Source organism: Alteromonas sp. BL110, assembly GCF_003443615.1.
Lineage (GTDB): Bacteria > Pseudomonadota > Gammaproteobacteria > Enterobacterales > Alteromonadaceae > Alteromonas.
The window spans coordinates 865,072-922,742 of sequence record NZ_CP031967.1 but is presented as its reverse complement, the minus strand read 5'-3'; the positions used below and the strand labels follow the sequence as shown (position 1 = coordinate 922,742).

Annotated in this window: 49 protein-coding genes and 1 other RNA gene (2 of these 50 only partly in view); 26 read left to right on the top strand and 24 right to left on the bottom strand. The window is 44.4% G+C overall.

Going from position 1 to position 57,671, the window contains the following annotated elements:
• Nucleotides 1–618: the 3' portion of a winged helix-turn-helix transcriptional regulator gene (locus tag D1814_RS04005; RefSeq protein ID WP_118490213.1), read on the top strand. Its footprint begins 135 nt before the window's first position; only the last 618 of its 753 coding nucleotides appear in the window; its start codon lies off the left edge, out of view; the stop codon is at nucleotides 616–618.
• A 55-nt stretch (nucleotides 619–673) separates the two neighbouring features.
• Here D1814_RS04005 and mgtE read toward each other — a convergent pair whose 3' ends face one another.
• The 12 genes from mgtE to D1814_RS03945 form a co-directional block, all read right to left on the bottom strand.
• Nucleotides 674–2,032 carry a magnesium transporter gene (mgtE, locus tag D1814_RS04000; protein WP_118490212.1) on the bottom strand — a complete coding sequence of 453 codons (1,359 nt, stop codon included), beginning with the start codon at nucleotides 2,030–2,032 and terminating at the stop codon, nucleotides 674–676.
• Nucleotides 2,033–2,206: 174 nt separating this feature from the next.
• Nucleotides 2,207–2,479: an HPr family phosphocarrier protein gene (locus tag D1814_RS03995; protein ID WP_118490211.1), complete on the bottom strand. Its 273-nt coding sequence runs from the start codon at nucleotides 2,477–2,479 to the stop codon at nucleotides 2,207–2,209.
• On the bottom strand, nucleotides 2,479–3,324 hold the full coding sequence (rapZ, locus tag D1814_RS03990; protein ID WP_118490210.1) for an RNase adapter RapZ: 846 nt from the start codon (nucleotides 3,322–3,324) through the stop codon (nucleotides 2,479–2,481). Before rapZ ends, D1814_RS03995 begins: the two co-directional genes overlap by 1 nt.
• 85 nt (nucleotides 3,325–3,409) lie before the next feature.
• Nucleotides 3,410–3,853: a PTS IIA-like nitrogen regulatory protein PtsN gene (ptsN, locus tag D1814_RS03985; RefSeq protein ID WP_118490209.1), complete on the bottom strand. Its 444-nt coding sequence runs from the start codon at nucleotides 3,851–3,853 to the stop codon at nucleotides 3,410–3,412.
• Nucleotides 3,854–3,866: 13 nt separating this feature from the next.
• A complete protein-coding gene (gene hpf / locus D1814_RS03980; protein WP_012517338.1) occupies nucleotides 3,867–4,154 on the bottom strand; it encodes a ribosome hibernation promoting factor in 288 nt (95 codons plus the stop codon).
• Between the two features lie 30 nt (nucleotides 4,155–4,184).
• Nucleotides 4,185–5,666: an RNA polymerase factor sigma-54 gene (locus tag D1814_RS03975; protein WP_118490208.1), complete on the bottom strand. Its 1,482-nt coding sequence runs from the start codon at nucleotides 5,664–5,666 to the stop codon at nucleotides 4,185–4,187.
• Between the two features lie 73 nt (nucleotides 5,667–5,739).
• The gene (gene lptB / locus D1814_RS03970) at nucleotides 5,740–6,465 is read right to left on the bottom strand and encodes an LPS export ABC transporter ATP-binding protein (protein ID WP_118490207.1); all 726 of its coding nucleotides are present in this window, start codon (nucleotides 6,463–6,465) and stop codon (nucleotides 5,740–5,742) included.
• Nucleotides 6,466–6,467: 2 nt separating this feature from the next.
• Entirely contained in the window at nucleotides 6,468–7,013 is a 546-nt protein-coding gene (gene lptA, locus D1814_RS03965) for a lipopolysaccharide transport periplasmic protein LptA (RefSeq protein WP_118490206.1), read from the bottom strand.
• A complete protein-coding gene (lptC, locus tag D1814_RS03960; RefSeq protein WP_118490205.1) occupies nucleotides 6,982–7,560 on the bottom strand; it encodes an LPS export ABC transporter periplasmic protein LptC in 579 nt (192 codons plus the stop codon). The genes lptA and lptC overlap by 32 nt, the downstream gene beginning before the upstream one ends.
• Nucleotides 7,557–8,105: a 3-deoxy-manno-octulosonate-8-phosphatase KdsC gene (gene kdsC / locus D1814_RS03955; RefSeq protein ID WP_118490204.1), complete on the bottom strand. Its 549-nt coding sequence runs from the start codon at nucleotides 8,103–8,105 to the stop codon at nucleotides 7,557–7,559. The genes lptC and kdsC overlap by 4 nt, the downstream gene beginning before the upstream one ends.
• Nucleotides 8,106–9,086: a KpsF/GutQ family sugar-phosphate isomerase gene (locus tag D1814_RS03950; protein WP_118490203.1), complete on the bottom strand. Its 981-nt coding sequence runs from the start codon at nucleotides 9,084–9,086 to the stop codon at nucleotides 8,106–8,108.
• A gap of 2 nt (nucleotides 9,087–9,088) precedes the next feature.
• The gene (locus D1814_RS03945; protein ID WP_118490202.1) at nucleotides 9,089–10,045 is read right to left on the bottom strand and encodes a calcium/sodium antiporter; all 957 of its coding nucleotides are present in this window, start codon (nucleotides 10,043–10,045) and stop codon (nucleotides 9,089–9,091) included.
• An 848-nt stretch (nucleotides 10,046–10,893) separates the two neighbouring features.
• Here D1814_RS03945 and D1814_RS03940 point away from each other — a divergent pair.
• From D1814_RS03940 to murA, 7 genes are all read left to right on the top strand, one after another.
• On the top strand, nucleotides 10,894–11,694 hold the full coding sequence (locus D1814_RS03940) for an ATP-binding cassette domain-containing protein (protein WP_118490201.1): 801 nt from the start codon (nucleotides 10,894–10,896) through the stop codon (nucleotides 11,692–11,694).
• A complete protein-coding gene (mlaE, locus tag D1814_RS03935) occupies nucleotides 11,691–12,467 on the top strand; it encodes a lipid asymmetry maintenance ABC transporter permease subunit MlaE (RefSeq protein ID WP_118490200.1) in 777 nt (258 codons plus the stop codon). Before D1814_RS03940 ends, mlaE begins: the two co-directional genes overlap by 4 nt.
• A gap of 9 nt (nucleotides 12,468–12,476) precedes the next feature.
• The gene (mlaD, locus tag D1814_RS03930) at nucleotides 12,477–12,950 is read left to right on the top strand and encodes an outer membrane lipid asymmetry maintenance protein MlaD (RefSeq protein ID WP_012517348.1); all 474 of its coding nucleotides are present in this window, start codon (nucleotides 12,477–12,479) and stop codon (nucleotides 12,948–12,950) included.
• A 117-nt stretch (nucleotides 12,951–13,067) separates the two neighbouring features.
• The gene (locus D1814_RS03925) at nucleotides 13,068–13,733 is read left to right on the top strand and encodes an MlaC/ttg2D family ABC transporter substrate-binding protein (RefSeq protein WP_118490199.1); all 666 of its coding nucleotides are present in this window, start codon (nucleotides 13,068–13,070) and stop codon (nucleotides 13,731–13,733) included.
• A complete protein-coding gene (locus D1814_RS03920; protein ID WP_118490198.1) occupies nucleotides 13,730–14,038 on the top strand; it encodes an STAS domain-containing protein in 309 nt (102 codons plus the stop codon). The genes D1814_RS03925 and D1814_RS03920 overlap by 4 nt, the downstream gene beginning before the upstream one ends.
• Nucleotides 14,039–14,067: 29 nt before the next feature.
• A complete protein-coding gene (locus D1814_RS03915) occupies nucleotides 14,068–14,325 on the top strand; it encodes a BolA family protein (RefSeq protein WP_012517351.1) in 258 nt (85 codons plus the stop codon).
• A 12-nt stretch (nucleotides 14,326–14,337) separates the two neighbouring features.
• Nucleotides 14,338–15,600: a UDP-N-acetylglucosamine 1-carboxyvinyltransferase gene (murA, locus tag D1814_RS03910; RefSeq protein ID WP_118490197.1), complete on the top strand. Its 1,263-nt coding sequence runs from the start codon at nucleotides 14,338–14,340 to the stop codon at nucleotides 15,598–15,600.
• A gap of 144 nt (nucleotides 15,601–15,744) precedes the next feature.
• Here murA and D1814_RS03905 read toward each other — a convergent pair whose 3' ends face one another.
• From D1814_RS03905 to D1814_RS03895, 3 genes are all read right to left on the bottom strand, one after another.
• On the bottom strand, nucleotides 15,745–16,815 hold the full coding sequence (locus D1814_RS03905) for a trypsin-like peptidase domain-containing protein (protein ID WP_118490196.1): 1,071 nt from the start codon (nucleotides 16,813–16,815) through the stop codon (nucleotides 15,745–15,747).
• A gap of 307 nt (nucleotides 16,816–17,122) precedes the next feature.
• Complete coding sequence (locus D1814_RS03900; protein WP_118495297.1) at nucleotides 17,123–18,484, bottom strand: DegQ family serine endoprotease; 1,362 nt, start codon at nucleotides 18,482–18,484, stop codon at nucleotides 17,123–17,125.
• An 88-nt stretch (nucleotides 18,485–18,572) separates the two neighbouring features.
• The gene (locus D1814_RS03895; protein ID WP_118490195.1) at nucleotides 18,573–19,010 is read right to left on the bottom strand and encodes a ZapG family protein; all 438 of its coding nucleotides are present in this window, start codon (nucleotides 19,008–19,010) and stop codon (nucleotides 18,573–18,575) included.
• A 255-nt stretch (nucleotides 19,011–19,265) separates the two neighbouring features.
• On the opposite strand from D1814_RS03895, the gene zapE reads away from it, so the two are divergent.
• Nucleotides 19,266–20,363 carry a cell division protein ZapE gene (zapE, locus tag D1814_RS03890; RefSeq protein WP_118490194.1) on the top strand — a complete coding sequence of 366 codons (1,098 nt, stop codon included), beginning with the start codon at nucleotides 19,266–19,268 and terminating at the stop codon, nucleotides 20,361–20,363.
• 306 nt (nucleotides 20,364–20,669) lie between these two features.
• A complete protein-coding gene (locus D1814_RS03885) occupies nucleotides 20,670–21,398 on the top strand; it encodes a YebC/PmpR family DNA-binding transcriptional regulator (protein ID WP_118490193.1) in 729 nt (242 codons plus the stop codon).
• A 75-nt stretch (nucleotides 21,399–21,473) separates the two neighbouring features.
• Here D1814_RS03885 and D1814_RS03880 read toward each other — a convergent pair whose 3' ends face one another.
• The 3 genes from D1814_RS03880 to D1814_RS03870 are packed head-to-tail and all read right to left on the bottom strand — an operon-like array spanning nucleotide 21,474 to nucleotide 24,840.
• Entirely contained in the window at nucleotides 21,474–21,908 is a 435-nt protein-coding gene (locus D1814_RS03880) for a group I truncated hemoglobin (RefSeq protein ID WP_118495296.1), read from the bottom strand.
• A gap of 16 nt (nucleotides 21,909–21,924) precedes the next feature.
• Nucleotides 21,925–22,872 carry a DUF3034 family protein gene (locus tag D1814_RS03875; protein ID WP_118490192.1) on the bottom strand — a complete coding sequence of 316 codons (948 nt, stop codon included), beginning with the start codon at nucleotides 22,870–22,872 and terminating at the stop codon, nucleotides 21,925–21,927.
• 51 nt (nucleotides 22,873–22,923) lie between these two features.
• Entirely contained in the window at nucleotides 22,924–24,840 is a 1,917-nt protein-coding gene (locus D1814_RS03870) for a putative bifunctional diguanylate cyclase/phosphodiesterase (protein ID WP_232368974.1), read from the bottom strand.
• 362 nt (nucleotides 24,841–25,202) lie between these two features.
• Between D1814_RS03870 and D1814_RS03865 the strand changes: the two genes are divergently transcribed.
• The 5 genes from D1814_RS03865 to rnpB all read left to right on the top strand — a co-directional run bounded on the left by D1814_RS03865 (nucleotide 25,203) and on the right by rnpB (nucleotide 31,075).
• The gene (locus tag D1814_RS03865) at nucleotides 25,203–25,859 is read left to right on the top strand and encodes an NAD(P)H-dependent oxidoreductase (RefSeq protein ID WP_118490191.1); all 657 of its coding nucleotides are present in this window, start codon (nucleotides 25,203–25,205) and stop codon (nucleotides 25,857–25,859) included.
• Between the two features lie 232 nt (nucleotides 25,860–26,091).
• On the top strand, nucleotides 26,092–26,406 hold the full coding sequence (locus tag D1814_RS03860) for a hypothetical protein (RefSeq protein ID WP_232368973.1): 315 nt from the start codon (nucleotides 26,092–26,094) through the stop codon (nucleotides 26,404–26,406).
• Nucleotides 26,407–26,489: 83 nt separating this feature from the next.
• On the top strand, nucleotides 26,490–29,054 hold the full coding sequence (secD, locus tag D1814_RS03855; RefSeq protein WP_118490189.1) for a protein translocase subunit SecD: 2,565 nt from the start codon (nucleotides 26,490–26,492) through the stop codon (nucleotides 29,052–29,054).
• A gap of 169 nt (nucleotides 29,055–29,223) precedes the next feature.
• Entirely contained in the window at nucleotides 29,224–30,687 is a 1,464-nt protein-coding gene (locus tag D1814_RS03850) for a potassium/proton antiporter (protein ID WP_118490188.1), read from the top strand.
• Between the two features lie 37 nt (nucleotides 30,688–30,724).
• Nucleotides 30,725–31,075, top strand: an RNA gene (gene rnpB / locus D1814_RS03845) — RNase P RNA component class A.
• A gap of 162 nt (nucleotides 31,076–31,237) precedes the next feature.
• Here the strand turns inward: rnpB and D1814_RS03840 are convergent.
• Entirely contained in the window at nucleotides 31,238–33,634 is a 2,397-nt protein-coding gene (locus tag D1814_RS03840) for a TonB-dependent receptor (protein WP_118495294.1), read from the bottom strand.
• A 366-nt stretch (nucleotides 33,635–34,000) separates the two neighbouring features.
• Between D1814_RS03840 and D1814_RS03835 the strand changes: the two genes are divergently transcribed.
• The gene (locus D1814_RS03835; protein ID WP_118490187.1) at nucleotides 34,001–34,945 is read left to right on the top strand and encodes a DMT family transporter; all 945 of its coding nucleotides are present in this window, start codon (nucleotides 34,001–34,003) and stop codon (nucleotides 34,943–34,945) included.
• An 8-nt stretch (nucleotides 34,946–34,953) separates the two neighbouring features.
• On the opposite strand, the gene D1814_RS03830 is transcribed toward D1814_RS03835, so the two are convergent.
• Complete coding sequence (locus D1814_RS03830) at nucleotides 34,954–37,824, bottom strand: ATP-binding protein (RefSeq protein WP_118490186.1); 2,871 nt, start codon at nucleotides 37,822–37,824, stop codon at nucleotides 34,954–34,956.
• Nucleotides 37,824–39,002, bottom strand: a complete 1,179-nt coding sequence (locus D1814_RS03825) for an ABC transporter substrate-binding protein (RefSeq protein ID WP_118490185.1) — start codon at nucleotides 39,000–39,002, stop codon at nucleotides 37,824–37,826. Before D1814_RS03825 ends, D1814_RS03830 begins: the two co-directional genes overlap by 1 nt.
• A 319-nt stretch (nucleotides 39,003–39,321) precedes the next feature.
• On the opposite strand from D1814_RS03825, the gene D1814_RS03820 reads away from it, so the two are divergent.
• Nucleotides 39,322–39,825, top strand: coding sequence for a 3'-5' exonuclease (locus D1814_RS03820; RefSeq protein WP_118490184.1), 504 nt, complete (start codon nucleotides 39,322–39,324; stop codon nucleotides 39,823–39,825).
• 76 nt (nucleotides 39,826–39,901) lie between these two features.
• Here the strand turns inward: D1814_RS03820 and D1814_RS03815 are convergent, their stop codons facing one another.
• Both D1814_RS03815 and metK read right to left on the bottom strand, forming a co-directional pair.
• The gene (locus D1814_RS03815) at nucleotides 39,902–40,372 is read right to left on the bottom strand and encodes a hypothetical protein (RefSeq protein WP_118490183.1); all 471 of its coding nucleotides are present in this window, start codon (nucleotides 40,370–40,372) and stop codon (nucleotides 39,902–39,904) included.
• Between the two features lie 245 nt (nucleotides 40,373–40,617).
• Nucleotides 40,618–41,763 carry a methionine adenosyltransferase gene (metK, locus tag D1814_RS03810; protein ID WP_118490182.1) on the bottom strand — a complete coding sequence of 382 codons (1,146 nt, stop codon included), beginning with the start codon at nucleotides 41,761–41,763 and terminating at the stop codon, nucleotides 40,618–40,620.
• 396 nt (nucleotides 41,764–42,159) lie between these two features.
• On the opposite strand from metK, the gene tkt reads away from it, so the two are divergent.
• From tkt to D1814_RS03765, 9 genes are all read left to right on the top strand, one after another.
• Nucleotides 42,160–44,151 carry a transketolase gene (tkt, locus tag D1814_RS03805; protein WP_118490181.1) on the top strand — a complete coding sequence of 664 codons (1,992 nt, stop codon included), beginning with the start codon at nucleotides 42,160–42,162 and terminating at the stop codon, nucleotides 44,149–44,151.
• An 18-nt stretch (nucleotides 44,152–44,169) separates the two neighbouring features.
• Nucleotides 44,170–45,180 carry an erythrose-4-phosphate dehydrogenase gene (gene epd / locus D1814_RS03800; protein ID WP_118490180.1) on the top strand — a complete coding sequence of 337 codons (1,011 nt, stop codon included), beginning with the start codon at nucleotides 44,170–44,172 and terminating at the stop codon, nucleotides 45,178–45,180.
• Nucleotides 45,181–45,295: 115 nt separating this feature from the next.
• Nucleotides 45,296–46,471, top strand: a complete 1,176-nt coding sequence (locus tag D1814_RS03795) for a phosphoglycerate kinase (protein ID WP_014948385.1) — start codon at nucleotides 45,296–45,298, stop codon at nucleotides 46,469–46,471.
• 301 nt (nucleotides 46,472–46,772) lie between these two features.
• On the top strand, nucleotides 46,773–47,672 hold the full coding sequence (locus tag D1814_RS03790; RefSeq protein ID WP_118490179.1) for a fructose bisphosphate aldolase: 900 nt from the start codon (nucleotides 46,773–46,775) through the stop codon (nucleotides 47,670–47,672).
• A 165-nt stretch (nucleotides 47,673–47,837) separates the two neighbouring features.
• Nucleotides 47,838–48,152 (top strand): hypothetical protein, encoded by a 315-nt coding sequence (locus D1814_RS03785; RefSeq protein ID WP_118490178.1) that lies wholly within the window; start codon nucleotides 47,838–47,840, stop codon nucleotides 48,150–48,152.
• Between the two features lie 250 nt (nucleotides 48,153–48,402).
• Entirely contained in the window at nucleotides 48,403–49,491 is a 1,089-nt protein-coding gene (locus D1814_RS03780; RefSeq protein ID WP_118495293.1) for an efflux RND transporter periplasmic adaptor subunit, read from the top strand.
• Nucleotides 49,492–49,500: 9 nt separating this feature from the next.
• Nucleotides 49,501–52,686: an efflux RND transporter permease subunit gene (locus D1814_RS03775; RefSeq protein WP_118490177.1), complete on the top strand. Its 3,186-nt coding sequence runs from the start codon at nucleotides 49,501–49,503 to the stop codon at nucleotides 52,684–52,686.
• Entirely contained in the window at nucleotides 52,676–54,151 is a 1,476-nt protein-coding gene (locus D1814_RS03770; RefSeq protein ID WP_118490176.1) for a TolC family protein, read from the top strand. Before D1814_RS03775 ends, D1814_RS03770 begins: the two co-directional genes overlap by 11 nt.
• Nucleotides 54,152–54,335: 184 nt before the next feature.
• Nucleotides 54,336–56,462, top strand: a complete 2,127-nt coding sequence (locus D1814_RS03765; RefSeq protein ID WP_118490175.1) for an alpha/beta hydrolase family protein — start codon at nucleotides 54,336–54,338, stop codon at nucleotides 56,460–56,462.
• Nucleotides 56,463–56,574: 112 nt separating this feature from the next.
• Here D1814_RS03765 and ppx read toward each other — a convergent pair whose 3' ends face one another.
• Nucleotides 56,575–57,671 carry the 3' portion of an exopolyphosphatase gene (gene ppx, locus D1814_RS03760; RefSeq protein ID WP_118490174.1) on the bottom strand. The gene runs 466 nt beyond the window's last position, so only the last 1,097 of its 1,563 coding nucleotides appear in the window; the start codon falls outside the window, past its right edge — the gene reads right to left on this strand; its stop codon occupies nucleotides 56,575–56,577.

The following is a 57,671-nucleotide window of genomic DNA, read 5'->3' as shown; positions in this document are numbered from 1 at the left end:
CTCATTATTGTCGAATCACACAGGTGCGCTAAGTGTTTGCAGCGTATAAAAAGTTTAGTTGATAGTAACCCCGAAAGCTGGGTTGTAGCCGTTGAAAGCGATGTGACCACCTTCAGTGACAAAAGCGAAAGCGTAGATGAAACTAACTACTACGAAGCCGGCGTAGATGACTACCTTTCTGGTGCGTTTGATGAGCGCATGTTTTCAGCGCGAATTCGCTCTCATATGCGTAGAAGTATGCCTAATCTTGAAAATTCAAGAGACGCAGATGGCTACAACGAGCGCATTGAAATAGGCCCGCTTCAAGTTGACCAGCGTTATCATAGCGTAACGATAAATGGGCAATTGCTGACATTAACAGCAAGAGAGTTTACCTTGTTGAATTATTTCTGTCGTCATCCCAATCAGGTTTTTTCACGCAACCAACTACTCAGTGAGGTGTGGGGTTATAATCACGAAGGTTATGAGCACACGGTAAACACCCATATCAACAGACTACGCACGAAACTTGATAAGGTTAACAGTATTGAAAACGGTGGCCAGCTTGTTCAAACCGTTTGGGGGGTAGGGTATAAACTAAATATAAATGGATATACAGCCAAAGCTCTTAGCGCCTAAGCAGTATGCTTAAAACACGACTTAACCCTATTTAGTAGTAATAGACGTTATAGACTTAAATCAAAAACAGTGTCGCGGTACCTAAGAAAGCAAATATCCCAACCACGTCAGTAATAGTGGTAAGTATAACGCTTCCGGCAAGTGCAGGGTCTATTTTTAGCCGCTTCATTATCATGGGTAACGTTGCACCGGCTAGCGCTGCCGCAATCATGTTTACCATCATCGCAAAGGCAATAATAACGCCCAGCATGTAGTCCTGTTTCCAGAGGGCAATCACAGAGGCAATAAGCACCGCCCAAATTGCACCATTTAGAAAGCCAATAGAGATTTCCTTACTGATAAGCCAGCGCGAGTTACTTGCATTAACATGACCGAGCGCCATACCGCGAATAACTAGTGTAAGGGTTTGGTTACCCGCCACGCCGCCCATACTCGGCACAATGGTATTTAAAATAGCTAAAACGGCAAGCTGACTGAGCGTGGCTTCAAATAAGTCACTTACCATAGCCGCCATTAGCGCAGTGACAAGGTTAACTGCCAACCACACGGAGCGACGTTTAGTACTTTGCATAACTGGTGCAAAGGTATCTTCATCATCATCGAGACCAGCCATACTCATCATCGAGTGCTCAGCGTCTTCACGAATTATATCAACCACATCATCAATGGTAATTCGGCCCACTAACCGATGATTTTCATCAACAACCGGCGCTGAAAGCCAGTTATAACGTTCAAACAAGCTTGCCACTTCATCGTCGGGCATGTTCACCGGAATGGCTTCTGATTCTTCGTCCATAACATCAGACACTTTGTCGTCGGTGTCTGCGGTAAGTAGACGGGCAACAGGAATGATACCAACTAGATTGTCAGTTCTATTGACCACATAAAAGGTATCAGTATTTTCTGGTAGCTCACCTTTTAAACGAATATAGCGTAGAACCACGTCAATGGTAACGTCAGGACGCAAAGTAATGGTATCGGTGTTCATGATGAAACCAGCGGTTTCTTCACCGTAAGACAGCGCTTGTTCTGCACGAACGCGGTCTTGTGCATCCATCGAATCGAGAATGTCTGCCAATACAGGTTCAGGAAGGCTGCTTAGCGTTTCAGCTAAGTCGTCGGTATCCATTGCCTCAAGTGCATCTACTACATTAGCAGGAAGCATTTTGGTAATGATACCGTTTCGTACATCGTCAGAAAGTTCTTCTAAAATATCGCCATGAAAGTCGCTATCAATTAACTCCCACAACTCATCTCGGGTCCTGCTAGGACTAGATTCAAGAATATGAGCAACGTCTGAAGGGGGGAGCTCAAGCAGAAGCTTACGTACAGAGACAAATTGACCGTTTATCAATGCCGCGTTAAGTGCGCGTAACTGGGTTTGTACGTATTTAGAAACAAGCGCTTCTGCCATAAGGCGTTATTCCTACTAAGCTGAGATGGAAAATAGAGGCTATTTAGCCTAAGTATGCGTAGAATATCGCAATTCTATAAAGTCTGTCATGATAATTGCGCAGGTTCTACGAGAGAATCTTGTATAACCGTACTAACTGTTGATTAATTCAACAAAGGGAAGGTAGATTGGTCGCTATTCGTCTTCGTTAAATTTGCCCTCTATGAGCTCCTCAATGGCAGCGAGTGCATCCACCGCGTCATCGCCATCGACGATAACGTCAACCTGTTCGCCCTGGTGACTTTCCAGCATCATCAAGCCTAAAACGCTGCTCGCATCTGCTTCTTTATCACCTTTTTTCAAAATGATTTTGGCATCAAATTGATTAGCAAGCTTAACCAATTGCGTGGCCGCTCTGGCGTGTAAGCCCAACTTATTGACGATTGTTAGCGTTTTCTGAATAGTCATCACTGGTTAAGCTCTCTGTGGCGTATTTGAACATCAGGATGTATTTCACTGAATGTTTTCGACAAGGTTTGGGCAATATAGACAGAGCGATGTTGGCCGCCAGTACAACCGATAGCCACAGTCACATAGCTTCTATTGTTACGCTCTAAATGGGGAAGCCATGTGGTCATTAAGTTTTGAATTTGCCAAATGAATTTGGTGACCACGGGTTGTGAGCCTAAAAATACCTCTACGGGGGCATCTAACCCAGTAAGGTGTCTAAGGTCAGGTTCCCAATGAGGGTTAGGCAAAAAGCGCGCATCAAAAACATAATCCGCGTCTTTAGGTATGCCGTGTTTAAAGCCAAATGACTCAAACACCAATACGAGGCGTGAGCTCTTTTTACCTAGAATACGTTCTCGGATCAGTTCGGCTAGTTGATGTATCGTCAGCTTATCTGTATCTAGGTATAAATCAGCACGTTCAGTAATAGGGGCAAGCAGCGCGGATTCTGCTTTAATGGCCTCTGATAGTGACTTATTTAACTTGGCTAAAGGGTGAAGACGGCGAGTTTCACTAAACCGCTTAACAAGCACATCGTCGCTCGCGTCAATGTACACTATGGTCATCGACCAAGAAGAAGGAAGGTAGTCTAGAATCTCTACCAGGTCGTCTGGATTTTTGGGAAGATTCCTAACATCAATACTTACCGCAACTTGGTCGTATTCATCAACAACAGTATGGGTGAGGGTGGGAAGCAAATTTACTGGGATATTATCAACACAGTAATAACCTAAGTCTTCTAATGCGCGAAGTGCGACAGACTTACCAGACCCCGAACGACCACTGATTATGATCAGCTTCACCTAAATTCTCCCTTATATTCTGGGTTTTATCACATACACGCTGTTGAATTGAGCGCTTATCTCGTGATGTATAAGCGCATATTATTTAACTTAATGCAGAAATAATCTCGTCGCTAGTTGTCGCACGACGTATTGTTTTAATTGTCTCTTTGTCGCTTAGCTTACCGGCAACGGTAGCCAATGTTTGAAGGTGTCCTTCGGTTTGCTCTTCAGGAACGAGCAGCGCAAAAAATATATCTACAGGCTTTTCATCTAGGGCATCAAAGTTGATAGCTGGTGTGCTAGTTACAACTATTGCTATTACCTTTTCAAGACCAGCGAGGCGACCGTGGGGGAGTGCAATGCCGTTGCCAATACCCGTGCTACCCATACGTTCTCGAGCCATTAAGCTATTTAAAACGGTTGCCTGGTCGATGTTATCGTTTTGCTTGGCAGCGATATCAGCGATGATCTCAAGAATTCGCTTTTTACTATTACACTGAACCGCACACTCGGTGCGGTCCAGACTTACGATGGCTTGTATATCCATGCTCAATTAACTACTAATGTTTTTTCAGTTTTTCCTTATGCTTGATTACCTGCCGGTCGAGTTTATCAACCATGCTGTCAATCGCCGCATACATGTCGGTATTTTCTGAGGATGCGAATACTTCAGCGCCACTTAAATGAACGGTCGCTTCGGCTTTTTGATTTAATTTTTCAACGTTCAGGATGACATGCACATTAGAAATGTGATCAAAGTGACGTTCAAGTTTGCTGAACTTCGTATCGACATAATTACGCAAAGAGTCGGTGATTTCGACATGATGACCAGTAAGGTTGATTTGCATATTTCGTCTTCCTTATATTGTTGAGCCCGTTTAAATAAGGCTCTTGCGTTGGTTCGACGGCGGGATCGATAACGATTCCCGGTATTTTGCTATTGTTCGCCGAGCGACTTTTATGCCTTGCTCAGCCAACAACGAAGCAATCTTGCTATCACTTAGCGGCTTACCAGGATTTTCCGCAGCCACTAACTTCTTGATCAATGCCCGAATCGCTGTAGATGAACATTCACCACCTGACTCGGTTGCAACGTGGCTTGAGAAAAAATACTTCAATTCGAAGATACCACGGGGCGTATGCATATACTTTTGCGTTGTCACACGCGAAATAGTCGATTCGTGCATATCTACCATTTCTGCGACATCATTAAGCACCATTGGTTTCATCATTTCCGGGCCGTGCTCAAAAAAACCCATTTGCTGCTGCACAATGCAATTTGCAACCTTCATTAAGGTATCGTTGCGAGATTCAAGACTCTTGATGAACCACTTAGCCTCTTGCATGTGTGAGCGGATGAATTGTGAATCGCTACTGTTCTTAGCACGGCGACTCATGGCTGCGTACTGTTGGTTTACGCTTAATTTAGGCAGGCTATCGGGGTTCAGCTCAACCACCCAACGGCCATTTTTCTTAGTTACTGAGACATCGGGAATAACGTACTCAGGCTCTTTAGTAACTAAAGCACTACCTGGGCGAGGATTCAAGGTTTGAAGTAAACGCATTGCTTCACGTAGCTGATCTTCTTTCAATCGGCTCTTACGCATTAGCGTGCGATAGTCTTTACTGCTTAGTAAGTCTGAATATTCCTCAATAAGCTGCTTCGCTTCAGTAAGCCAAGGTGTGTCCTCTGAAAATTGGCGCAATTGCACCATAAGACATTCTTGCGGCGTACGAGAACCTGATCCAATAGGGTCGAACATTTGAATGCGTTTAAGCACGCACTCTATTTCGTCCATCTCAATAGGCTCTTCTAAATCATCGTCGTTGACAGCTTCTAAGATATCGTCAAGGGTAACAGTTAAGTAACCTGATTCATCAATGGAATCAATGATTGCTGTGGCAATGGCGCGGTCGGTATCTGAAAAATGAGTGAGGCGCATTTGCCAAAGCAAATGCTCTTGAATATCTTCGGTAGTCTCACCTTGGAAAATCTGTTCATCATCATTAGATGGACCCGGTGCGGGTGCAGAAGAAGCGGAATAATACTCATCCCAAGTGCTGTCGATAGGTAGCTCATCGGGAAGATCATTCTTCTCTAGTGCATCACCAGCTTCAAGCGTATCGCTTGAGGCAGAAGCAGTCGCTTCAGCACCACTATCATCACTCTCGACATTGTTCTTTTCTACTGGCGGCTCGTCGTTACCTTCTTCCACCTCAAGTAGCGGATTAGAGTCGAGTGCTTCTTGAATCTCTTGTTGGAGATCAAGCGTAGAAAGCTGCAGAAGCTTGATGGCCTGCTGCAACTGAGGTGTCATTGTAAGTTGTTGGCTAAATTTTAGCTGTAAAGATGGTTTCATCTACGTCTTATTTAAATGCTCTAAATTGAATATACCAGAGCGAAACTGAAAAATGACAATTCGGTTACACTAACTATAGCCTGAATTGTTCGCCTAGGTATACATCCCTTACTTTCTGATTACTTAAAACCTGTTCTGCTGTTCCTTGCGCAATAAGCTCGCCATGACTCACAATGTACGCTTTTTCGCAAACATCCAATGTTTCGCGCACGTTATGGTCCGTGATAAGGATACCAATCCCCCTATCGCGAAGATGCTGTATTATCTTCTTTATATCATTAACTGATATTGGATCAACACCAGCAAATGGTTCGTCTAACAAAATAAATTGTGGTTTTGCTGCCAAAGCTCGAGCAATCTCTACGCGACGACGCTCTCCCCCCGACAAACTCATCCCCGTACTATTACGTATATGGTTGATATTAAATTCATCAAGTAGGGCATCTGCTTCTTCTTCTTGCTGTTGTGAATTTAAATCTTTACGGGTTTGCAATATGGCCATGATATTTTCATGTACCGTAAGCTTTCTAAAAATTGATGCCTCTTGCGGGAGGTAGCCTATACCGCGGCGTGCACGCTCATGCATAGGCTGGTGAGTAAGTTCATTATCATCAATTTCAATCTTACCTTTGTCTAAGTTGACCAAACCTACAATCATGTAAAAAGTAGTGGTCTTACCAGCGCCGTTGGGGCCAAGAAGACCTACAATTTGTCCAGTAGACACTGAAAGGCTTACATCGCGAACGACTTGTCGTGATTTATACGATTTAGCAAGGTTTTTAGCGCTCAAAGTTGCCATTGCTATTCATTGTCCTCGTTGTCATTCTTAGATGATGTCTTACGAATGGTGTCCGGGGTAAACACTGTGGTTACACGACCTTCACCATCTTTTCCGGCGCCACCAGTGGCAAGTAATTGTTCAGTGATCATATCGAATGTAATCTTATCACCTTGCACTTTGCTGGTATCTTGCTGTAGTTCAGCGTTGCCCGCCAAAGAAATAGTACGATTGACCACCTCATAACGAATTTCATTGGCTTTTGCTGATACTGGCGTGCCGTCTTCTAATGATTGAGAATAACTTGCAGGAGTCCCTCGGGCGATAAATATTTCGCGGCCGCTGCCATCTGTAGCTATAACCTCTACTTCATCAGCTTTGATTAGGAGTGAACCTTGAGTAATAAGTACATCTTCCTTGTACAGCGCAGTTTTATTTTTACCATCAATAAACTGAGTATTTGACCCTATCTTTATGGGTTGTGAAAAATCTTCTTCACTGGCTAGTACTGCACCGCTAGCGATGGCAAGTATAAGACTAGTTGCTAGGGGAATAAGTCGTTTGTACATGATCTAAAAGCTCGTATTCTTGTGTGCGTAAATTCGCGTTAAACCCATTACTTAAAATAAGGTATTGCGTACCCAGTATCTCAACGGGTTGATCAGATGTCATTTGTTTCGTGTCTAAATTTATCTGGATGTATTCTGTTGATAAACTTTTGACGAAATCATCGCTAGTTTGATTTTCAATAACAACGCTATTTTCAAGTTGAATTAACTCATTGTTATATAGTGTTCCTTCCTGCGCAGTAACAACCCAAGGCGAGGAGGCGCTTTCTGTATATAGGGTATACTTAGGTTGCTGGAATAAAACAAAGCCTAATTGGTCGTAGTGCTCCATCGACTCTGCAAAGACTTTGTGATTTAACTCACCGTCTTGGTTGTACAAGGTCGTAGTTAGGTTTTTTGCCTTGTATGCAGGCTTCAAGGCGTCATTTTCACTGCTACCTAATGTTTCGGGCTGCTCTTCCATCCACGTTGGGATGTACATTAGCATCGCTAAGATAAATAGCGCTGATATACTTAAACCTAAGCGATTGAAGCCAAACTGGCTCATACACTCGCTCCGAAAATGTCGTTTGCTACGTCTTTAGCTTGCAAAATGGTATCCGATATCTCTCGAACCGCTCCAAAACCTCCGGGAAGCGTAGTGATCCAGTTCGCTTGTTTTGCCACAAAAGGATGAGCATCGGCAACCGCAATTTTTACCGCTACATGCTGATACATACCTGTATCGGGCATGTCGTCTCCTACGGCGGCAACTTCGCTTGAGGTTAACCGAAGACTTTTCATTAAGTTGCCGAGCGCGTCTGCTTTGTTTTCTTCACCTTGTATAATGTGCGCTACGTTTAAAGCCTTCATTCTGTTTTCTACAATGGCTGAGCGTCGCCCTGTTATGACGGCAACGCTAACGCCATTACTCACTAACGCTTTTACGCCGTATCCGTCGCGAGTATGGAAGGCTTTTAGTTCTTCACCTTCGTTACCTAAGTAAATTCGGCCGTCTGAAAACACACCATCCACATCACACACCAGTAATTTAATGTGCGCCAGTTGTTCAAAAAGCGCTTGGTCTAAATCGGTATATAAAGTCGTCGTCATTTAGAGTACTCCCGCTTTCAAAAGCATATGCATATTGAAGGCTCCGACAGGGTTGCGCTTTTCATCGGTAACCATTAATGCGCTTATCTTATGGGTTTCCATTAGATTTAGGGCTTCTACAGCTAGCTGATCTGCTGTGGTTGTTTTGCCGCCTTTGGTCATTACATCTTCTACTGTGGCACTATGCACGTCTATACGGGCGTCCAGTATTCGGCGTAAATCGCCATCAGTAAATACACCTGTTAACGAGCCATCAGATGCGATAACACCAGTCATGCCTAGGCCTTTTTTGGAAATTTCCAAGAGTGCGTCAGCGACAGAAGCGTTTAAGCTCACGAGAGGGATATCTTGACCGCTGAGCATAATATCGTTCACTTTAAGCAGCAGTTTTCTACCCAAACTACCACCTGGGTGCGACAGGGCAAAATCATCTGAGGTAAAGCCTTTTTGGTCGAGCAGTGCTACCGCAAGGGCGTCGCCCATAACCAATGTGGCCGTTGTGCTTGATGTTGGGGCTAGACCCAACGAACACGCTTCTTTTTCTACGCTAATATCAAGCACTACATCTGCATGTTGCCCTAGTGAGCTATCAGCGCTATTGGTCATTGCCACTACTTGAATACCTAAGCGCTTAACCACGGGCAGCAAGTTAACTAACTCATTGGTTTCACCAGAATTGGAAATGGCTAATAGCACATCTCCTTTGCTCAGCATGCCCAAATCGCCGTGGTTGGCTTCACCTGGATGCATGAAAAAGGCAGGTGTTCCAGTGCTTGCAAGGGTAGCGGCAATTTTATTGCCGATATGTCCAGATTTTCCCATACCGCTAACGACCACTTTACCTTTGCATGAAAAAAGAATGTTACATGCGGTGATAAAATCATCATTTAAGCGCTCTGCAAGGTTGGCAATAGCCTGCGTTTCAATGTCGATAACGCGCTTTGCCGATTCGATATAGTGCATCTGAGTTTGTGTATTCATGATTATCCGAACAGCCAGTATTGGTAGCCGATAAAGCAAGCCAGAAGTATGAATCCATTGGTTCTCGATATAGTACGCTTTCCAATTAAATCGAAACTGAACAAGAACAACAGCAAGGTTAAACCAAGCATAACGTACATATCTCGGTTATAAACGTCTGGGTCTAGCAGACCTGGTGCAATTAAACCCGGCATACCGAGTACGGCTAGCAGGTTGAAAATATTAGAGCCAATAATATTACCAAGTGCTAAATCATCTTCACCTTTAAGCACTCCAGCTACACTTGCCGCTAATTCAGGAAGGCTCGTGCCAAACGCGATAATCGTTAATCCTATAACCAAATCAGAAATGCCCATGTACCTAGCAATTTCTACGGCCGAGTTTACAAGAAAGTGGGCACTTAAAGGTAATACAACAAGGCCGACACCAATCCAAATGAGTGCAGAGGTATTAGAAACCCCCTTAGGAATTTCATCTGCGGTTTCTGCCACAAGCGGATCCTCTTTATCTACTTGTAGCGATAACCAAGCCATCATTGCCAAAACAAAAATGAATAGGCCAAGTAAAATTATCCCTTCGTAAGACTTCAGCTCGCCATCGAACATAAAGCCAATAGCAATTAATGAGATAATCAGAAGGGCGGGGAGTTCACGTTTAAGTGTTGTAGATGAAACGAGAAGAGGCTTAACTAATGCGGTTACACCCAGTACCAGTGCGATATTAGTTATATTCGAGCCAAGCGCATTACCTACGGCTGTGTTCATATTGCCATTTGCAGAGGCAATAGCGGAAACCACAATTTCAGGTGCCGAAGAGCCCATAGCGACAATCGTTAACCCGATCATCATAGGAGAGATGCCGATGTTCTTTGCTAGTGCCGAAGCACCGTACACGAAACGGTCTGCACTCCAACTTAAGACAATCAGTCCAACTAGAAAAATGACAATGTTTAAAAGCACAACAACCTGTAATAGTTAGTATTTCGATAGATTGTCGCAAAAAGAGTGCCATTTGCCTATGCTCGCAACACTTTATTTTCATAAAATGAGACCGATTGCCGTAAATTTCCACTTATCACACTCATTACAGCAGTTCGAACATATTACTGGTAAGCGTTCAGTTTCAGTTAATAAACAGCACAATAGGATGGGAACTGGAACGACATATAAGTATTAGCCAAGGCACTGGCATCACTTCACCGTGAGATACAAATACCAGGCCGCGTAGATAATTGCCCACTCAGAAGGCGCTGGCAAGTTTCCTAGCAAAGCGTGGGAATGTAGGAATGGCTGTTCCCTTTCAAATTCCCAGAATGAAGCTAGGGAGCTTGCCAGACCTTCCCGAAGGGCGAGTTTAAAATGTCCGTACTCTTTGTTGTGTCACCTTAATGTAGAACCACTATACCTGCGGTAACACGCCGCGATTACGAACCTTTTAACTCTCGCTGAGTGGGTAATTATCTATGCGGTCTGGTATACAATTCGTCTTAATCGAACATAACTTGTAACTTTTTGACTTTGGCGACGGTCTTGAAAAAGCGTACAATGGCTCCAAATTACACGGCCCAGAAGTTGTGTCTACTGGACTATCCAGCCTGTAAACATAAAAACTACACTGCAGAGTAAACTTTTTTGAATTTGCGAGCTCTTAAAAGTAAACTGTTCAGTAAACTTTGTGAGCTATGTGTGCGAAGGCACAGATATTGAATATGCACATCACTCATATACTTTTAATATTTTCTAAATGGATTGATATCGCCGTTAAAAACGAACTCAATCCAGCGTCAGGGGTCGACATTTAAGTAATTATGGACCATTTAGTTGAAGTAGATAACCTAACCTTCAAACGCGCAGATCGCATCATTTATGATGGGATTTCCTTGAAGGTACCTAAAGGCAAAATTACTGCGGTAATGGGGCCAAGTGGAATAGGTAAAACCACGCTGCTGCGCCTTATTGGCGGGCAGTTAACGCCAGATGAAGGTGACGTAAAGTTCGACGGCGATTCAATTGTCTCTATGTCGAGAAAAACTCTTTACGAAACCCGCCGTAGAATGAGCATGCTTTTTCAAAGTGGGGCGCTATTCACTGACATGACCGTGTTCGACAATGTGGCGTTTCCACTTCGCGAGCATACTGATCTTTCTGAAGACTTGATAGCCACTATTGTCGCTTTAAAGCTACAGGCAGTAGGTTTGCGGGGCGCCGCGCAATTAATGCCGAGCGAATTGTCTGGTGGAATGGCGCGCAGGGCCGCGCTAGCTAGGGCAATAGCGCTAGACCCAGATTTAATCATGTACGATGAGCCCTTTGCTGGGCAGGATCCTATCTCTATGGGCGTGCTGGTAAAGCTTATTCGAGAACTCAATGATGCCCTTAGCTTAACTAGCATTGTCGTGACCCACGATGTAACGGAAGTGCTGACCATCGCTGACTATATTTACATTTTGGCAGATAAGCGCGTCATTGGTGAAGGTACAGCCCAGCAAATTAAAGAAAGCGAATCTGAATTGGTTCAGCAATTCTTAAAAGGTAAAGCAGATGGCCCAGTTCCATTTCATTACTCTGCGCCTGACTTGAAAGAAAGCTTTCTGGGGGCAGATAAATGAAGTTTCTCCAATCATTAGGCGCTAGAACGATAGGGAAAGTTACTGCGATTGGTCGCGCAGCACTGATGCTGTTTGGCGCACTCATCGCTGTTCCCCGAGTAAAGAACGTTCCACTGGTTATTAAACAGTTATACGTGGTAGGTGTGCAGTCGCTACTTATCATTATGGTGTCGGGGTTATTTATCGGCATGGTTATGGCGCTGCAAGGCTATACCATTTTAGTTGATTACGGTGCAGAAGGTAGTTTAGGACCAATGGTCGCGCTATCACTATTGCGTGAACTTGGCCCTGTGGTTACCGCGTTGCTTTTTGCTGGGCGTGCCGGGTCAGCCTTGACCGCTGAAATAGGCCTTATGAAAGCCACCGAGCAGTTAAGTAGTTTAGAAATGATGGCGGTAGACCCATTAAGGCGTATAGTCGCTCCTCGCTTTTGGGCGGGAATGCTAGCTATGCCTATGCTGGCCATCATCTTCAGTGCCATTGGTATTTTAGGTGGGCATTTAGTCGGCGTAGACTGGTTAGGTGTTGACGCAGGCAGTTACTGGTCAATTATGCAGTCGACGGTTGATTGGAACCAAGATGTTATAAACGGCGTAATAAAAAGCCTCGTTTTTGCCTTGGTTGTGACGTGGATTGCCATATTTAAAGGTTACGATTCTATTCCAACATCGGAAGGGATCAGCAAAGCGACTACCGAGACGGTGGTCTATTCATCATTAGCAGTATTAGGGCTGGACTTCGTGCTTACCGCCCTTATGTTTGGTATCGAGTAGGGGATTGGAATGAGTAAGTATAAAACGGAAGTAATGGTTGGTGTGTTTGTCATGCTTACGATAGGTGCTTTGTTGTTGTTGGCACTTAAAGTTGCAAACCAAACGGTCGCCACCGAAGGCGATACCTACACATTATACGCGAAGTTCGACAATATCGGCGGGTTAAAGCCTCGCTCTGCTGTGAAAGTGGGTGGCGTAACCGTAGGTCGTGTGTCATCTATTTCTCTAGACCAAGAAGATTTCACACCAGTAGTAGAGTTATCTATTTTGAATGAATACAACGGCTTCCCTGAAACAAGCTCGGTGTCTATTTTGACCTCAGGTTTATTAGGTGAGCAATACGTAGGCTTCCAGCCAGGGTTTTCTTTTGACGGGGTCGCCAACTTACAAGACGGTGATTACCTACAAGATACGAAGTCAGCTTTGGTGCTTGAAGACCTTATTGGGCAGTTCTTATTTAACCGCGGCAGTGACGAAGACTAATCGCTGCATAGCGACCAAGCGTATATAAAAAGTCGTTAATTAATTCCAGCGGCCTGATGAAACTAATTACGTCATTATCAGGTCTGCTTAAAAGAGTTTGAAGTTAGGAGAGTTATTTTGAAAAAGTTTTTCGTAGCAATTGGCATCTTTATGATGTCTGTAGCAGGAATGGCAAATGCGCAGGAAGTTAATGAACAAAACCCTTATGAGCTGGTTCAAGACGTAGCGAATCGAACGTTTGAACGTATTAAAGCAAATCAGGAAGCGATTAAAAACGACCCTGAAATGTTGCGTACTATCATGCAGGAAGAGCTTGTTCCGCACATTGATTATAAATTTGCAGCCTTTATGGTGTTAGGCAAGCACTTCAAATCTGTGCCTCAGGAAAAAATGGGTGAGTACATCAGCGTTTTCCGTCAATATCTAGTAACCACATACGCTGTGGCGATGGGGTATTATGACAATCAGGAAGTTATCTTTGAGCCTGAGTCATCGTTTGAAGACAAAAAATCAGTAACCGTACGCGCGGTGGTTCAGGACCCAAGCCGTCCTGAAATTAAAATTGCATTTAAAGTTCGCAAAGATAGCAAAACGAATGAGTGGAAAGCCTATGATATGGTTGCTGAAGGGATCAGTATGCTGAACAGTAAGCGCAGTGAGTTTGAATCAATTCTTCGTCAAGATGGCATTGATGCAGTTATTGCGCTAATGCGTGACAAGATTGGCAAGCCGGTAGAGCTAAAGCAAGGTGAGCCGATTGAAATCGAAGGAGAGGCTGAGTGAGCCTGTTCGAGGTAAATGACACGGGTAGAATAGTGGTTCACGGTCAGTTAGACCGCGAAACGCTGTCGAAAAATTTTTGGGAAAGTTTGAGCGGCAACCAACGTAGCACATTGGTTAGTAACAAAAAGTGCCAAGTCGATTTAGGCGATGTGGAGCGCGCGGACAGCGCGGGTTTAGCATGGTTGATTAATGCCGTTAGGGATGCAAAGCAAAATGGTGTTAGCATGACCCTTTATAAAATGCCCGAGAAGCTGCAAAAGCTTGCGAAAATTAGCGACGCGGACAGCTTTTTACCCGTAGAATAAACACCATTAAGCGAATTAAGAAGTAAGTTATGGAATTGTCTGAAATTGAAAAAATCTTGAAAGATGCGTTAGATCTTCACGAAGTCCACGTAAAGGGCGAAGGTTCGCATTTCAATATCATTGCAGTGAGCGATGCATTTAACGAAATGAGCCGCGTAAAGCGCCAGCAAGCAGTGTACGCGCCTTTAGCTGATAAAATTGCAGACGGCAGCATGCATGCAATTACCATCAAGACGTTTTCAGTAAAAGACTGGGAGCGCGAGCGCCAGTTTAACATTCCTCAATAATAGGCATCGCTCGTGGATAAACTTGTAATAAAAAAGAGCCCTGCACTTAACGGTACAGTGCGTATCTCTGGTGCAAAAAACGCGGCACTGCCGCTGTTGATGACCAGTCTACTTACCGATTCTTCTTGCCGTTATACTAATGTTCCTCGTCTTCGCGACATTAATACCACCACGGCGCTTTTGCGTGAACTTGGCGTAGAAGTGGCGCTTCCCGCGCCTAACGATATTGTTATCGATGCAAGTACACTTGAAAGTGTGACCGCGTCTTACGACTTAGTGCGTACCATGCGTGCTTCAATTTTGGTGTTAGGTCCATTGCTGGCTAAGCAGGGCAAAGCGAACGTGTCTTTGCCTGGTGGTTGTGCCATAGGTGCACGCCCGGTAAACCTTCATTTAACTGGCCTTGAAAAGATGGGCGCAAAGATTGAAGTAGACGAAGGTTATATTCGGGCTGAAGTTGATGGTCGCCTGAAAGGTGCGCGTATATTCATGGATATGGTAAGCGTGGGAGCCACTGAAAACTTACTAATGGCGGCAGCTTTGGCTGACGGCACGACTATTTTAGAAAACGCCGCACGTGAACCTGAAATCGTTGATTTAGCAAACTGTCTTATTCAGATGGGCGCGAAGATTAGCGGTGCGGGAAGTGATAAAATTACCATCGAAGGTGTGGAAACCTTAAATGGTTGTGATTATGCCGTACTGCCAGATCGCATTGAAACCGGCACTTTCTTGGTAGCGGCTGCCGTAACCGGCGGCAAAATTCGCTGTACCCATGCGGCGCCTGAAACGTTAGATGCTGTGCTAGATAAACTAGAGCAAGCTGGCGCAAAAATTACCGTAGGCGAAGACTGGATTGAGCTAGATATGGAAGGGCGTAAGCCACAGGCTGTGCGCGTAAAAACCGCACCACACCCAGCATTTCCTACTGATATGCAGGCTCAGTTTGTTACCCTAAACTGCGTTGCCGAAGGTACAGGCGTAATTACAGAAACCATTTTTGAAAATCGCTTTATGCATGTGCCAGAGTTACAACGTATGGGCGCAGAAATCGCACTTGAAGCTAACTCAGCCGTATCTAAGGGCAGTTCAAGCTTGAAAGGCGCGCCAGTAATGGCTACTGACCTTCGCGCCTCAGCAAGTTTAGTTATCGCTGGTCTTATCGCAGAAGGCGAGACTCACGTAAATCGTATTTACCATTTAGACCGTGGTTATGAATCGATAGAAGAGAAATTGGGTGGGCTAGGTGCCATCATCGAGCGAGTTAAAGAGTAATCTTTAAGCCTTGCACTACAAAAAAGCCGCATTGTCTAATGCGGCTTTTTTGTATATAAATCGCTACTTAGGTCGTTTTTCGCGAATGCTTCCTACAACAGCGATAGGAGCTAAAGGGCTAACTGGCACACGGTATTACTAAGGCTATTGCCCCGCTCTAAGTTCTCCGACAGTAGCTGTCAGCGTAATTGATTGCCCATCACGACTAAGTTCAATTTCAAGCTCAGTGCCAGGCTCTGTTTCAGCAATCATATCCAGCGTTTTAGATGCGCTTTCCAAACGCACACCATCAATAGCTACTATAATGTCACCAGGGCGAATACCCGCGATGTCTGCAGGGCTGCCTTTAGCAACCGCCTGTACATCAATGCCTGGCCGATTGCGGTTCTCTCCGCCTACAAAACCAAGTTGGCCGCGCACAACCCGTCCATTGCTGATGATTTCATCCATAACGCGCTTAGCCAGTTCATAAGGAACGGCGAAGTTAATTCCGTCTACATTGCGTGCGCGGTTGTTAGAATCTAGCACCTGGAAGTTGGCGTTGGTGATACCCAGTAAAATGCCGTTACTATCAACTAAAGCACCACCAGAGTTTCCTTGGTTTAAAACGGCATCGGTTTGAATAAAATCTACATAGTTTGACAGACCATTGCGACCGGCTCTACTTACAATGCCTTGGGTAATGGTTTGGCCCAAGTCAAAGGGGTTACCAATTGCCATCACCACGTCGCCCACATGGGTATCGGGTTCTGAAACCTGAGGGATAATATGTAGGTTGTCAGCCGTGACTTTCAATACAGCAAGGTCAGTGAGTGGGTCGGTACCTACAATTTGTGCTTCTAAAATACGACCGTCTTGCACGGCTACGTAAATGCTGTCAGCGTTAGCTACAACGTGGTGGCAGGTAAGTAAGTAGCCATTCTCTGTCATGATAACGCCAGAGCCCAAGTTGGTGCGTCCACGAGATTGATTTCGAAATAGACCTGAGCCGTTTTCAATGCTAACGCTGTATATGTTCACAACGGCAGGTGCGGACCGGCTCAACGCTGAAAAATAGCTTTCGCGACTGGCGCTAACAGATGGCTCATTAAAAAAGCCTTGGGCTAGCCCCTTACCTTGCCTGAGCTCAGGCAAAAAAATCAACAGCAAAGCCGCTACGGCAACGCCTAAGATGATAGATTTTAGTAAGAAGTTAAATATTGAGTGGCCAGTCACAAGTCACACTTATTGTTGTCTGTCGCACTTACTCCATACGTACCGTTATCGAGGTACTACTTCACAAATTAAAAGCGCAACAATCTGAATTTATCGTTATTAATGTAAAGGATATCACTTTATTCACTAAACTACCGTAATGAAAAGCAAATTTTGTGTAACTCGATACGTCAGATGATTTGACTAGAAAACAAGGTAGTGTTGATGTGGCTAAGCGAATAAACTAGCTCAATAAAAAAAACGGCGCTTATATAGCGCCGTTTAACATGTATTACTGCTTAACAATAGGTATGCTAAGCGCCGCGCTTTACTGTCTGATAACCAAGTAAAGAGTAGAGTTGCCGCGTTTTACATTCAGTGCGATAACGCCTTTTGCTTCATCTAGCGCGTTTCTGAATTCCGCAACCGTTGATGTGCGAACGCGGTTAACACCAATGATCACGTCTTCAGATTGAAGACCAATACGCGCAGCAGGTGCACCACGTTCAATCTCAGACACTACTACACCGGCGTTGCCTGCATTGTCGGTACCATTAGTCAAAGTGGCACCTTCAAGAGCTGGATGAATCTGAGCCGCGGTTACCGTGGTATCTGTAGCATCGTCTAATACCACGTCGACGTTCATTTTCTTACCTTTGCGCATAACGGTTAATTCAACTTCAGCACCTGCTCCCATACTCGCAATTTTTGCGCGCAGCTCTTGGAAGCTGTGAAGTTTGCGACCGTTAATAGCAGTGATGATGTCACCTGCTTGAAGACCACCTTTCTCGGCAGCAGAGTCAGGCTGTACTTCACTTACAAACGCACCGATATTTACCTCGGCGTTCATAGCTTCGGCAAGACCTGCGTCAATATCGCTACCTAAAATACCCAGTAGACCACGGCGCACTTCACCATATTCGGCAATTTGCTCGATAAGGCTTTTCATCATATTGGCAGGAATTGCAAAACCAATACCTACATTGCCACCATTAGGGCCAAAAATGGCGGTGTTGATACCAACCAGTTCACCGTGAAGGTTAACCAGTGCACCACCTGAGTTACCGCGGTTAATTGCGGCGTCAGTTTGGATAAAATCTTCGTAACCGCCAATATTTAAGCCAGAGCGACCTAGCGCGCTTACAATACCTGAGGTAACCGTTTGAGAAAGGCCGAATGGGTTACCAATAGCGACTACAAAGTCGCCCACGCGTAGACCGTCAGAATCGGCAAGTGGCAATGCTTTTAAATCATTGGGCTCAATCTTAAGTAGAGCGATATCACTTTGCTCGTCAGAACCCAGCTTTTTCGCTTTAAACTCGCGTCCGTCGGTTAATTTAACGGTGATTTCGTCTGCGTTATCAACAACGTGATTATTAGTTACCACGTAACCCTTATCGGCATCAATAATAACGCCAGAACCAAGACCTCGGAAAGGACGTTCTTGAACTTGCTCTTGCGGTGCACCAAAGAAGTAGCGAAACATTTCTGGTACACGCTGTGTGGAAGTTTGCGTACCTTCCACTGCGATACTAACTACCGCAGGGGTCGCTTCTTCGAGCATAGGGGCTAAAGACGGCACTTCGTCTTTTGAATCAGAAAAGAACGGTAACGCCGCCTGCGTAGTAGCAGTAAAGCCCAGTGAACTTACAACAACGGCAGACGCCAATAGACAATGGCGGAAAGACATTTTCATGTTCGCTTACACTCCTTCATGTTATATGCGACATAGCATGGTTTCACTAAAAGAGTCTGACGCTGGAATAAAGTTCCCGATGTTACTGTTTTTCTGCGTTATTCTGCTCAGAACCGCCGACGAACAACCCAGACCCTGTATTAGCAAAGTCTTTTGGTTGAGTATCAGAAACACGATTTACTTTAGACTTGTCAGTCCCTTTCAAATTATTGCGTAAATAGGTGGTAGCTTGTTCCCCATAAAAAGGAACTTTGCTGTCTTCTTCATCACTGCCCTGTTCAAGCAGCATTTCGTATTCTTCTATCTGTTGTTTTAGCGTTTCGCACTGACTCTCAATGCTTTCTAAGCTTTGACGAGTTTGATGTATATGATGCTGCGCCTGTTGTGCAAGGATCTCTTTAACTTGCTTCTCAGTTTGTGCAGCGTTACCTGCGCCTTGCTTTTGTTGAAGAAAGCGACCAGCGAAAAAGCCAATAATTAAACCAACAACTAACAAAGCAAGAGATACTAACAATTCCATTATATTCTCCGAATAAATCTACATCGTGCAGCCGACCTATGTTTCTACGATCTAAAAGCTGCTTTCGACCATATGCTGAATATAGCAAGGTCAAACCCGAAAAGCGCATACATAGTTTCATTTATTCAGTGTATGTCGAATTTCAATGTGAGATTCTACCGTGATTTCCATTAAAATTAAGGTCATAATTGAGAAATTCAAGCAGGTCGGTGCAGCGTGCGCCGCTATTGACTTTTGTATGGAGTGGTTTCGGCGATGACGCCATGGGAAAAATATCAGTTAGATCTTAAGTCGTCTGATTTTCATTATGACGCGGCACAAGAAAATGCAGTAAAAGAACTTCAGCGTTTGTACGATGAACTGACCCAGCCCGAAAAGAAAGTGACCTGGCGGGTTAAGTTAAAAGCAGCGTTTGGTAAAGGTCATGCCAAGCCAGGTATTCAAGGCATTTACTTTTATGGCGGGGTAGGGCGAGGTAAAACTTACTTAGTCGATACCTTCTATGACTGTTTGCCTTTTGAAAAGAAAATGCGGGTGCATTTCCACCGCTTTATGTATCGCGTACACGACGAGCTCAAGCAACTTAAAAGCGCACAAGACCCGTTAAAGTTAGTGGCGGCAAAGCTGGCAAAAGAAGCGCGAGTTATCTGTTTTGATGAGTTTTTCGTATCTGATATTACTGACGCCATGATTTTAGGCACGTTAATGGAAGAGTTATTTGGTCACGGCATCGTGCTAGTGGCTACCTCTAACATAGTACCTGACGATTTGTATAAAAACGGATTGCAGCGAGCGCGATTCTTACCCGCAATTGATTTGCTTAATCAAAACACCCGTGTGGTAAATGTTGATAGCGGGATTGACTATCGCTTAAGAACCTTAGAGCAAGCTGAAATTTATCACTACCCACTTGATGATGAAGCCACAGAAAACTTACATAGTTATTTTTCTCAGTTAGCGCCAGAAGAAGGCTCTAAAGGAGAAGATATTGAGGTGAACAATCGCCAAATACCGACGCTTAGAAACGCTGACGGGGTTTTAATGATCGACTTCAAAGCATTGTGTGGCGGGCCTCGCAGCCAAAGCGACTACATCGAACTCAGTCGTTGTTATCATTCGGTGCTATTAGCTAATGTCGCGGAAATGGGCCAGCATAATGACGATGTAGCGCGCCGCTTTATTGCCATGGTAGACGAGTTCTACGAGCGTAACGTGAAACTCATTATATCGGCAGAAGTGGCGCTAGAAAGCCTGTATACAGAGGGGCTGCTTAACTTTGAGTTTAGACGCTGCCTTAGCCGCTTAAAGGAAATGCAGTCACACGATTACCTAGCAACCGAACATTTACCATAGCGAAAAGTGTGTGGGGTCAGAGTACATTTACGCTTAATGAGTACGTCAAAGCACTAAGCTTGCTTCTCTTGCGAGGGGATTCACATTGGTATTAGATGAAAATTAAGGTAGAATTTCGCACAATTTTTCTGTGTCGCTCAGTCAGCTTTTGGTTTGCGAATCTTGCACTCAGCAGTTTTTGCAATGCCTTTTTTCGCATTAATTCCAAATAAGACGAAGCGTCGCAGCCTGATAAAAGGGGCAGGCAAATAGTAGCCCGATAAAACCCAACGCAGCATTTCTAATTGCGAGAAAGAGAATTTTAAGATGGGAAGAGCATTCGAAGTTCGTAAAGCCGCCATGGCAAAAACTGCCGGCGCAAAAACTAAGGTTTATTCTAAGTACGGTAAAGAGATTTACGTGTGCGCAAAAAATGGTGGTGCCGACCCAGACACTAACCTTTCACTTCGCCGCCTAATGGAAAAAGCGAAGAAAGACCAGGTACCAAGCCACGTTATTGAAAAAGCGATTGATAAAGCAGCAGGTGGCGCTGGTGAAGATTTTCAGCCTATGCGTTATGAAGGTTTCGGTCCGGGTAACTGTATGGTTATTGTTGACTGCTTGTCTGACAACGCAAACCGCACTATTACCGAGGTACGCAACTGCTTTACTAAAACTAATGCCAAGCTAGGTGCGCAGGGTGCGGTATCGCATATGTTCGATCACCAAGCGGTATTCCAGTTCGAAGGCGAAGACGAAGACGCTATCCTAGAAGTGCTGATGGAAGCAGATGTAGATGTAACTGACGTTGAAGTTGAAGACGGTAAAGTGACGGTTTATGCGCCGCATACTGAATTCTATCAAGTAAAAACAGCGCTAACTGAAGCTTACCCGGATATTACGTTTATTGCCGATGAGATGAGCTGGATGCCTCAGACTGAAACAGAGATCAGCGAAGAAGATATGCCTATGTTTGAAAAATTCATGGACATGCTTAACGACTGTGACGACGTCCAAGACGTTTACCACAACGCGATTACGCCGAGCAGTAACTAATAAACACAATCCTCATGAATAAAAAACCTCGCCAATGCGAGGTTTTTTTTCATGTGCTCAAACGTTTAACGGCGTTTAAAGATAAACCGTTTCGTACTTTATTGGCGCTAACTTTTTCAGAATACGGTTTTCTTGTTGATAGGTAAGGCCTACATCGCGCATAGCGCCTTGAACATACTCTACCAAAATATAGAATTCACGCTCTTTGATGTTAAGAGCTTTGTGAGACTCCAACATTGTTTTTCCATCGTACTCGCAAGGCCCGCCAATTAATTCACAGGTTTGCAAAACGAGTTGGTCTCGTAGGTGCTTTTTTGGCACCCCTTTAAAGTAGTGTCCAATGACAGGGTCAGTGTAAATACGGGTGATAGCCACACCATAGACAGTGTTCAGGGTTTTATGGCCACCAATTTCATCATACAGACTTTGCTTTTCAGTACTTGCACAACCTGAAAGTAAAACGTTTAGTAGCGCTAGTACTGCAATAGGAATACATTTCAACAATTTCATATGCGGTATCTCCCCATTAAAAATTGCCATTTACCGTTAGGTAGAAGCCACTAGAGCTCTCTTGCAACGGTAAATTACCTAAATCCACATAGGCAGCGGTAATTGAAATAGACTTATTTGGAAAGTAAGCAATAAAAGCATCAATAACCGTGTCCTCTTCGGCTAGCCCCCCCAGCCGATTAGTTTGCGTCCGAAACTCAGTGCCTATTGCCGTGGTAGGGCTGATTAATACTGCAACGGAGCCTTCCCACTCAACTTCTGCATTGTCGTTACCTTCAGCACCAAATCCTAATAGACCAAACACATTTGCCTTAGTGTACCTGGCGGTTAAATTAGTAAGTAAATTATAGCCTGATGGTGTGCCCAACCATAATTTAGTCGCTGAAAGGTAGATGTCAGTGCCACTGTCGTTCTTTGCGCCTAACAGTGAAGGTACCCCTACCTCAGGTAGTGGAACGGTGCCATCTGGCAATGAAAGTGAGCTATCAAAATCTCTGTTTTTCTTGTATTGGGCGCCTAAAGCGATTTGCGGGGCCCATGAGTTTTGGGTAAAAACGCCATCTCCGAACAATTTAACCTTTGCCCCCACAATATCTTGCTCAATAGTTGTACTGTTAGCATTGGTCACCGCACCATCTGTAAGTAGCGCAAAAACATTGCTGGTTAACCCGGCTGAAATATCTAAACGCTGACGCTGTATGCTAATTTCCATGCGGTCAAAAAGACTTATGCCAGCACCTGCAGTAGTGAGCGAGTAATCGCTAAGACTTAAGTACTGAACATTGGCAGAATAGCTAATTTCTTCTTTACTCGTGTACCCGCCAATAAATGCCCAAGGAGTTATGCCGCCACCTGCGGTACCTTCAAAGCCATTAATTCCGCCCGAGGCTATTAAGCGAGAGCCGCTATCAGCGTTTACTAACGGCGATAAAAAAAGTAAGGGAAGTAACAAGCGCTTTATCATTGATTGAGCCTAATAGCGTTATCGCGGTGCTATGTTTGGATTATCATAACGTTATTCGCGTTCTTTGATGTTTACAGTAATCTGATTTAGTAGTTCGTTCCATGGTAGTGGGCGAGAAAGGTAATATCCTTGTGCCCAATCGCACCCAAGGCTCTTTAAATAAGCGAGCTGTTCTTCTGTTTCTACGCCTTCGGCGATCACGCGAAGACTGTACAGTTTGGCAAGGTTTTGAATAATCATGACCATTTTACTACGCGACTCAGAAGCAGAAAAAAGGTCGTTTACGAAAGAGCGGTCTATCTTCAGGCAGTTGGCGGGGTAGTGAATAAGCTGGCTGAAGGCTGTATAACCTGTTCCAAAGTCATCGAGAGCTAACGAAATGCCTAGCTCGTTCAATGCTTTAAGGGTTTCTAGGCAGGTCATATCTCCTGCAACAAACGCCGTTTCCGTTATTTCTAGTTCGACGCTTTCAGGTGAAACATTGTTTTTCATCAGGAGCGCTTTAACTTGTGAAGGGAATCGTTCGTTATTGAGCTCTACGCCGGATACATTAATACAAATTTTTCCTTCGAAGGCGCAAGAGCTTTGCAATTGCGTTAGCGCGTTCAACGCATTATCAATAACCCATAAATCTATTTCTTTAATAAGACCGGTAGATTCTGCAACGGGTATAAAGTCGTCAGGTCCAATGCCCTCTAGTTCTGAGCTCTGACACCTCAGCAAGGCTTCCACCGCAACAATACTATTATCTTTGCAATCAAAAATTGGCATGTATACCAATGAAAATTGATTTTCACTAAGCGCAAGCCTTAGCCCTTTTTCTATTTTTTGGCGTTGCTGTAACGCCATTGCTATATCCTGCGTAAAGAACCTATAGCAGTTTCGACCATTATTTTTCGCATCATACATCGCAGCATCAGCATGTTGCAGTAGTGCCGCCGGCTCTATTGCGTCATCAGGGTAAACGGCTATACCTATGCTGGCATATACGTTGTGAGAAATGCCGTCAACATCAAACCCATTGTCAAATACACGTAAAATGCGCTCTGCAGCTTTACTGGCATCTTGCGGTTTTTTCATGTCAGGCAAAATTACGACGAATTCGTCACCCGCTAGCCTGGCTAAACTATCTTTATTTGGCTTGAACAATTGGTCGCTAGGTCGAATGACTTCCCATAGGCGTTCACTAAATTCAAGTAGTAAGCGGTCTCCAGCCTCATGACCAAACTGGTCATTTACCTGTTTAAAGTTATCAAGGTCGATATAAAGTAGCCCTATGCGACGCTTGTCTTTTTTCGCACGGCTGATTAAACGCTGTAGATTGTTTTTGAAATTCCAGCGATTAGGAAGTCCTGTTAATGTATCGAAAAAAGCCATTTGGCGGACATCGTCAGCGTGAAGTTGAATGATGGTTTGATAGGCTTGCTCTTCTGAATAAAGCGCGGCTAAGCAAATAACGTTCAGCGCTAGTACGGTAAGAACAAAACGTATTGCTTCCACTAACGAGTAGCTAGTCATTAGTAAAAACGACAGTGGCGTGAAAAGCACAAGCAAGCTAGCAATAGTGAAAAAGGAAAAGATAACAACCGCTGGCCAAAAGCGATTAATAAATAGGTTGATAGCCATAATTGGATAAATCCATAGCATACCCGTATTGTCTTTTCCGCCAGTGATAAGAAGTGAGAGGGAGAGAAAACAGAGTATACCGCTAAGTACAGTGGCAGCGCGCTCCACATTATCTGAGCGTTTTAAAAGGTATAGGTTTACCAAACCGACAAATGCACAGCTTAATAGTAAGATACCAAGAAAGCGTGCGTTACTAATTAGATTAATGCTGCCTAAGGTTAGAAGAAACAGCACTCCAATAACGGTTAAGACTTGGCATAATCTATAGCGCCTGCGAAATCGCACAGCGACCATTTCTTGCTGACCTTTTGCTAAATCATGAGATTGAGTGTGGTTCTCCAAAATTTTATTTGATATCCATATTACAGAAAAATTTGTCGAAGCTTTTGCGGCTAAATCTAGGGTAACCTGCTAGCAATATATTACCTTTCTTCGTAAAAGATAGACTACCTCAATAGCCTATTCAATTATTCTCATGCATTAGTTACTATCTGCTTAGTTATTGATTTATATTAGTCATTTCTAATTATTGATGGGTTTGCGAAATAAACAGTTCTAAACCCTAATTTTTCTGGGTATCCATCACAGTTTCAAAAATATTTTGAAACTGATTCAGCTATTAGAGGGCTTATCATTGAAAAGATGAGTCAATACCATACGCACAACTTTTAGATTTTTCCCATTTATATATTGAGGAGTTAGTTGTGTCTCATCCAATTATCGAAGATTTAAACAAGCGTTATACGGTCAAGAAGTACGATGCAAACAAACGCATCTCAGCTGACGACCTTGCTACCATTTTAGAAGCGTTAAGATTATCAGCGTCTTCGATTAATTCACAACCGTGGAAGTTTGTGGTTGTTGAAAGCGACGAAGCAAAGCAGCGTTTACATGATAGTTTTGAAAATAAGCATCAGTTTAACCAGCTTCACGCGAAAGAAGCATCGCACACTATCTTATTTGCTTACGACCCTAAATTCACTAAAGAAAAGTTTGTTAAACGTGTAGATGCAGAAGTCGCTTCTGGTCATTTACCTGAAGATATGCGTGAAAACTTTATGGGTGCTTATGCTTTCGCTGAAGCGAATACCGATGAAAATGGTAATAACGCAGCGTGGACTAAAGCGCAGGTGTATCTTGCACTTGGAAATGTAATGCATACATTAGCTCGTTTGGGTATTGCGTCTACGCCGATGGAGGGTGTTGACCCTGATATGTTAGGTGAATTATTCGCTGACGAACTAGACGGTCATATTTGTGAAGTTGCACTGGCTATGGGCTACCCTGATACAGAGCAAGACTGGAACTACGGTTTACCTAAAGCCCGCTTGCCAAAAGATGACGTAATTGCAGTGGTTTAGTTCTTATAGAACAGCCAGCTGTTTTAAGTAAGTATAAATTGTAAAAGAGCGCCTTTAACGGCGCTTTTTTATTTGTAAGACTTGTGCAAACTCGCGTTGAAAATAATTTGCCCGCCCCCATTTATCGCTTGTCTAAAATCGTATTGTTAATAAAACCAGTCTAAATACCGTGCGCGCTTTTATAAAACGCTTTCAACCTTCTTCATTTACGCCGTTTCTTTTGGCGTGGGTATTGTCGTATCTAATTGTTAGTACAGGTTTTCAGACAGCTGATGTAGCGAGTAATGCTGAAGTTACATCGCAATCCCCGCTGGCCAAGTTTGTTCACAATACGCAAAGCTACTCTCTTAGGTTTAGCGTAACTAAGCTAACCGGTGAGAAAGGCGAAAAGCCTATCGACGCAGAGCCGCAAGGCTCTATAACGGCATTGTTAAACTTTGCCTTTAACAAAGCGTTATCCACCAAGGTACCATCAGCAGGCCCTTTCTTTAATAGTAAAGCATGGGTAAAAGCGAGCCCGCGAGGACCACCTTCCATCCTGAGTTAATCCCTTTACATGCGCTAACGTGAAAGCAAAGCATCTTTGTTTTTCGTTCAAGCGTTTTAAAACTTAATTATTCAGGATTTAAAATGGCACGATTTTCATTTCGTGGCTTTGTGTATGTGCTCATCGTTATGCTCGGTTTACTGAGCGCTGCGCCCAACATATTGCCACAATCAGTTAAACAGCAGTTACCCACGTGGTACACCACTAACACACTTTCATTAGGCTTAGATTTACGGGGCGGATCGCATCTTCTCTTAGCAGCAGACACAAATGCTTTGTTTGAGAAGCAACTCAGCAGTTTTTCTAGCGATGTACTTAGCGAGTTACGTAGTCAAAATGTACGCTATACCAGAACAACTCATTCTCTTTCTTCGAAGGCCAGCAGCGTAGATAGTGTTGAAAGGGTTGTTTTTACGTTACGCAGTACAGACGATGCAAGAAAGGTTAAAGACATTGCCTATCAAATTTCGGCGCAACCGAACGGAACAAGTGCACTTGATGTTGCGATAAAGCAAAACACCGTCTCTCTTACACTTAATGAACTCTATGCTGAGCAGCTAATTAAGGACACGTTAAGTCGAAGTGTTGAGGTAGTACGAAAGCGTTTGAACGAAACGGGGCTTACGGAACCCAGTGTTACCTTGCAGGGTAAAGACGCGATTTTAGTTCAGATGCCAGGTATGTCGGACCCAACCCAAGTGAAAAAGCTACTGGGCACTACCGCACAAATGACTTTTCACTGGGCCGCGAACAGCCAGTCTGAGCAGGTAATGAATAAGCAAGACGCGGCGGGTAATACCTATCGCTTAGAACAAAAAGTGGCGCTAGAAGGCGAACATATCACTGATGCGGCCGGTGTTCTAAGCAGTGAAACCGGTCAGCCTGTAGTGACGTTTCGTTTAGACAGTGCCGGTGCTAAGCAGTTTGCCACTATGACCCGTGACAACATTGGCCGCGTGCTTGCTATTGTGCTTGACGATAAAGTGGTGACCGCCCCGGTTATTAACAGCGTGATCCCAGGTGGTCGCGGAGAAATTACCGGAAACTTCACCTTGCCAGAGGCGAGTAATACCGCGTTAATGCTTCGCACTGGCGCGCTACCCGTGCCACTTAGCATAATTGAAGAACGCACGGTGGGGCCTGATTTAGGTAGTGATGCTATTCAAACTGGTGTTGAAAGCGGCGTGATAGGTGCGTTACTGGTATTGGCATTTATGGTGGCGATTTACGGCAGGTGGGGGGCAATTGCAAGTTTTGCTCTGTGTATCAACATGGCATTGGTGTTTGGCGCGTTAACCTTATTTGGTGCAACACTGACGTTACCGGGTATCGCAGGTTTGATTCTGACTATGGGTATGGCGGTAGATGCGAACATTTTAATTAATGAGCGTATTCGCGAAGAAAGTAAAAAAGGCCGTCCGGCAGCCAGTGCAATAGAAGTGGGCTTTGAAAAAGCATTCGCAACAATAGTAGATTCAAACTTCACTACGCTTATAGCGGTAAGCTTGTTGTTTATGTTCGGTAGTGGGCCTATCAAAGGGTTTGCCATTACCATTGCTCTTGGGCTTGTATCCTCAGTATTTACTGCGGTTGCTTTAACTAAAATGTTAATGCTAAAAGCGGTCAAGTCGAAAAAAAGAAATGTAAGAGATCGCACGCCTATGCGCTTCTCTTCACCACTACTGCGCTTAAGCGATAAGCTTAGCGGTATTAACTTTCTTGCAAAACGTAAAATTGCATTGTCTATTTCAGTAGTGCTAACAGTTCTCTCAATCGGATTATTTGCCAAACCAGGTTTACATTATGGCGTCGACTTTACTGGCGGTACTATGATTGAGTTGACCGCGCCAGCTCTTTCGACTGACGAGTTACGAGATGTCATTGAAAGTAATGGTTTTGATCAGGTAGCAATTCAGGAATATGGCAGTGAGCATCATTATTTGTTGCGAGCGCCTGTTCTAGATAGCGGTGAAGAGGTTGAAAATAGCAATGCAGAGCAGACTGACGGTTTAAAACGTGCGATTTCTCAAGCTGACGACCACGTAAGTTTTGATAAAATTGATATGGTTGGACCAAAAGTCAGCGGAGGTTTCGCGGAGCTATCTATTCTTGCGCTGCTTATAGCTGGTGGCGGAATGCTGGCGTATTTGTGGGCGCGTTTTGAAGCGCATTTCGCAACGGCTGCGCTACTTACTGTTGTACTTGATTTAACCAAGACAATAGGCTTTTTCGCATTAACGGGAATCGAGTTTAACTTAACCGCCGTTGCAGCGTTATTAGCGCTTATTGGTTATTCGATAAACGATAAAGTGGTGGTGCTTGATCGCATCCGCGAATTATTACGCTTAGACCCAGCTAAATCTTTAGCGAACACTGTTAATGAAGCGGTGAACAGCACATTAAGTCGCACGGTATTTACGTCTGTTACCACATTGCTAGCGCTGCTTCCAATGGCTTTGTTTGGCGGTGACGCAGTAGAAAGCTTCGCAGTGCCTATGGTCTTTGCTGTTGTAATTGGCACGTCTTCGACCTTGTTTATTACCTCTACATTACTATATCTATTGGGAAGCAGAAGAGAGAAACAGGGTAAAGCACAGTTAAAGCCCACTGCAGAAGAAATTAGGGCTTCGTTGTCGCACATCCCTTAGGCGACACAAGTTCCTTAACCTCAGTACTTCGCCGCGTTTTTGTACCTCGATACCCTTGTGTACCTCAATACTTTGGTAGAAAAACGCGGTAAAGTAGCAGTATTAACAGGAAGCCTTGATGCTCATACTCAGGTTGCGTATGTGCCTCAAGGGCAATAAGGAACGTATAATGTTTGCAGTTGATCACATTATTTTAATCAGCGCAGTGCTGGCCATTTTAGGTGTGCTGGCTAGCAAGCTGTCTCCGCGTTTTGGTGTACCTGTTCTGGTGCTATTCCTCGGCGTAGGTATGCTGGCTGGTGAAGATGGCATTGGCCGAATATTCTTTGATAATGCTGATGCCGCCCATGCTATAGGCACGTTTGCACTTATTCTTATTCTATTTGATGGCGGCCTGCAAACGTCTAAGAAGTCTATAATTCATGCGTGGAAGCCAGCGGCTTTGCTCGCCACCTTTGGTGTGGTGGGTACGGCAGTGCTCACTGGTGTGGCTGCTATGGTTATTCTCGATTTACCGCTTTATAAAGGCTTATTGCTCGGTGCTATCGTTGGGTCAACTGATGCAGCTGCGGTTTTTTCTGTGTTGCGCAACGCAGGTATACGCATTCCCGCTAAGATTAAATCGACTCTGGAGCTGGAAAGTGCGTCGAACGATCCTATGGCTATATTCCTTACTATTGGCCTTATAACCCTTATTCAAGACAGCACGACTAAACCACTGGATTTACTTTCCCTGTTTGCTAGCCAAATGGGCGTTGGCGCTGCTGTTGGACTTGCTATTGGCGGTATTGCCGTGTGGCTTTTCAGACGCGTGACTTTAATGGCTATAGGTTTGTACCCGGTATTTGTAATGTTGTTTGGGGTGTTGTCTTTTGGCTTAGCAGCTAACCTAAATGGCAGCGGCTTCCTCGCTACTTTTATTACTGGCGTAATAGTGGGTAACAGCCGCTTTGCTTATCAGCGAAATACTTTTGTTTTTTTGGATGGGCTGGCTTGGTTAGGGCAAATTGCCATGTTCGTTATATTGGGTTTGCTAGTGACGCCCACCGAGCTTTTTGTTAGCTGGAAAGAAGGGTTGTTAATTGCTCTAGTACTTATTTTTATAGCACGTCCGTTGGTGGTAATGCCTATTTTGCTGCTCTCAAAGTTCTCGTTTAAAGCATCGCTTCTCATATCATGGGTGGGGCTGCGAGGTTCGGTGCCGATTATTTTAGCTATATTCCCGCTAATATTTGGCATGCCTTACGCTGAGCTTATATTCAATGTGGTGTTCTTTATCGTGCTAATTTCGGCCTTGTTGCAAGGTTCTACCCTTCCGTATGCGGCCCGCAAATTAGGTTTAGTGTTAGGTGATAACGTTAAATCGTCGAGTACCCTAGAAATTGTGAAAGTCGCTAAGAGCAAGCGCGAACTTATAGAAATAGAAGTATCCAAGTTATCACCAGCTCTAGATAAAACGATCAGTGAATTATCACTACCTGACAATACGGTAGTAGCAATGATTGCCCGTGGTGAAGAAACCCTTATACCCAAAGGAAGCACGAAAATAGAAACGGGTGATCAAATTTTTATAATTACAAAACTGCTCGATAAAAACGCCGTAGAGCAATGCTTTTACAACGAGCAGGAATAGGGTGCTATTGTAGGGTACTTCATGTAGAATGCGCCGCGGAGTTGGCCAGGCAATCGCCGCTTTCGTAAGAAAGGGGAGGAAAGTCCGGGCTCCAAAGGGCAGGGTGCCAGATAACGTCTGGGCGGCGCGAGCCGACGACAAGTGCAGCAGAGAGAAGACCGCCTAAGCATGTTTACATGCCGGTAAGGGTGAAAGGGTGCGGTAAGAGCGCACCGCACCTCTGGTAACAGAGTGTGGCAAGGTAAACTCCACCCGGAGCAAGACCAAATAGGATCCCTCAACGTGTGGCCCGCATGGGGATCGGGTAGGTTGCTTGAATCAGTGAGCGATTGCTGATCTAGAGGAATGGTTGCCCACGACAGAACCCGGCTTACGGCCAACTCCACTCTTTTCCTAGATAGCTTCTCAAAGCGTGTTTATTGTGATGCTTTTAGACAATACTTTCCTTAAATTAGATGAGAGCTATACCTTTAGCAGGTGAGGGCTATTCCTTTAGCAGGTGAGGCCTCTGCCTGAAAGTAAATCCTCAAGCAGAGACATTTATCGCTCGTTACTGGAAGAAGTAACGGAAAGTTGCGCCTACTGTGCGCGGCTGATTGACGGTAAATCCAAGTCGAGCACGTCCACCGCGCTCTCTATCAAACGAAAGCTGTGCGTTTTCATCAAACAGGTTGTTGGCATACAGCAAGATTTCGTAGTCATCGTAGGTAAGACCAAAGCTCATGTTCATGGTGCCGTAGTCGTCTAGCAACAAATCTAACTCCGTTGTCTCAGTACCGGTGGCACCACCAAATGCAAGCCCTGATGTGAAGGTGCCTGCACCAGCAACTTGGTCGCTAGGTTGTGTAATACGATCGCCAACATATTGATACGAACCTTGGAAGTAGGTGCTATTAGACGAGAATAAAGGCTGCGCTAAATCATAGGTAAAAGCGATAGCGAAGCTTTCTTCAGGTACTGACGCCAAACGGTTGCCATCTTCAACGCCACCTAGCACCGCACCATCGCCGTCAACGACCGTTGAATCGAACTCAGCTTCAATGATGCTTCCGGTTAATGAGAAAAATAGCTGATCGGTAAACTGTCGTGTAAGTTCGAATTCAATACCTTGGGTGTGCGCTTCAGGTACGTTAAATGACACCCGTGACGAACAAGAACCCGCATCTAACGTAACTTGAAGGTCTTCGATGTCGTTATAGAAAGCTGAAACGTTAGCTGTCCAGCCTCGTCCTGACGATTTCATGCCTATCTCATAGTTAGTGAGTTTTTCATCGTCATAGTCTTGGAATGAACCAAAGATGGCTTCATCTTGGTCGGTACACAGGCTTCTATTTAGCGGGTCATTGACGCCGCCAAGTCTAAATCCTTGCGACACTTGAGCGTTTAAGTTTACGTTTTCGTTCAGGCTATACTGGCCAATTACACGAGAGGTAAAGCCATCAGACTCTGTAGAATCGGTCTGGTTGTCGCCGTTGGCAAATAAGCCCCCAGAAATAAACTGGCGCTCTTCTTCATAATCGTAAAAGCGAGAGCCCACGGTCATTTTGAAATCATCGTTAACTTGATAATTCACTTCACCAAAAACAGCAAGCTGCTTTAAGTCATAGGGCAAGTAAGCGTTATAAGGCGAGTCTGGCTCAAAACCATTGGCAACCGCTGCTGACGTGCCTTCACCTAATGTTGCATCTGTAAACGCATCATAGCCGGGGGTAGGAAGTGATTGATCGTAAACGCGTTCAGTTGAAGAGTAAAAAGCGCCAACTAGCCAGTCTAGTGCGCCATCATCATTAGATGCTGCGCGAAGCTCAAAGGTGTCTTGCTCTACTTCGGTTCTGTCTAATAGGTTCGACGGTAATAGCACAGCTTCATCTGGAAAGCCCAAGTCGATACTTACCGAACCGGAAAGCGCGCTGGCATCACGGCTTACCAGTATATCTCGGTCGGTATAGCTATAAACAAAAGTAAAATCAGCAACGTCAGCTTGGTATTCAGCGGTTACATCGGCTATCAAGGTTTCGTCAGTAAACCCTTCCTCAAGCAGCAGATACTGTTCGCGCTCACCCATTTGAATAGCCGGACGTGTCGTCGTGTAAGGGTTTGCAAAGACGTTATAGACTTCTTCCCTGTTAAACCCGTTCATCTCAAGTTCTTGGAAGATTAGTCGCGGTGTTATAGTAAGTTTATCGTTAGGTGCGATAATAAACGCAACTCGTCCGCCAGTTCTGTCACCGTCATTAACGTCCTCGCTAAACGCGCCGTTTTCGCCCAGCGCATCAATAAAGCCGGCATAGTCTGTGCGGTACACTACTGCGCGCATAGCAATCGTATCGGAAATTGGTACGTTCACCATACCTTTTACATGACCACCCACGCCGCCGTCTGTAACACTATTAAGGTTAGCTTCAAACTTACCTTCAAAGGTGTCTAATTCAGGCTGGTTGGTAATGTAACGAAGGGTTCCGCCGATAGAGCCCGAGCCAAAAAGTGTCCCTTGCGGTCCACGGAGTGTTTCTATGCGGTTAAGATCAAAAAGATCGAGGTCTGGGGTAAATAGAGATAACGAAATAACACTTTCATCAAGATAGACGCCCACTTGCTCTTTAACGCCAGGTTGGTCACGTACTATTTGCCCTGCCGATACGCCACGCATTGAAACCTGACTTTGCCCAGGCCCCAAATTTTGGATAGAAACGCTTGCCACATTTCTAGCTACATCTTCTAAGTTACCAGCGCCACTGCGTTCAAAATCTCGCTGCGTTTGTGCGTTAATTGAAAAGGGGATGTCTTCAATGGATTCAGCGCGCTTTGTTGCTGTTACTATAATTTGCTCAAATTCATCGTCATCCTTTTGTTGTGTGTCCTGTGCCATTGCGCCAGAGCTAAGTAGCCCAATTACCGCAATGCTAAGTGTGCTTCGTCTAAACGACGGTTTTTCTAATGTAAACATAAGTTCATCCAGAGTGTTTGTTTCTATTTTGTTATTAGGCAAGGAGGTAATGTGGCAAAAAAAATTGGCTTTTTCCATATCTGATGAGACAAATATTTCTACTTTAGTCGTATTGGTTGGTTTGCATTTCTTTAAGTTTATTTTTTGTTAATTGATATTGTGACTCGAAAATACGTCTAAAAGGTCAAAACAAGCGTCTATCAGGCTAATTACATCGCTAATAATATAGGTATGATCTGGCTTAGTTGAGGTTTAGCTTTAATTTAAAAAATATCTTAGTTGCAGCAACGGTTAATACAAGGCAGCTCAAAGCCTAAAGCCGATCTAAGCCGAAGAGAAAAAATGAGAGTCAAAAGGAGAAACACCATGGAAAATCAAGTGAGAACAAATGAAGTACTAAAAGGTATGCTATCAATTGTTATCGCAAGTTTTCTGTGGGGGACAACAGGTACTGCGGCTCAGTTTGCACCAGCGGTAAGCCCACTGGCTATTGGCGCCTTTGCAATGGGCATAGGTGGTGTGTTGCTGTGTATTAGTGCCCGAAAATTACTGGTAAAGGATGCACCTATTCTTTTTTCTACACCACTGATCTTTCTGTTTGGCAGTGCTTGTGTTGCAATTTATCCGCTGGCCTTTTACAGCTCAATGCGTTTGTCAGGCGTTGCCATAGGTACCGTGGTTTCTATCGCCAGTGCGCCACTATTCGCTGCACTTTTAGAGTATTTTCTAAGTAAAAAGCCCGTATCTTTGAAATGGTTTATAAGCTTTATATTCGGTGTTCTTGGAATTGGCCTGTTAGCTATGGGCAAAGCTGAGGGGGCATCAGAGCTATCTGCATCTAAAAGTAATCAAATATTCGGCGTTATTTTGGGTTTAATTGCAGGTTTAACTTACGCGGGATATTCGTGGGCTGCGAAGCAACACATTGACACTGGCGCAAACTCAAAATCTGCTATGGCTGGGCTATTCGGCTGTGCTGCCATTGTCCTACTGCCCTCTCTTTGGTTTACCGGTCAGAACCTGTTTGCTAACGCTATCCACACTAGTGTTTCACTTTATATGGCCGTAGTGCCGATGTTTCTTGGATACTTGCTGTTTGGTTATGGTCTTCGTACTACTGAAGCCAGTAAAGCCACGCTTATCACACTAATAGAACCACTGGTTGCGACATTTTTCGCTATTTTCCTAATTGGTGAAGTGTTCAAACCTGTGGGATGGATTGGCATGACGCTGGTAAGCCTATGTCTTTTTATTCAGTCAGTAAGGTTTTCTTCACCTTTAAAACGCCTTGGACGAAAAGCGACGGCATAGCATTGTCTTTATACCAATTCACCATTCCTTTCGACACTTGCCCAGTGATCTACCTTGTCGATGAGGTCTTCAGCATCGAAGGGCTTACTTAAGTAGTCGTCCATTCCCGCTTCAACACACCGCTCTTTATCACCTTTCATTGCATTGGCGGTTAGGGCGATGATTGGGACGTTTAGATAACGCTCTCCAGCTTCACCGCCTCTAATGCGTTTAGTTGCTTCAAAGCCATCCATTTCAGGCATTTGACAATCCATCAAGATGACGTCAAAGGTCACTTTCATTTTATTCAATGCTTGCAGTGCTTCTAAACCCGATTTGGCGCTTAGGGTAGTATGGTTGCTCAGATGCTGTTTCACGATTATTTGATTGATATCGTTGTCTTCAACAATGAGTACTTTACGCTTTTTACCTTTTTCTCGTTTTGATGAAGAGGCATGGTGCACGGGGACTAGCAAAGTCTCATCCGCAGGCTCAAGAGAAATAGTGAAAGAGAACGTACTTCCGTGACCTTTTACACTTTCAAGTTTTATATTGCCGCCCATAAGTTCGCAAAGTTGTTTGCTAATTGATAAACCTAGACCGGTTCCGCCAAACTTGCGGGTAGTTGATAGATCTTCTTGCGTGAAGACGTCAAAAATAGTGCTTTGCTTATCTTGTGCAATACCTATCCCCGTGTCTTTTACGCTACATAAAAGTGTGAGGCTGTCGTCTGCGTTTTGCTTAATACTAGTGGTTACTTCAATGTATCCAGTGTCAGTAAACTTGACAGCGTTGCCCAACAAGTTCGACAGAATTTGCCTGAAACGAACGTCATCACCTAGTACAACGTGGAAACCCTGTAAATCAAAGTGGAAGTGTAGCTCAAGGCCTTTTTCTTGGCACATAATGGCGTACTGACTTTGGAGATTCTCTAGGGACTCTAAAATATCGAAAGGGTTATCTTCTATTTGTAGCTGACCTGCTTCAATTTTAGAAAAGTCCAAAATGTCATTTACGATATGTAAAAGGCCCTGAATACTAAATTTAGCGAGTGAAAGGTAATGCTTTTGCTCTTCGGTAAGTTCAGAGTTTGCCATTAACTGTAAAACACCCGATATACCGTGGATAGGCGTACGTATTTCATGGCTCATACTCGCTAAGAAACTGGATTTCAGTCGAGCAGACTCTTCGGCTTTCTCTCTCGCTTCTTGAAGGTATTGTTCCGTTTGTCGCTGTTGCGTAACATCTTGCTGGAAACCGATGTAATGCGTCACCTCACCATCGGTTTTAACCGGGGTTAAATTTAATCGGTTATAAAAAGCGCTGCCGTCTTTTCTATAATTGAGTAATGTCGTTTCGATAGGCTCACGTGTTGCAATGGCTTTGCGAATTTGCTCAACGGTTTGCTTACTGGTTTCATCACCTTGCATAGAGCGGCAGTTGTGGCCAATCATTTCACTTCGTTTGTAACCAGTTAATTCCTCAAATGCACTATTTACATAAATAATTGGCTGGCCAACTCGTTTGACGTCAGAAATAATAATTGAAACAGTCGCTTCATCCATGGCATGGGTAAGTACGTTAACGTGGTTTTCTAATGCGCGCTGCTCGGTAACGTCACTGCCTACATATATATCACCACGAATATTACCATTTACGTCGGCAAGCGATGCTTTTGTCCAGCGAATATAAAGCTCTTTGCCCGAATTCACTGAAAAGTGCGTTAGTTCATCGCTCTGCTGTGTAGCTAGCTTCCTCACTATCAGTTTCAAGATTGCATTCTTTTCACCGTATTGGTCATCGCAAAAAAAGTCGAAGCGTTTATTTGAAATGAGTATTTCTTGATTCTGATCGACCACAACCAGCATGTCGCCCATCGACTCCAACACATTTGAAAACTGTTCGTTAGACAGAGAAACCTCGGTCAAATCCCAAATAAGTTTGTCGAAGGCAGCTCGAATGTCGGCTAACTCTTTTGCTTCAACTTGCAACTCATCGTTTAAAGGCGTCGTTTTGTCACTAGTGAGGCGATTTTTAATATCGTCATAAAGCGTCGAAAGGGTTCGTTCGGCTAAGGTTCCGGTCATACTCACCATATGTAATATAATGAAAATGAACCCCACGATCATTGCTAATAAAACGATGCCTGTCCAAGCAACCTCTCTGTATGCAGTGATAGTTGGCTTAACGCTATATAACTGAAGGTTCTTCCAGCTAGTTTGCTTAATAGAATAACCGCTTTGGTTAAACGCCAAAAAGCTTGATTTTGGTGCTATTAAAGAGGGCTCGCTACTAAATAGTACATTGCCGTTTGAATCTGTAACTAACTGGTTAGTAAGTCTAGGATAGGGCGCCAGTAATGATTGAAGGCTGTCGACATACATGACAAGGGCACCTTCAGAGACGCCATTGAGTAAAACGGGAACGCTAATTACGACTCCGTATTTAGATACGGAAGAAAAGGTGTTTGATGAGCCAAGCGTTTGCTGACGCCAAGCACTGCTTAACGACTCAGGAAGCGTAGCACTCCAGTTTTTGTCGATAACTTTCTCACCTGCAAAATCAAACAGTGCGAATTCTACAGTTTTTGCTTGGGTGAGATTTAAAGAGCGAAAAAACATAGGTAGGTAATTATCTCGCTGCTGAATATCGACCAGCGAATTAATAATAATGTCGTTTGCCGCTAAATCTGCAAGCTGACGTGTTGTATCGCTTACAATGAAGCTAATATCTTGCTCGAGCCCTTCTACCGACTGCTGCTGAAGGGCATTACTTTGCTTAACAATGAAATGAAAGGAAAGGGCAACTAGCGTAATGGACAGCACTGCTATTAGCAACGCTAGCCTTGGGATCATGCTTGAAAGCAATAAAGAACGCAGCCTCATAGGTTCATGCTGCATTATTTCTTGCCCGTTGTTACCAAATGGCCTTTATCATTAATCTTCGTCATAAAATAATCCTTTGACCAAAGTGCATCATGCCTTTCTTTAGTGAATGGAGCTTCATAGTATTTAACAGCGCCCTGGATGTCTTTAAGCGACTCGAGAGCATTGCGCAATTCGTTAACTTGTATGCTATTCGCTTTATCGGCAGCGATAGCAATTAAATGAATTAAATCATATGCATGGGCTAAACCCGTGACACCTTCTATAGCTGATGCATCAATAAGCCCATATTTATTATAATAGGCTTCTAACAGTTGTTTAGCCTTGTTATTTTTCTGATGGTGGAAGTGAAACGTTTGAAGAACTGATATGTCGTGCTGATTGATAGGGTTGGCTAGTTGAGATGCGAACTGACCTGACGCTATACCCCAGTGAGAAACAACAGGGAGCGAGCTTAGCCCTTGTTCAGCCAATGCATCTACAACAACCACACCTTCAGGTACGTTGGTAACTAATATGACACTGTCCGCCTTCGTATCTTTTATTGCCTTAGCATCTTCAGAAAAATCTTTCTGTTGCCAATTAATCCAATACGTTGCGCTAATGTTTACCCCTTTTTCCTGAGCAGCTTTAGTCAAAGACTCAAGGTTAGAGCGTCCCCACCCTGTACGCTCCAGTACCAAAGCGACACTTGATAATTCTCTGGATTTAACAAAGTCTATAAGTACAGACGCTGCTTCAGCGTCACGTACTGAGACCCTAAAAACGTTATTGGGGGAGTGCTCATTGTCTACTATGGGGGTGCCGGCGGCCCAGGGAACCAGCATAAGAATATTTTTCGCATGTATAATATCAATTTCCGCAAGCACCACAGGAGTGTGTACACCGCCGATGACGGCTAGCAGGTTTGGCATTTGCGCAAACTTTTCAATGTTGTAAATACCGCGAGCTGGGTTTCCTCGATGGTCTTTCGCAATCACTTTAAGTGTACGACCAAGTATCCCCCCATTTGCGTTGATCTCTTCAACGGCTAGCTCTACGCCTCGAGTGATAGCAACACCTCCCTCTATAGCAACCGCTGAGAGGTCTGCATCAATACCTATAATTAACGGCGCTTGAGTGCTGTCAGCTTGGCATGAATTAAACAAGAGTATAAAGCCGAGAAGCGCTGATAGAAGAAGATGTACACGCATGGGTTAGTCACCTGATTGATTACCCTTAAAAGTGTATAGCAATGTGCTGAGCGTTTTATTATTTACGCATTATCCTTTAGTCTAATTTTGCTTGTTATGTAGACAGTTTTTCTAGGAAACACCCACTACACTTCTTTTGGTAGTAAACCAATGTGGCACGATTCTGCTATCGAACACTAGGTATGAAGCTAAATGGTGATTTGGTGAGCATCTATGCGAGGGCATAGAGCACGATGAAAATTGAAAAACACCTGTGCCAGTGTGAAGGATATTCTCTTTTTCTGACACAAATTAGGGAGAACAGTAGTTTGGAGCGTAAGTGCAAAATACAACATTGCCTACAATTATAGATGTGGAAGCAAGTGGATTTGGGGCAGCAAGTTACCCCATAGAAATAGGCATTGTGCGCTATGATGGTGCAAAGTGGTGCAAGCTACTGAGGCCATTTGACTCTTGGGTGCACTGGGATACAAAAGCACAATCGCTGCACGGCATTTCTCAACAAATGTTACAAGCTCGGGGCGAAGAGCCTCACAAAGTGTGTGTTGAGCTCAATAATTTTTTAGGGAATACGGTTGTATACAGTGACGGATGGGTGGTAGATAACCCTTGGTTAATAAAACTGTACTCAGCAGCGCAAATTGACATGTCGTTTACCTGCCGTGCTCTTGAATATATATTGACTGAATCTCAGATGGATAACTGGCACGACGTCAAAAATAGTCTTTCCGCTGAGCTAGACGTAAAACGTCATCGGGCGAGTTCTGATGCAATGATAATACAGCAAACCTATGCGAAAACGATGGCGCTCACTCAGAAGTGATTCTGTGTTGCCTTTACAGTAAGGGAGGCACAATTTTGACGTTACGGCGTTCAGTAAGCTAAAGGTAGTGATATTCCTAGAACAGGTAATTAACACCTAAAGAAAGCGCCATATTCTCTTCTTCTCCAACTTGTCTATGCTCAAGCTCTACGGCCATATTTAACCCTTCACTTTGGCCAAGTAGCCAGCCCAATCGCGTAAAAGTACCTACATCGTGAGGTAAATAAAGCCATTCGGCATAATGTTGAAAAGCGGTATTGTTTGTTTTGTAGGTTGCATAGACCTTCTGTGGCACCCAAGTATTAAACCGCCGGCTGGCGCTAAAGATACCTTGTGAACCCGCTGGATAGGTATAAGTGTTGTCGTAAAGGTAGGTTTCGGTCGTAGATTGAACGCGGTACATACTGGTTAGCTGCCACCGAGCTATCTTTTTGCTCTTAAATTGAATTGGGCTGTAGTGGGTATCATTTACATCCGCGAACACAGGTAAGGCTGTTATTGAGACAGCCAGTGCAAAGGCGAAGAAAATACCAGTAGCCATATTCATGGAAGAGTCCAAGTTGTTGTTATCATGGCTTGTAAACAACTAGAAACTACAAGCGACAGTGTGTTCGTTATTTAAGCATAGTTCCAAAAACAAAGGATGGAAATGGTCTATACCGTTTTTAATCTATCTAGCTAACTTAATTAACTCGACAGACGTCAATAAAAAAACGCCGCTAGGTTGTATAGCTTCAATGTAGAGCGTAACAACCTAGCGGCGTTTTCGAAAAGCGTTATATGCTTATAGAATTAAACTGAAGCTTTCAACGCTTGTGCTTTATCCGTTGCTTCCCATGGGAATTCGTCACGACCAAAGTGACCGTACGCTGCAGTAGGGCGATAAATTGGGCGCTCAAGGTCAAGCATCTGAATAAGACCATAAGGACGTAAGTCGAAATGTTCGCGAACAAGTGCAACAAGAGTTTTCTCATCTACTACACCTGTACCGAAGGTATCAATGCTGATAGAGGTCGGCTCTGCCACACCGATGGCGTAAGACACCTGGATTTCACAGCGCTTAGCAAGACCCGCGGCAACAATGTTTTTAGCCACATAACGACCCGCGTATGCTGCACTGCGGTCTACTTTTGATGGATCTTTACCTGAGAACGCACCACCACCGTGACGAGCCATACCGCCGTAAGTATCCACGATGATTTTACGGCCTGTTAAGCCGCAGTCGCCCATTGGACCACCGATAACAAATCGACCCGTTGGGTTGATGTGAAAGCGCGTATTTCCATCAATCCATTCACTTGGCAGTACTGGCTTGATGATTTCTTCCATTACCGCTTCGCGAACCGTTTCAGTGCTTACTGAGTCACAGTGCTGGGTTGAAAGTACCACCGCGTCAATGCCCACTGGCTTGTCGTTTTCGTATTTAAAAGTGATTTGGCTTTTTGCATCTGGACGCAACCAATCTAGTTTGCCAGATTTACGTACTTCCGCTTGCTTTTGTACAAGGCGGTGAGAGTACGTGATAGGCGCCGGCATTAGTACGTCAGTTTCATCGCTAGCGTAACCGAACATTAGGCCTTGGTCGCCCGCGCCTTGTTCTTCCAAGCTTGCGCGATCAACACCTTGATTAATATCAGGAGACTGTTTACCAATAGCATTTAATACGGCACATGAATCGGCGTCAAAGCCCATGTCTGAATGCGTATAGCCAATTTCTTTTACTGTGTTACGAGTAAGCTCTTCAATGTCTACCCATGCAGAAGTGGTAACTTCACCACCTACTAAAACCATACCGGTTTTTACATACGTTTCGCAGGCCACCCGAGCGCGAGGATCTTGTTCTAAAATAGCGTCAAGAACCGCATCTGAGATCTGATCAGCAATTTTGTCCGGATGTCCTTCAGACACTGACTCGGATGTGAATAAATGCGTGGCCATAAATGCTCCGTAAGCGTTAAATTATCAAAATAGTCGTATATTGTACTAAAACAAGTTATAAATACCAGTCTTTACTTCTAGACGTCTAAAAGTCTCTTTGTTACGAATAGTTGACATAACCCGATCATTTTTAGGGTTATTTCGATGTAGAACAAAGACAAAGTATAAGGAATGTTATCCACAATTCTGTGAGCTTTATAAGCTTCTCTGATGTTTTTGGATTTACTTTCGATAATGGCAATGAAAATCCATTGAACTGAAAGGTGGCATGGGTAAGAATAGCCTCACATTCAAAAGTGCCTAGAAGTAGAGTAAGAGCAAAAAATTGATGTTCCTCAGTACTCACATCAATTACTACCGTGGTACCAAAAGATACAAAATAAATCAGGAGACAACATGCCCTCTCGTCGTGAACTCGCCAATGCTATCCGTGCATTAAGCATGGACGCCGTTCAACAAGCTAAATCTGGTCACCCAGGCGCCCCAATGGGGATGGCTGATATTGCGCAGGTACTATGGGGTGATTTCTTATCACACAATCCTGCGAACCCGTCTTGGGCTAATCGCGATCGCTTTGTACTTTCAAACGGTCACGGCTCGATGCTGTTGTACTCTCTACTACATCTTTCAGGCTACGAACTGCCTATTGAAGAGTTGAAGAACTTCCGTCAGTTGCATTCTAAAACGCCTGGTCACCCAGAGTACGGTTACGCGCCAGGTGTCGAAACCACCACTGGTCCACTAGGTCAAGGTATCAGTAATGCAGTCGGTATGGCGCTTGCTGAAAAAGTATTGGCGGCCCAATTTAACAAAGACGGTCACACCATTGTTGATCACCACACCTATGCATTCTTAGGCGACGGCTGCTTGATGGAAGGTATCTCTCACGAGACGTGTTCATTAGCAGGTACACTTGGCCTTGGTAAGCTCATCGCATTCTGGGATGACAACGGCATTTCAATTGATGGTGAAGTAGAAGGCTGGTTCACTGACGATACACCGGCACGCTTCAAGAGCTACGGCTGGGAGGTGATTGAAGGTGTTGACGGTCACGATGCAGAGCAAGTCAAAGCTGCTATTGAAAAAGCGCAAGCGAATACGGCGCAGCCTACACTGATTTGTTGTAAAACCACCATTGGCTTTGGTTCGCCTAATAAAGAAGGTACCGAGTCGTGCCACGGTGCACCGTTAGGCGATGACGAAATTGTCGCTACGCGTGAGAAGCTTGGCTGGAGCCATGGCGCGTTCGAAATTCCAGACGATATTTACGCGGGCTGGGACGGTAAGGAGAAAGGTTCAAAAGCGGAAAGCGCGTGGAACGACGCTTTCGCAGCATACGAAGCGGCTTATCCAGAGCTTGCAGCAGAATTTAAACGCCGTGTAAATGGCGAACTGCCAGCAGATTTCAGCGACAAAGCAGATGCAATTATTGCTGAGCTTCAAGCTAACCCACAAAACATTGCTTCACGTAAAGCGTCGCAAAATGCATTAAACGCCTTTGGCCCGTTACTTCCGGAGCTATTAGGCGGCTCTGCCGACCTTGCGGGTTCTAACCTTACCATTTGGGAAGGTAGCAAAGGCGTTGAAGCAAACGATGCATCAGGTAACTACATTTATTACGGTGTGCGTGAGTTTGGTATGTCTGCCATGATGAATGGTATTGTCCTTCACGGTGGCTTCAAGGCGTACGGCGCAACCTTCCTAATGTTTATGGAATATGCACGTAATGCGGTGCGTATGGCGGCCCTAATGAAGCAGCCTGCTATTTTCGTTTACACCCACGACTCAATTGGTCTGGGTGAAGACGGCCCAACGCACCAGCCAGTAGAGCAGGTGGTTGCTCTACGTGCAACACCTAACCTTGATAACTGGCGTCCTTGTGATCAGGTTGAGTCTGCTGTGTCGTGGAAGTCTGCTATTGAGCGCACTGACGGCCCAACAACCCTAATCTTCACGCGTCAAGGCTTAGCCCAGCAAGAAAGAACGGCTCAACAAGTTTCAGATATCGCGAAAGGCGGTTACGTACTTAAAGACTGTGAAGGTACACCAGAGCTTATTCTGATTGGTACCGGTTCTGAAGTTCAGCTAGCCGTTGAAGCCGCAGAAAAACTTACCGAGCAAGGTAAGGCCGTTCGCGTAGTATCTATGCCATCAACTGACGTATTTGACCGTCAGTCTGCTGATTACCGTGAAAGCGTATTGCCGTCTAGTGTTGTGAAACGTGTAGCGGTTGAAGCCTTGTCTAAAGACAGTTGGTACAAGTACGTTGGCTTTAACGGCGCTATCGTAGGTATGGACACCTTTGGTGAGTCTGCACCTGCAGGCGACCTATTTAAGCACTTCAACATTACCACTGACGCTGTAGTAGAGGCTGCACTGTCTCTGTAAGAGGTAATAGATAAGCCTATGGTAAATATTGCCATAAATGGGTTTGGTCGTATTGGCCGTAACGTGTTGCGCGCGCTGTATGAAAGTGGGCGCAACAACGAATTTAACGTGGTGGCCATTAACGACATAGCTAAACCCGAAGGCATAGCACATTTACTTAAATACGATACCGCCCACGGGCGGTTCCGTTTTGATGTGGCCTTAGAAAACAACACGCTTAATGTGGCAGGTGACGATATTACGCTGCTCGCGATAAGCGATATTAAAGACCTACCCTGGAAAGACTTAGGCGTTGATATTGTGCTTGAGTGTACGGGCAAGTTTGATGACAGAGCATCGGGGCAAGCGCATTTAAATGCAGGCGCTGGTAAAGTGCTTTTCTCTTCACCTGGGTCTTCTGATTTAGACAATACCGTTATTTTTGGCACCAACGAAGACACGTTGACCAGTGAACAAAAATTAGTCTCCAACGGCTCTTGCACCACAAACTGTATTGTTCCTGTTATCCAAGCGCTAGACGCTGCATTCGGTGTTGAAAGTGGTACGATCACAACCATTCACGCATCTATGCACGACCAGCAAGTTATTGACGCTTACCACGAAGATTTGCGCAGAACCCGCGCTGCCAGTCAGTCCATTATTCCCGTTGATACACGCCTTGCTGCCGGTATAGAGCGCATTCTGCCTAAGTTTGCAGGTAAGTTCGAAGCCATTGCTGTGCGTGTGCCTACAATCAATGTTACCGCCATGGATTTAAGCGTAACGCTTCAGTCTAAGGTAACCATTGAACAGGTGAATCAAGCACTTCGCAATGCTAAAGCGGGGCGTTTGCAGGGCATTTTGGACTATACCGAAGAGCCTTTGGTGTCCGTAGATTTCAATCACGACCCTCACTCGTGTATTGTAGATGGCACACAAACAAGAGTCAGTCACAAGCAGCTAGTAAAAACACTGGTGTGGTGTGACAACGAATGGGGTTTTGCAAACCGTATGCTCGATACCGCTAAAGTGATGTTCGACGCACAATAAAGCATTGATGCTGCCAGGGCTGGTAGCACAGCCCGCGCAGCTTTCACAGTTAATTTGAGCGTGTTTGACTTGTTAAAACACGCTCTACTGAATTTAAATTAACATAGGAAAGACGATGGCAATTCCAAGCATGAGCGATATGGCCTTAAAAGGTCAGCGCGTACTAATTAGACAAGATTTAAATGTGCCGGTAAAAGACGGTAAAGTGACCTCAGATGCGCGTATTAAAGCATCTATCCCTACTATCAAAGCTGCCCTAGACGCTGGCGCGGCAGTTATGGTGATGTCTCACCTTGGCCGTCCTACTGAAGGTGAGCCTGCTGATGAATTCTCTCTTCAACCTGTGGTTGATTACCTTAACGACGCCCTAGACGTTCCAGTAAAGCTAGTTAAAGACTACCTAGACGGTGTTGAACTTAGCGAAGGCGAACTGGTTATCCTTGAAAACGTGCGTTTTAACAACGGCGAGAAAAAAGACGACGAGACGCTAGCGAAACAGTACGCCGCACTTTGCGATATTTTCGTTATGGATGCCTTTGGCACCGCGCACCGCGCACAAGCGTCTACCCATGGCGTGGCTAAATTCGCTCCGAAAGCCTGCGCTGGCCCGTTACTTGCTGCTGAATTAGATGCATTGGGCAAAGCGCTGGACAACCCTAAGCGCCCAATGGTGGCCATTGTTGGTGGTTCAAAAGTATCGACCAAACTTACTGTACTAAAAACGCTAGCTGAAAAAGTTGACCAGCTAATTGTAGGTGGCGGTATTGCTAATACCTTTATTGCGGCGCAGGGTCACAATGTAGGTAAGTCGTTAGTTGAAATGGACTTAACTGAGCAAGCTACGCAGCTTATGAACGAAGCGCAGGCAAACGGCGGTAATATTCCGGTGCCAACAGACGTAGTGGTGGGCAAGGCCTTTGATGAAAACACAGAAGCGACGCTAAAAGTAGTCAGTGACGTTGCTGACGACGATATGATTTTTGATATCGGCCCAGATTCGTCGAAAGCGTTAGAAGATATTATTAAGAATGCGGGTACCATTGTTTGGAATGGCCCTGTAGGCGTTTTTGAATTTGAACAGTTCAGTGCAGGTACGAAAGCGCTTTCAGAAGCGATTGCAGCAAGCGACGCATTCTCAATCGCAGGTGGTGGTGATACACTAGCAGCCGTTGATAAATACGGAATTGCCGATAAGGTTTCTTATATTTCAACAGGTGGTGGCGCGTTCCTTGAATTCTTGGAAGGTAAAACACTACCAGCGGTAGCAGTACTAGAAGAAAAAAATAAATAAGCCTAAGCGCTGTATATCAATGCAGCGCATACAAGCTCTCGAAAGCTAAGGCCTAGTGCAAAGTTGCCCCAATTTGTGTCACGCTCAGTAACAGCACTTTTGAGCGTGACCATTTAATCGGAAACGATTACCCCAGCGAAACAGTGAAGTACGCTGGCATAAATACCAATTTTATTACAGATGTGTTTACTCTAGGTGCCGGCATGCCGTGTGAGAGACAAACAGATCTTTAATAGAATTGGTATAACAATAAACCCTACACCTGTCTATTAAGGCAGTAATATACAAAAGGAGTGTTGCAATGGCATCACAAGCTCAGCAGGCAATGCTGGATAAACTGAAAACACAAACCGGTTTTATTGCAGCGTTAGATCAAAGCGGCGGTAGTACCCCTAAAGCGTTGCGCTTATACGGCATAGAAGAGTCTGAATACAGCTCAGACGAAGAGATGTTCAATCTTGTTCACGAAATGCGTACGCGTATTATCACCAGCACCCCTTTTAGCGGCGAGCGCGTTTTAGGCGCAATCTTGTTCGAAAATACCCTTGATAGAGAAATTGAAGGCATGTCTACTGCACACTTCTTGTGGCAGAAGAAACGTGTTATTCCTTTCTTAAAAGTCGATAAAGGATTAGCTGAAGAGAGCAATGGTGTTCAAGTGATGAAGCCTATGCCAGGTCTTGATGCATTGCTTGCTAAAGCGGTAGCTCAAGACGTATTCGGTACTAAGATGCGCAGCGTAGTGAAGCTAGCCAATCATCAAGGTATTAAAGATGTTGTTGCTCAGCAATTTGAAGTGGGTAAGCAGATTTTGGCGGCTGGCCTTGTTCCAATCATCGAGCCAGAGGTTGATATCCACAGTCCGCAAAAAGCAGAAGCTGAAGCGCTACTTAAGTTAGAGATCCTAACCCAACTTAATCTTCTTAATGAAGGTGAAGAAGTGATGCTTAAGCTAACGCTACCAACCGAAGCTAACTTTTATAAAGAGCTTGTTGACCACCCGCGCGTACTTAAAGTGGTTGCACTTTCTGGCGGCTACAGTCGTGACGATGCAAACGCAAAACTATCAGAAAACCAAGGCATGATTGCGAGCTTCTCTCGCGCATTAACCGAAGGCGTATCTGCACAGCAATCTCAAGAAGAGTTTGAAGCAACACTAGATAAAGCGATTGAAGGTATTTACCAAGCGTCTAAAGCGTAAATAACTTCTTAACTTTCTCATTACAAAGAGCGCTATTCAGCGCTCTTTTTGTTTATATTGACGCATTCAACACAAAGCCTATTGTCAAAAAAAGGAGGACTGTGTAGCATCTCGCGCCATTGTCATTGCTTAATATTATTCAAGCTTAGCATTGGAAGTAAACTGGTGAATTTCCAACACATAAATACTCAACGCTTTTGCTACGGTATAGCGCTGTTATTGTTTACTTGCTTGCTTACGATTAAACAGGATATTAAGCCTATCTCGTCAAAGCATCAGCTTGATGCTTCCGTATCGACCCTCTCAATAGAAAGTAGCGCAGAAGAAAATGCGCATGACGACCTATTCCCGTCCGTTATCAATACCTTTGGTAACGCTGCGATTATTAGTTCACTTAGTGAAAACTCACCTCCATATTTAGTCTCTTGGTCTAAAAAGAGCTACGTCACCCCGCTTACAAGAGCGCCACCTGCTGTTTAAGCTTTTTCTCTTGTTTTTGGATGCAAGAGTAAAGCCCTTCAATTTCAAAATTTTCACAAAACGTCAGCTCTCTTCTGAGCTAGATATATTCGTGCGTGCATAGCTGAGTAATGAAAAGCATGAGCGGTTAGTAGCGCCCTCGTGTTAGCAAAACTGAACGGTAATAATGCCGTGCGGTAATTTACTCGCTATGCCGTACTAATGCTGTTGCCTGTCTATGGGTAACACCTATAAGAACGATTTAAAAATTATGAGCAAAAAAACGCTTTTAGCAGCAAGTATTCTTACCATTATGTTAACCGGGTGTGGTCATCAAGAGCATGAAGCTCACCATGGCGGACCTCTAGAATTCAATGTTTCCCATCCAATCAGCAAAGATACGGTTCTTGTTAAAGAATATGTCAGTCAAATACGCGCCATTCAGCATATTGAATTAAGGGCAATGGAGAGAGGGTACCTTGCTTCTACTTTCGTCGACGAAGGACAAACCGTCGAGAAAGGAGAGCCTATGTTTAAAATAGTGCCCACTATCTACGAAGCAGAACTTAAGCGCGCCAAGGCAGAGGCAAAAGCGGTGCAAATGGAGTTTAAAAACACCAAGTCGCTAGTGGATCAAAATATAGTGTCACCTAATGAGCTTGCCGTTGTAGAAGCCGAGTATCAAAAAGCCCAAGCTGAAGTTGAACTTGCCGAAGCACATTTGGCATTCACTGACATTAAAGCGCCCTTTACCGGGAAGATGGACCATCTAGAAGCAAGAACAGGTAGCTTGCTTGATGAGGGTGAACTCCTCACTACTATGTCTGATTTAAGCCAAATGTGGGTATATTTCAATGTGCCTGAGTCGGAATATTTAGATTATGTACAAAGTGGAAAAGCAAATGAAGGGACGAGCGTTAGGCTCAAGCTCGCAAACGGTACGATTTATCCTTATAAAGGGGTGATAGATACTATTGAAGCCGATTTTGATAACCATACGGGAACGATTGAAATGCGTGCATCATTCCCTAATCCCGATGAAATGTTACGTCATGGGCAAACTGGTAATATACTTGTTGACGTTGATTACCCCAATTCCCTTGTCATTCCCCAAAAGGCGACCTTTCAAATATTGGATCAGAACTATGTATATGTTCTAGATGCTGATAATACGCTTAAAACTCGTCATATAGAGATTGCAGCAGAATTACCTCACATCTTCTTGGTATCCGAGGGGTTAAAAGAAGATGACACTATTCTTCTTGAGGGGTTGCGACGAGTAAGTAATGGCGATCGCATAAAGCCTAACCTAATTTCTGCTGACGACACGTTAGCTGAACTCGCACTTCAGGCAGAGTAGGGGGTTATTATGTTTGGTGTATTTATAAAACGCCCGGTGATGGCGATCATGCTATCCCTTATGATTATTTTTTTGGGCGCGCTTTCCGTTGTTACCTTGCCCACTTCTCAATTTCCAGATATCGCTCCCCCCAGGGTTTTAATTTCATTGGCATATCCTGGTTCAAGTGCTGATGTTCTCGTAAAGTCATCTTTGGTGACTATTGAACGTTCGATAAATGGTGTGCCGGGCATGAAGTACATAGTGTCTGATGCCACAAGTGCCGGTGAAGCGACGATTCAGGTTATCTTTGACTTAGATGTGGACCCTAACCAAGCACTAATAAACGTGAAAACGCGGCTTGACCAGATAATGAACCGGCTCCCGCAGTTGGTACAACTAGAGGGAGTGGTACTTCAAAGGGTGCAGCCTAGTATGTTGATGTATATCAACGTCTATAGCACCGATGAAGACGCCGATGAGAAGTTTCTTTATAACTACTCGAACATCAATGTTATACCCGAAATACAGCGTGTTAACGGTATAGCCAGCGCTAAGATATTGGGTAGTCGGCAGTATGCTATGCGCATTTGGTTAAAGCCAGATCGCATGCGAGCGTATAATATTTCAGTCGATGAAGTGATGGAGTCGATTGATGAGCAAAGCCTTATTGGCCGTCCAGGACGACTCGGACGGAGCTCGGGAATAAGTGCGCAGTCCAAAGAATATGTGCTTGTTTATGAAGGTCGGTATGACGAGCCTGACGAATACAAAAATATCATTATCAGAGCGGATAGTGACGGCAAGCTGCTTAAACTAAGCGACATAGCAGATGTAGAGCTTAGCAGTGAGTTTTTCGATATCTACTCAAATAAAGATGGGTATCCTTCTGCCGCAATCGTGTTAAAGCAAAACTATGGCAGTAGCGCTAATGAAGTGATATCGCAAGTAAAAGCTAAAATGGCAGAGCTTGAAGAAACTTTCCCGGAAGGCATGAAGTACGAAATCAACTATGACGTGTCTAAGTTTCTTGATGCATCAATAGAGCAAGTACTGCATACATTATTTGAGGCGTTTATTTTGGTTTCGCTAGTGGTATTCATCTTTTTAGGGGACTGGCGTTCAACCTTAATTCCGCTATTGGCCGTCCCCGTATCCTTAATCGGTACCTTCTTTTGTATGCAAGCAACGGGGGTAAACATTAACCTGATAACCCTTTTCGCGTTGGTATTGGCTATCGGGATAGTGGTAGATAACGCCATTGTTATTGTCGAAGCTGTGCATGCAAAAATGGAAGAGAGCGCTAGCTTGACGCCTTATATGGCGACGCAGCAGGTATTAGGTGAAATGGGCGGCGCTATTATTGCTATCACGCTTGTGATGACAGCAGTATTTGTGCCTTTAGTGTTTATGACTGGGCCGGTTGGCGTTTTTTATCGTCAATTCTCTATCACTATGGCATCGTCCATTATCATTTCTTGTATTGTAGCGCTTTCATTAACGCCAGTGCTGTGTGCGATGCTACTTAAAAACCCACACACACATACCAAAAAAGCTACGCCAATCAGTAAGCTTATTGATGTATTCAATCATTGGTTCGACAAGCTCACCGGGCGTTACACCAGCATCATAAAAGCGTTAGTAACCCGTCGAGTGGTGACTATTTTGTCGCTTTTTGCATTTGTAGCAGGCACGATTGGTTTCAATCACATTCTTCCGACTGGTTTTATCCCTGGAGAAGACCAGGGCCAAATTTACGCCATTATTCAAACCCCTCCAGGAAGCACCCTTGAAGTAACAAACGAAGTAGCGCGGGAGCTTCAAACCCTTGCTCTTGATGTTGAAGGTGTGTCATCGGTTTCTTCACTCGCAGGTTATGAAATTTTGACGGAAGGCCGAGGCTCTAATGCAGGGACTTGCCTTATTAACCTTGAAGACTGGGCGAATAGAGACCAGTCCGTACAGGAAATCATTGAAGAACTAGAGGCTAAAACTCATCATCTTGGCGCTGTGGTCGAATATTTCGAGCCTCCTGTAGTGCCTGGCTATGGCGCGTCATCAGGGCTGTCGTTCCGTTTGCTCGACAAAACAAATACGACGGATTACCAAGAGTTTGATGAAATAAACCAATCCTTTATGGATGAGCTGTCCAAACGCAAAGAACTTAAAGGGCTATTTACTTTCTACGCGGCTAATTACCCGCAATATAAAATTGAAATAGACAATCAAGCTGCGATGCAAAAGGGCGTATCAATTGGCAAGGCTATGGAAAACCTTAATATCCTAATTGGTAGTACCTACGAGCAAGGCTTTACCCGTTTCAATAACTTTTACAAGGTGTATACCCAAAGTGCTCCAGAGTACCGTCGTTACCCAAGCGATTTAATGGACTACTACGTAAAAAATGAGGAAGGTGAGATGGTGCCTTACTCTGCGTTTATGAAGCTGATTAAAACGCAAGGGCCCAATGAAATTACCCGATACAACCTGTACACCTCTGCAGCCATTCGGGCGGAGCCCGCAAAAGGCTATACCTCTGCCGAAGCCATTAAAGCGGTTGAAGAAGTTGCTGCGGCAACGTTACCCAAAGGCTATGACATAGGTTGGGAAGGGTTATCTTTTGACGAGGCCAAACGCGGTAGTGAAGCCATCGTCATATTCGGTGTAGTTCTACTATTTGTATATATAGTACTGGCGTCGCAATATGAAAGCTTGCTGCTTCCTCTTGCCGTTATTTTGTCGTTGCCAAGCGGTTTGATTGGTTCTTTTATTCTACTTGACCTAATGGGCTTAGCGAACGATGTCTACGCGCAATTAGGGCTTGTAATGCTGGTTGGCTTACTGGGCAAAAACGCCGTGCTGATTGTTGAATACGCGGTACAGAAAAACCAGCAGGGTTTATCTATCGCAGAAGCCGCCGTTGACGCAGCGAAACAGCGATTCCGCCCTATATTAATGACTTCATTTTCGTTTGTAGCAGGGCTTATCCCACTGGTCGTCGCCACAGGCGCAGGTGCGGTAGGAAACCGAACTATTGGTGCTTCAGCACTTGGAGGCACACTTTGCGGTAGTGTCTTCGGCATCATAGTTATTCCAGGCTTGTACTACCTTTTCGCTAAGTTAGAAGAGGGTAAGTCGCTAATTAAAAACGAAGATCACGTTCCACTTACAGAAACCTATCATTACAACGATGAGGTGCTAAGCGATGAAAAATAACACGCGTCTTTTGAAAAAGCCTCTTTACATGGCGATTGGCAGTGCACTTCTAGTTCAAGCCTGTGCTATCCCGACAGTTGAAACGCGGGATCCAAATGTAACCCTGCCAGAACAGTTTAATGCAGAGATAGGCACTGAAACAAGCAACAACCTTAGTAATGGTGAAGCAAAAATTGAATGGGAGGCGTGGTTCAACGACCCATATTTGACATCGTTAGTTGAAACCGCTGTAGCGAATAACAAGGAAGTCGCCGTACTTGCACAACGCATTAATATGGCGTCTAACGAGGTGTATGCGCGGGAAGGTGAGTATTTACCAAGCGTGTCTGCAGGTGCTGCTGCTGAAACCGAAAAAGTGGGGGAATATACGCGAGAAGGAGCGGTTGAAGAACAGCTTGATATCAGGGAGGGGAAAGCTTTCCCTGACCCCTTAGCTAATTTAGAGCTTGGGCTAAACGCGTCGTGGGAAGTGGATATCTGGCATAAGCTAAGGAATGCCTCAAAGGTGGCGTCACTTGAATACTTAGCTTCTATTGAAAGTAAGAATTTCTTTATCACGCAGCTTGTTTCTGAAGTGTCTCGTAGCTACTACGAACTATTAGCGTTAGACAACAAGCTGGCGAATATTGATGCCACCATAAAGTTGCAGCGTGATGTTATTCAAACCATTAATGCACTTAAAGAATATGGACGAGCCTCTTCTTTACCCGTAGCGCGCTTTAATGCTGAGGTGAAGAAGAATGAAAGTGAACGCTTTCTCATTGAACAGGAAATTGTGGAGAAAGAGAACACAATCAATCTATTACTAGGGCGCATGCCTCAACCTATTCAACGAAATAGCAACACGTTGTTTAGCGAAGACATTGTTAAGCCTAATATTGGTGTGCCCGCTTCATTGTTAGAAAACCGACCCGACATTCGAGAAGCTGAACTTACACTGCAGGCTGCGAACTTAAATATAGATGTTGCTAAAGCCAATTTTTACCCCTCTTTAGAGCTTAAGGCTGGGGTAGGGTTGTCTGCGTTTGATAGCCGGTATTTGTTTAATGTACCTGAGTCGTTGGCCTATTCGCTATCTGGCGATATTTTTGCCCCTTTAATCAATCGGCGTGCTATTGAAGCTGTTTATAAAAATGCGAGCGCCGAGCAAATCCAGGCCGCTTATGAGTATGAGCTTACGCTGCTAAAAGCGGTGTCTGAAGTGTCGAACAGTTTGTCTAAGTTGGATAATCTTGAAAAAAGTGCCGACGCTAAAAAAGCGCAAATTGCGTCCTTGGAGTCGTCAGTTGATATTGCGAATAGGTTGTTTACATCAGCGCACGGTGAGTATCTAGAAGTACTATTGGCGCAGCGCGAAGCATTGGAAGCACGCAGTGAGTTTATAGAAACTCGTCAGCAGCAACTTGCAGCACTCGTTGACCTGTATCAAGCCCTAGGAGGTGGTTGGCAATCTTCGTCGACCTAACCTAGATTGGCTAAGTTAATAACTATTTAAGGAGAGCGGTTGCTCTCCTTTTTTTGTTTTATCGTCTTCTTTACGCATCTCAACGTTTAATTTTTATAGGCGGTGATATTTAAGTAAGATGAAAATTGAGCGATCACCGCCAAAACAAACCGGCAAAACAATAACCATAATCTAAAGGTGAACTATGTCTTTTTTTAAAATCCGACGATTACATCAGATGAGTAAGCGGCGTAGTGGGGCGTTGGCGCTATTGTGTCTTGGTGCACTGATGTTGTCCTCCCCTGTACTTGCAAATTCTCAGTCGGATGACGCTACCTCAAAGAAAAATAACTTTTTACAATCAGAAGATATCTTTAACCTTGAATATGTAAGCGAAGTTCAGGTATCCCCAAACGGTAAATATATCGCGTACGTGCGCCGTTCAAACGATATCATGTCAGACAGTAGCCGCGCGAACGTCTGGCTAGCGTCGGTTGATGGTAAGTCAAACCGTCCCTTACTATCATCGAAAAAGAGTTACTATTCTATTCGCTGGTCACCAGACGGCAGCCGATTAGCTTACCTATCCAATGAAGAGGGTAAACCGCAACTGTATGTACGCTGGATGGATACAGGGCAAACGGCGTTAGTTACAAACGTGACATCAAGTCCAAGCAATATCACATGGTCACCCGACGGTAAATACATTGCCTTTACCATGAGCGTAGATGCCAAAGAAAAGCCGCTTGACGTTAAAATGCCGAAGAAGCCGGAGGGCGCAAAGTGGTCGCCTAAATTTCAATATATCACTAAGGCGCGTTATCAAGCTGATGGCAAAGGTGTACTAGACCCTGCCTATACTCATATCTTTATTGTCCCTTCTGACGGAGGCACCGCAAGGCAGTTAACCTCGGGTAATTATCATCACAAGGGGCGTTTAAGTTTTGCGCCGAACGGGAAAAAGATTTACTTCTCTGCTAACCGTAGTAATAACTGGGAGTATGAACCAGTTGAGGCCGATATATTTTCTGTTGATATGACGGGGAATATCGAACAATTGACGCAGGATAAAGGGCGAGAATCGTCACCTGTTGTATCGCCAGACGGAAAGCACATTGCCTATACACACCGCGACGATGAAAAAGTGATGTACAAAAATAGCTACTTGTACGTGATGAATAGCGATGGCTCTGGGCAAAGAAACGTAACAAAAGACATTGATAATTCGGTGTCTAACCTTCACTGGAAAGATAATAAACATATTTACTTTCAGCAGTCAGTACGCGGTTTAGCGCAAGTGGATGTGGTATCGCTATCGGGCAATGTAAAAGCCGTAGCGAAGGGGCTCGGAGGCACTACGTTAGGACGACCTTATGTGTTTGGTACTTATCATGCGGTAGGCAATGTTGTGGCTTACACTAAAGGGCGAACAGACCGCCCCGCAGATTTATATGTCACTACGCGAAAAGAGCGACAGCTTACCGCACTAAATGAAGATATTTTAGGTCACAAACAACTTGGCGAAGTGAAAGAAATTGTTTATCAATCTTCTATTGATGGCGAAGAAATTCAAGGTTGGTACATTCTGCCGCCTAACTATGATAGCTCAAAAACCTATCCGCTTATTCTTGAAATTCACGGTGGTCCCAACCTTGCTTATGGGCCCGTTTTTACTGCTGAACTTCAGCGCATGGCAGCAGAAGGCTATGTAGTATTTTATGATAATCACAGAGGTAGTACAGGTTACGGGGAACGTTTTGCTTTACTTCTTCAGGGGAAATATAGTTCTGAGTATGACTTTTCTGACCATATGTCTGGGGTAGACGCGCTGATTGAAAAAGGAATAGCCGATCCAGAGCGTTTATTTATAACGGGTGGCTCAGCAGGTGGCATTGCATCAGCCTATGCCATTGGACTTACAAACCGATTCAAAGCAGCCGTGGTTGCAAAACCCGTTATTAATTGGTTATCCAAGGTATTAACCGCCGATTCGGGCCTTTATCAAATTCCTTTCCAATTCCCAGGTAAACCTTGGGATAATGTAGAGCATTATTGGAAGCGCTCGCCATTATCGCTTGTAGGCAATGTGACTACACCTACCATGTTGATTACGGGTGTGGAAGATAAACGCACGCCTATGTCTGAAACTGAGCAGTTCTATCAAGCGTTGAAACTTCAAAAGGTTGATAGTGTACTGGTGAAAGTACCCGGCTCGCCGCATGGGATTGCCTCTAAACCTTCTCGAATGATTGGTAAAGTGGAAAATATTTTGGCGTGGTTTAAAAAGTACGACAGCGCGCACGTAGATGATGCCAAAGCCAAAGGCGAGTAATTAAATCAACGTTTATATACGTTAGTTTCGCAATGCTAGAGATAAATGGGGCTATTGTACCGATTCAATCGGTTCAAGGCCCCATTTTTTTAATTCGAGCCTAACATTTTTCTTATTCTACAGTGGGATGTAACTGCGAGATATCCGGTACAACCGTAAGTTTTAGATCAAGCGCCTTCCAGTAGTGACTTTCTCTTAACAAGTCTGCCGAAATTATAGGTTTTTCATCTAACCAGCCTTCTGGGAAGGTGATGGTCAATTCGTTCTTTTCAACATTAACGACAAGGTCGGGTACAAACCCCTCTTGGCGTTTAATATTAAGCAGTACACCTAAACGTAGTAACGCGATTAAATACTTTACCGACGGCTCATCGAACAAATTAAAAGTAGGTAGTTCATTAGTACGAATTTTCTTTCTATGGAAACGTACTAGGGTAGCGAGCAGTAACTGTTGTTCTTGAGTAAACCCTGGCATGTCCACGTTGCCAAGAATATAGGCGCTGTGTTTTTGAATACCGCGAGAGTTAATTTGCATGCCAACTTCATGAAGTAGAGCAGCCCACCCAAGCATACTTTTAAAGTCGCGCCCTTTGAGTTTCCATTCTTTTTCAACATCATTGAAAAGTGAAAGGGTTGTATTGAGCACCATGGTTGCTTGTGATGTGTCTACATCGTAGCGGGTTGCCAAGCTGCTTGCCGTTCTGCCGCGAATGTCGGCATGATGTAACTCATCTTCCATCTGATAGAGCACACCTTCTCGCAAGGCGGCGGGAGAGTATACCAACCCTTCAATTTCTAGCGCCTTGAAGACTGCGATGAGAATAGCGAGACCACCAGCGATAACCACGCGGCGGTCTTCACTTAAATCTGGGTAACTTAATTTATCGATATGCCCTGCGTTTGTGAATTGCTTCATCAAATTGCGCAAACTTTTAAGTGTTACCGGGATATCGTGGCCATTTGGTCTGTCTTGCTGACACAGGGTGAACAGCGAGCGAATGGTACCTGACGTACCAACACATTGGACCCAGCCAAGTCTGCGGTACTTATTGTCAATCAACTCAAGTTCTTGCTGCGCAGCCGTAATAGCGCGATTGAAGGCTTTAGGCTTTAGCTCTCCGTTCGCGAAAAAGCGTTTAGTATAGCTAACACAACCCATTTGAAGGCTGCGACAGAGCAAAGGCGTGAATCCTTCACCAATAACAAATT

Coding starts and splice junctions, on each gene's coding strand:
- mgtE (WP_118490212.1), bottom strand. CDS start 2,032: ATGGCAGAAGCGCTTGTTTCTAAATACGTACAAACCCAGTTACGCGCA.
- D1814_RS03995 (WP_118490211.1), bottom strand. CDS start 2,479: ATGACTATTCAGAAAACGCTAACAATCGTCAATAAGTTGGGCTTACAC.
- ptsN (WP_118490209.1), bottom strand. CDS start 3,853: ATGGATATACAAGCCATCGTAAGTCTGGACCGCACCGAGTGTGCGGTT.
- hpf (WP_012517338.1), bottom strand. CDS start 4,154: ATGCAAATCAACCTTACTGGTCATCATGTCGAAATCACCGACTCTTTG.
- D1814_RS03975 (WP_118490208.1), bottom strand. CDS start 5,666: ATGAAACCATCTTTACAGCTAAAATTTAGCCAACAACTTACAATGACA.
- lptB (WP_118490207.1), bottom strand. CDS start 6,465: ATGGCAACTTTGAGCGCTAAAAACCTTGCTAAATCGTATAAATCACGA.
- lptA (WP_118490206.1), bottom strand. CDS start 7,013: ATGTACAAACGACTTATTCCCCTAGCAACTAGTCTTATACTTGCCATC.
- lptC (WP_118490205.1), bottom strand. CDS start 7,560: ATGAGCCAGTTTGGCTTCAATCGCTTAGGTTTAAGTATATCAGCGCTA.
- kdsC (WP_118490204.1), bottom strand. CDS start 8,105: ATGACGACGACTTTATATACCGATTTAGACCAAGCGCTTTTTGAACAA.
- D1814_RS03950 (WP_118490203.1), bottom strand. CDS start 9,086: ATGAATACACAAACTCAGATGCACTATATCGAATCGGCAAAGCGCGTT.
- D1814_RS03940 (WP_118490201.1), top strand. CDS start 10,894: ATGGACCATTTAGTTGAAGTAGATAACCTAACCTTCAAACGCGCAGAT.
- mlaE (WP_118490200.1), top strand. CDS start 11,691: ATGAAGTTTCTCCAATCATTAGGCGCTAGAACGATAGGGAAAGTTACT.
- mlaD (WP_012517348.1), top strand. CDS start 12,477: ATGAGTAAGTATAAAACGGAAGTAATGGTTGGTGTGTTTGTCATGCTT.
- D1814_RS03915 (WP_012517351.1), top strand. CDS start 14,068: ATGGAATTGTCTGAAATTGAAAAAATCTTGAAAGATGCGTTAGATCTT.
- D1814_RS03900 (WP_118495297.1), bottom strand. CDS start 18,484: ATGTCTTTCCGCCATTGTCTATTGGCGTCTGCCGTTGTTGTAAGTTCA.
- D1814_RS03895 (WP_118490195.1), bottom strand. CDS start 19,010: ATGGAATTGTTAGTATCTCTTGCTTTGTTAGTTGTTGGTTTAATTATT.
- zapE (WP_118490194.1), top strand. CDS start 19,266: ATGACGCCATGGGAAAAATATCAGTTAGATCTTAAGTCGTCTGATTTT.
- D1814_RS03885 (WP_118490193.1), top strand. CDS start 20,670: ATGGGAAGAGCATTCGAAGTTCGTAAAGCCGCCATGGCAAAAACTGCC.
- D1814_RS03880 (WP_118495296.1), bottom strand. CDS start 21,908: ATGAAATTGTTGAAATGTATTCCTATTGCAGTACTAGCGCTACTAAAC.
- D1814_RS03875 (WP_118490192.1), bottom strand. CDS start 22,872: ATGATAAAGCGCTTGTTACTTCCCTTACTTTTTTTATCGCCGTTAGTA.
- secD (WP_118490189.1), top strand. CDS start 26,490: ATGGCACGATTTTCATTTCGTGGCTTTGTGTATGTGCTCATCGTTATG.
- D1814_RS03850 (WP_118490188.1), top strand. CDS start 29,224: ATGTTTGCAGTTGATCACATTATTTTAATCAGCGCAGTGCTGGCCATT.
- D1814_RS03840 (WP_118495294.1), bottom strand. CDS start 33,634: ATGTTTACATTAGAAAAACCGTCGTTTAGACGAAGCACACTTAGCATT.
- D1814_RS03835 (WP_118490187.1), top strand. CDS start 34,001: ATGGAAAATCAAGTGAGAACAAATGAAGTACTAAAAGGTATGCTATCA.
- D1814_RS03830 (WP_118490186.1), bottom strand. CDS start 37,824: ATGCAGCATGAACCTATGAGGCTGCGTTCTTTATTGCTTTCAAGCATG.
- D1814_RS03825 (WP_118490185.1), bottom strand. CDS start 39,002: ATGCGTGTACATCTTCTTCTATCAGCGCTTCTCGGCTTTATACTCTTG.
- D1814_RS03815 (WP_118490183.1), bottom strand. CDS start 40,372: ATGAATATGGCTACTGGTATTTTCTTCGCCTTTGCACTGGCTGTCTCA.
- metK (WP_118490182.1), bottom strand. CDS start 41,763: ATGGCCACGCATTTATTCACATCCGAGTCAGTGTCTGAAGGACATCCG.
- tkt (WP_118490181.1), top strand. CDS start 42,160: ATGCCCTCTCGTCGTGAACTCGCCAATGCTATCCGTGCATTAAGCATG.
- epd (WP_118490180.1), top strand. CDS start 44,170: ATGGTAAATATTGCCATAAATGGGTTTGGTCGTATTGGCCGTAACGTG.
- D1814_RS03795 (WP_014948385.1), top strand. CDS start 45,296: ATGGCAATTCCAAGCATGAGCGATATGGCCTTAAAAGGTCAGCGCGTA.
- D1814_RS03790 (WP_118490179.1), top strand. CDS start 46,773: ATGGCATCACAAGCTCAGCAGGCAATGCTGGATAAACTGAAAACACAA.
- D1814_RS03780 (WP_118495293.1), top strand. CDS start 48,403: ATGAGCAAAAAAACGCTTTTAGCAGCAAGTATTCTTACCATTATGTTA.
- D1814_RS03775 (WP_118490177.1), top strand. CDS start 49,501: ATGTTTGGTGTATTTATAAAACGCCCGGTGATGGCGATCATGCTATCC.
- D1814_RS03770 (WP_118490176.1), top strand. CDS start 52,676: ATGAAAAATAACACGCGTCTTTTGAAAAAGCCTCTTTACATGGCGATT.
- D1814_RS03765 (WP_118490175.1), top strand. CDS start 54,336: ATGTCTTTTTTTAAAATCCGACGATTACATCAGATGAGTAAGCGGCGT.